General features: G+C 28.6%; 51 protein-coding genes and 3 tRNA genes (1 of these 54 running past the window's edge). 26 read left to right on the forward strand and 28 right to left on the reverse strand.

Annotated features, from left to right (window positions below):
- The 4 genes from Q0L44_RS05055 to Q0L44_RS05070 all read right to left on the reverse strand — a co-directional run.
- On the reverse strand, window positions 1–251 hold a 251-nt coding region (locus tag Q0L44_RS05055), incomplete at its 3' end, for a hypothetical protein (RefSeq protein WP_296636140.1).
- Between the two features lie 101 nt (window positions 252–352).
- Window positions 353–829, reverse strand: a complete 477-nt coding sequence (locus tag Q0L44_RS05060) for a hypothetical protein (RefSeq protein WP_296636143.1) — start codon at window positions 827–829, stop codon at window positions 353–355.
- Between the two features lie 238 nt (window positions 830–1,067).
- Complete coding sequence (locus tag Q0L44_RS05065; protein ID WP_296636146.1) at window positions 1,068–2,795, reverse strand: DUF3836 domain-containing protein; 1,728 nt, start codon at window positions 2,793–2,795, stop codon at window positions 1,068–1,070.
- 204 nt (window positions 2,796–2,999) lie between these two features.
- Complete coding sequence (locus Q0L44_RS05070) at window positions 3,000–3,719, reverse strand: hypothetical protein (protein WP_296636148.1); 720 nt, start codon at window positions 3,717–3,719, stop codon at window positions 3,000–3,002.
- A 168-nt stretch (window positions 3,720–3,887) separates the two neighbouring features.
- Here Q0L44_RS05070 and Q0L44_RS05075 point away from each other — a divergent pair, with 168 nt between their 5' ends.
- The 8 genes from Q0L44_RS05075 (at window position 3,888) to Q0L44_RS05110 (ending at window position 8,749) form a co-directional block, all read left to right on the forward strand.
- On the forward strand, window positions 3,888–4,340 hold the full coding sequence (locus Q0L44_RS05075) for a hypothetical protein (RefSeq protein ID WP_296636151.1): 453 nt from the start codon (window positions 3,888–3,890) through the stop codon (window positions 4,338–4,340).
- A gap of 572 nt (window positions 4,341–4,912) precedes the next feature.
- Window positions 4,913–5,356 carry a hypothetical protein gene (locus Q0L44_RS11555; RefSeq protein WP_366085131.1) on the forward strand — a complete coding sequence of 148 codons (444 nt, stop codon included), beginning with the start codon at window positions 4,913–4,915 and terminating at the stop codon, window positions 5,354–5,356.
- 31 nt (window positions 5,357–5,387) lie between these two features.
- A complete protein-coding gene (locus Q0L44_RS05085; RefSeq protein WP_296636156.1) occupies window positions 5,388–5,900 on the forward strand; it encodes a GyrI-like domain-containing protein in 513 nt (170 codons plus the stop codon).
- A gap of 97 nt (window positions 5,901–5,997) precedes the next feature.
- A complete protein-coding gene (locus tag Q0L44_RS05090; protein ID WP_296636157.1) occupies window positions 5,998–6,159 on the forward strand; it encodes a hypothetical protein in 162 nt (53 codons plus the stop codon).
- 129 nt (window positions 6,160–6,288) lie between these two features.
- The gene (locus Q0L44_RS05095; protein ID WP_296636160.1) at window positions 6,289–6,501 is read left to right on the forward strand and encodes a hypothetical protein; all 213 of its coding nucleotides are present in this window, start codon (window positions 6,289–6,291) and stop codon (window positions 6,499–6,501) included.
- Window positions 6,502–7,069: 568 nt separating this feature from the next.
- Window positions 7,070–7,534 (forward strand): large conductance mechanosensitive channel protein MscL, encoded by a 465-nt coding sequence (gene mscL, locus Q0L44_RS05100; RefSeq protein ID WP_296636163.1) that lies wholly within the window; start codon window positions 7,070–7,072, stop codon window positions 7,532–7,534.
- Between the two features lies 1 nt (window position 7,535).
- Window positions 7,536–8,123, forward strand: coding sequence for a DNA/RNA non-specific endonuclease (locus tag Q0L44_RS05105; protein WP_296636166.1), 588 nt, complete (start codon window positions 7,536–7,538; stop codon window positions 8,121–8,123).
- A gap of 209 nt (window positions 8,124–8,332) precedes the next feature.
- Entirely contained in the window at window positions 8,333–8,749 is a 417-nt protein-coding gene (locus tag Q0L44_RS05110) for a hypothetical protein (RefSeq protein ID WP_296636169.1), read from the forward strand.
- Window positions 8,750–8,809: 60 nt separating this feature from the next.
- On the opposite strand, the gene Q0L44_RS05115 is transcribed toward Q0L44_RS05110, so the two are convergent.
- Window positions 8,810–9,568, reverse strand: a complete 759-nt coding sequence (locus Q0L44_RS05115) for a DUF481 domain-containing protein (RefSeq protein WP_296636171.1) — start codon at window positions 9,566–9,568, stop codon at window positions 8,810–8,812.
- 89 nt (window positions 9,569–9,657) lie between these two features.
- On the opposite strand from Q0L44_RS05115, the gene Q0L44_RS05120 reads away from it, so the two are divergent.
- The 9 genes from Q0L44_RS05120 to Q0L44_RS05160 are packed head-to-tail and all read left to right on the forward strand — an operon-like array spanning window position 9,658 to window position 22,308.
- On the forward strand, window positions 9,658–14,073 hold the full coding sequence (locus Q0L44_RS05120) for a hypothetical protein (RefSeq protein WP_296636173.1): 4,416 nt from the start codon (window positions 9,658–9,660) through the stop codon (window positions 14,071–14,073).
- A gap of 9 nt (window positions 14,074–14,082) precedes the next feature.
- Complete coding sequence (locus Q0L44_RS05125; protein WP_296636176.1) at window positions 14,083–14,556, forward strand: hypothetical protein; 474 nt, start codon at window positions 14,083–14,085, stop codon at window positions 14,554–14,556.
- Between the two features lie 2 nt (window positions 14,557–14,558).
- A complete protein-coding gene (locus tag Q0L44_RS05130; RefSeq protein ID WP_296636179.1) occupies window positions 14,559–15,938 on the forward strand; it encodes a DUF4407 domain-containing protein in 1,380 nt (459 codons plus the stop codon).
- A 3-nt stretch (window positions 15,939–15,941) separates the two neighbouring features.
- On the forward strand, window positions 15,942–17,009 hold the full coding sequence (locus Q0L44_RS05135; protein WP_296636184.1) for a hypothetical protein: 1,068 nt from the start codon (window positions 15,942–15,944) through the stop codon (window positions 17,007–17,009).
- Entirely contained in the window at window positions 16,999–18,396 is a 1,398-nt protein-coding gene (locus Q0L44_RS05140) for a heterocycloanthracin/sonorensin family bacteriocin (protein ID WP_296636186.1), read from the forward strand. Before Q0L44_RS05135 ends, Q0L44_RS05140 begins: the two co-directional genes overlap by 11 nt.
- A gap of 5 nt (window positions 18,397–18,401) precedes the next feature.
- Window positions 18,402–19,535 carry a hypothetical protein gene (locus tag Q0L44_RS05145; protein WP_296636188.1) on the forward strand — a complete coding sequence of 378 codons (1,134 nt, stop codon included), beginning with the start codon at window positions 18,402–18,404 and terminating at the stop codon, window positions 19,533–19,535.
- Entirely contained in the window at window positions 19,535–21,280 is a 1,746-nt protein-coding gene (locus Q0L44_RS05150) for an ABC transporter permease (protein WP_296636191.1), read from the forward strand. The genes Q0L44_RS05145 and Q0L44_RS05150 overlap by 1 nt, the downstream gene beginning before the upstream one ends.
- Before the next feature lie 10 nt (window positions 21,281–21,290).
- A complete protein-coding gene (locus Q0L44_RS05155; protein WP_296636194.1) occupies window positions 21,291–21,803 on the forward strand; it encodes a hypothetical protein in 513 nt (170 codons plus the stop codon).
- Window positions 21,804–21,816: 13 nt separating this feature from the next.
- Window positions 21,817–22,308, forward strand: a complete 492-nt coding sequence (locus tag Q0L44_RS05160) for a hypothetical protein (RefSeq protein ID WP_296636197.1) — start codon at window positions 21,817–21,819, stop codon at window positions 22,306–22,308.
- Between the two features lie 98 nt (window positions 22,309–22,406).
- Here Q0L44_RS05160 and Q0L44_RS05165 read toward each other — a convergent pair whose 3' ends face one another.
- The 4 genes from Q0L44_RS05165 to Q0L44_RS05180 are packed head-to-tail and all read right to left on the reverse strand — an operon-like array spanning window position 22,407 to window position 26,755.
- Complete coding sequence (locus Q0L44_RS05165; RefSeq protein ID WP_296636199.1) at window positions 22,407–23,228, reverse strand: hypothetical protein; 822 nt, start codon at window positions 23,226–23,228, stop codon at window positions 22,407–22,409.
- 14 nt (window positions 23,229–23,242) lie between these two features.
- Complete coding sequence (locus Q0L44_RS05170) at window positions 23,243–24,526, reverse strand: hypothetical protein (RefSeq protein WP_296636202.1); 1,284 nt, start codon at window positions 24,524–24,526, stop codon at window positions 23,243–23,245.
- Between the two features lie 5 nt (window positions 24,527–24,531).
- The gene (locus Q0L44_RS05175) at window positions 24,532–25,161 is read right to left on the reverse strand and encodes a hypothetical protein (protein ID WP_296636205.1); all 630 of its coding nucleotides are present in this window, start codon (window positions 25,159–25,161) and stop codon (window positions 24,532–24,534) included.
- 4 nt (window positions 25,162–25,165) lie between these two features.
- On the reverse strand, window positions 25,166–26,755 hold the full coding sequence (locus Q0L44_RS05180) for an FMN-binding glutamate synthase family protein (RefSeq protein WP_296636207.1): 1,590 nt from the start codon (window positions 26,753–26,755) through the stop codon (window positions 25,166–25,168).
- A gap of 42 nt (window positions 26,756–26,797) precedes the next feature.
- On the opposite strand from Q0L44_RS05180, the gene yidD reads away from it, so the two are divergent.
- Together yidD and Q0L44_RS05190 are read left to right on the forward strand one after the other, a co-directional pair.
- Complete coding sequence (gene yidD, locus Q0L44_RS05185) at window positions 26,798–27,103, forward strand: membrane protein insertion efficiency factor YidD (RefSeq protein ID WP_296636210.1); 306 nt, start codon at window positions 26,798–26,800, stop codon at window positions 27,101–27,103.
- A gap of 18 nt (window positions 27,104–27,121) precedes the next feature.
- Window positions 27,122–27,580: a hypothetical protein gene (locus Q0L44_RS05190; RefSeq protein ID WP_296636213.1), complete on the forward strand. Its 459-nt coding sequence runs from the start codon at window positions 27,122–27,124 to the stop codon at window positions 27,578–27,580.
- A gap of 461 nt (window positions 27,581–28,041) precedes the next feature.
- Here Q0L44_RS05190 and Q0L44_RS05195 read toward each other — a convergent pair whose 3' ends face one another.
- The 12 genes from Q0L44_RS05195 to Q0L44_RS05250 form a co-directional block, all read right to left on the reverse strand.
- Entirely contained in the window at window positions 28,042–28,860 is an 819-nt protein-coding gene (locus Q0L44_RS05195) for a DUF2797 domain-containing protein (protein WP_296636215.1), read from the reverse strand.
- A complete protein-coding gene (locus Q0L44_RS05200; RefSeq protein ID WP_296636218.1) occupies window positions 28,853–31,927 on the reverse strand; it encodes a hypothetical protein in 3,075 nt (1,024 codons plus the stop codon). The genes Q0L44_RS05195 and Q0L44_RS05200 overlap by 8 nt, the downstream gene beginning before the upstream one ends.
- Window positions 31,928–31,931: 4 nt before the next feature.
- Window positions 31,932–33,431 (reverse strand): hypothetical protein, encoded by a 1,500-nt coding sequence (locus Q0L44_RS05205; RefSeq protein WP_296636220.1) that lies wholly within the window; start codon window positions 33,429–33,431, stop codon window positions 31,932–31,934.
- Window positions 33,428–34,981, reverse strand: coding sequence for a hypothetical protein (locus Q0L44_RS05210; RefSeq protein ID WP_296636222.1), 1,554 nt, complete (start codon window positions 34,979–34,981; stop codon window positions 33,428–33,430). Before Q0L44_RS05210 ends, Q0L44_RS05205 begins: the two co-directional genes overlap by 4 nt.
- A gap of 18 nt (window positions 34,982–34,999) precedes the next feature.
- Complete coding sequence (locus Q0L44_RS05215; RefSeq protein ID WP_296636225.1) at window positions 35,000–35,362, reverse strand: hypothetical protein; 363 nt, start codon at window positions 35,360–35,362, stop codon at window positions 35,000–35,002.
- Between the two features lie 275 nt (window positions 35,363–35,637).
- The gene (locus Q0L44_RS05220; protein ID WP_296636228.1) at window positions 35,638–35,976 is read right to left on the reverse strand and encodes a hypothetical protein; all 339 of its coding nucleotides are present in this window, start codon (window positions 35,974–35,976) and stop codon (window positions 35,638–35,640) included.
- Between the two features lie 362 nt (window positions 35,977–36,338).
- Window positions 36,339–36,773, reverse strand: coding sequence for a hypothetical protein (locus Q0L44_RS05225; protein WP_296636229.1), 435 nt, complete (start codon window positions 36,771–36,773; stop codon window positions 36,339–36,341).
- Between the two features lie 12 nt (window positions 36,774–36,785).
- Window positions 36,786–36,917, reverse strand: a complete 132-nt coding sequence (locus Q0L44_RS05230) for a hypothetical protein (protein ID WP_296636230.1) — start codon at window positions 36,915–36,917, stop codon at window positions 36,786–36,788.
- 266 nt (window positions 36,918–37,183) lie between these two features.
- Entirely contained in the window at window positions 37,184–37,705 is a 522-nt protein-coding gene (locus tag Q0L44_RS05235) for a hypothetical protein (RefSeq protein ID WP_296636233.1), read from the reverse strand.
- Between the two features lie 254 nt (window positions 37,706–37,959).
- Window positions 37,960–39,690, reverse strand: a complete 1,731-nt coding sequence (locus tag Q0L44_RS05240; protein WP_296636236.1) for a BspA family leucine-rich repeat surface protein — start codon at window positions 39,688–39,690, stop codon at window positions 37,960–37,962.
- Between the two features lie 201 nt (window positions 39,691–39,891).
- Window positions 39,892–41,649: a BspA family leucine-rich repeat surface protein gene (locus Q0L44_RS05245; protein ID WP_296636239.1), complete on the reverse strand. Its 1,758-nt coding sequence runs from the start codon at window positions 41,647–41,649 to the stop codon at window positions 39,892–39,894.
- Window positions 41,650–41,768: 119 nt separating this feature from the next.
- Window positions 41,769–43,184, reverse strand: a complete 1,416-nt coding sequence (locus tag Q0L44_RS05250; protein ID WP_296636241.1) for a hypothetical protein — start codon at window positions 43,182–43,184, stop codon at window positions 41,769–41,771.
- A 273-nt stretch (window positions 43,185–43,457) separates the two neighbouring features.
- Here Q0L44_RS05250 and Q0L44_RS05255 point away from each other — a divergent pair, with 273 nt between their 5' ends.
- The 4 genes from Q0L44_RS05255 to Q0L44_RS05270 all read left to right on the forward strand — a co-directional run bounded on the left by Q0L44_RS05255 (window position 43,458) and on the right by Q0L44_RS05270 (window position 46,017).
- Complete coding sequence (locus tag Q0L44_RS05255) at window positions 43,458–43,604, forward strand: hypothetical protein (RefSeq protein ID WP_296636244.1); 147 nt, start codon at window positions 43,458–43,460, stop codon at window positions 43,602–43,604.
- Entirely contained in the window at window positions 43,601–43,930 is a 330-nt protein-coding gene (locus tag Q0L44_RS05260) for a nucleotide pyrophosphohydrolase (protein ID WP_296636246.1), read from the forward strand. Before Q0L44_RS05255 ends, Q0L44_RS05260 begins: the two co-directional genes overlap by 4 nt.
- Entirely contained in the window at window positions 43,927–45,651 is a 1,725-nt protein-coding gene (locus tag Q0L44_RS05265) for a DUF2075 domain-containing protein (protein WP_296636248.1), read from the forward strand. The genes Q0L44_RS05260 and Q0L44_RS05265 overlap by 4 nt, the downstream gene beginning before the upstream one ends.
- A 129-nt stretch (window positions 45,652–45,780) precedes the next feature.
- Window positions 45,781–46,017, forward strand: coding sequence for a hypothetical protein (locus Q0L44_RS05270; protein WP_296636250.1), 237 nt, complete (start codon window positions 45,781–45,783; stop codon window positions 46,015–46,017).
- 264 nt (window positions 46,018–46,281) lie between these two features.
- Here Q0L44_RS05270 and Q0L44_RS05275 read toward each other — a convergent pair.
- The 4 genes from Q0L44_RS05275 to Q0L44_RS05290 all read right to left on the reverse strand — a co-directional run bounded on the left by Q0L44_RS05275 (window position 46,282) and on the right by Q0L44_RS05290 (window position 48,716).
- A tRNA-Arg gene (locus tag Q0L44_RS05275) sits at window positions 46,282–46,355 on the reverse strand.
- 29 nt (window positions 46,356–46,384) lie between these two features.
- Window positions 46,385–46,459 (reverse strand) — tRNA-Pro (locus tag Q0L44_RS05280).
- 11 nt (window positions 46,460–46,470) lie between these two features.
- Window positions 46,471–46,553: transfer RNA gene (locus Q0L44_RS05285), tRNA-Ser, on the reverse strand.
- Between the two features lie 99 nt (window positions 46,554–46,652).
- A complete protein-coding gene (locus tag Q0L44_RS05290) occupies window positions 46,653–48,716 on the reverse strand; it encodes an HDIG domain-containing metalloprotein (RefSeq protein WP_296636252.1) in 2,064 nt (687 codons plus the stop codon).
- A gap of 115 nt (window positions 48,717–48,831) precedes the next feature.
- On the opposite strand from Q0L44_RS05290, the gene Q0L44_RS05295 reads away from it, so the two are divergent.
- Both Q0L44_RS05295 and Q0L44_RS05300 read left to right on the forward strand, forming a co-directional pair.
- Complete coding sequence (locus tag Q0L44_RS05295; RefSeq protein WP_296636253.1) at window positions 48,832–50,007, forward strand: acetyl-CoA C-acyltransferase; 1,176 nt, start codon at window positions 48,832–48,834, stop codon at window positions 50,005–50,007.
- A gap of 18 nt (window positions 50,008–50,025) precedes the next feature.
- Window positions 50,026–50,793 (forward strand): C40 family peptidase, encoded by a 768-nt coding sequence (locus Q0L44_RS05300; protein WP_296636256.1) that lies wholly within the window; start codon window positions 50,026–50,028, stop codon window positions 50,791–50,793.
- Window positions 50,794–50,845: 52 nt separating this feature from the next.
- Here Q0L44_RS05300 and Q0L44_RS05305 read toward each other — a convergent pair whose 3' ends face one another.
- Together Q0L44_RS05305 and gyrA are read right to left on the reverse strand one after the other, a co-directional pair.
- Complete coding sequence (locus Q0L44_RS05305) at window positions 50,846–52,222, reverse strand: tetratricopeptide repeat protein (RefSeq protein WP_296636259.1); 1,377 nt, start codon at window positions 52,220–52,222, stop codon at window positions 50,846–50,848.
- An 18-nt stretch (window positions 52,223–52,240) separates the two neighbouring features.
- Window positions 52,241–54,763, reverse strand: a complete 2,523-nt coding sequence (gene gyrA, locus Q0L44_RS05310; protein WP_296636261.1) for a DNA gyrase subunit A — start codon at window positions 54,761–54,763, stop codon at window positions 52,241–52,243.
- A gap of 271 nt (window positions 54,764–55,034) precedes the next feature.
- Between gyrA and Q0L44_RS05315 the strand changes: the two genes are divergently transcribed.
- Window positions 55,035–57,593, forward strand: a complete 2,559-nt coding sequence (locus Q0L44_RS05315) for an ATP-dependent Clp protease ATP-binding subunit (RefSeq protein WP_296636263.1) — start codon at window positions 55,035–55,037, stop codon at window positions 57,591–57,593.
- A gap of 47 nt (window positions 57,594–57,640) precedes the next feature.
- On the opposite strand, the gene Q0L44_RS05320 is transcribed toward Q0L44_RS05315, so the two are convergent.
- Window positions 57,641–57,671, reverse strand: the final stretch of a protein-coding gene (locus tag Q0L44_RS05320) for a DUF3467 domain-containing protein (RefSeq protein ID WP_296636266.1). The gene runs 281 nt beyond the window's last position; the window shows 31 of its 312 coding nt (coding positions 282–312); its start codon lies off the right edge, out of view — the gene reads right to left on this strand; its stop codon occupies window positions 57,641–57,643.

The raw sequence follows: 57,671 nt of genomic DNA on the forward strand, positions 1-57,671 counted from the left end.
TGTTTCTTATTGATTATGATTTTACCGAAATTATCAAAGACAACAGTTCTATTACTCTTAAATTTACTACTATAATTATATGTCCATTTTTCTTCTCCTAATTGATTTTCAACCTTTGAAGCTCTACCATACTTTGAAAGGATTAATTCCTTTACATTATCGCTTTTAACAAACAGAGGCCTATTAATAGTTGTCGAGCAGCTATATGTAGAAAAAAGAATAATAAACGAAAGTAGAATTAGATTTTTCATAATTAACTTGTTTTTAATCTACAATATAATAAATATAAACTTAATCTATCTTGTGGTTTAGAAATAGCTGAATTAAAAGAAGAGGATATGCCTATGATTTATTATTCTGAAACAGGAGTATGAGGAATCATTGCTGAAATTTTAAACTCGCCATTCTTTTTTCTTAAGATGTAAGTAGCTGTTCTGTTTTTGGTACCCATTACCGAACTATCCTTTAAAAATCTTGTAAAATTCATTTCGATTACAACTATATTATCATCTTTTTTGTAATGCTCCCAACTATTAGTAATTGAATAACCATAATTATTTTTTTCTAAAGTGTTAAATGAATTTGTTAAAAATGACACTAATTCTTTTTTTGTTTTATATACTATGGTGGAATCACTGAGATATAGGGAAAATGGTAATTCGTATATTTCCTCTGAGATAGTTGTGAAATCTGTACCACTCCAAGCGCTTACATATTTGCTGTACATTGTTGTAATTTCAGGTGGAATATTAAATGTTTTTGTTGTTGGTGAGTTTTTACAGTTATAAAACACTACACTAATTAATATATAGTAAATTAAATTTTTCATAATTAAATTGGTTTTACTTTAAATATAAGTTTAATATACTTAAGAGGTTTAGAAATAGCTGAATTGAAGGAGGAAGATATGCCTATGGTTTATTAGTTATATTTCATAATCTCAGCCTATCATACAACTCAACAATATTCATTCTACGTTAACCACTTACATAATAATTGTAGATTAATAAAGCATAAAAAAACCCAAACATTGCTGAATGGGTTGTTTATAGTAAGCAAACTAAAATCTACTCTTTAATTATTTTTCCACTTTTTTTAATGGTGCTACCATCTTTAATTTTATAAACATATATTGCAGGTGCAAGTGAACTTACATCAATATTGTCACCTGTTTGTATTTTTTTTGAGAATACTTTTTTACCTGTGATATCAAATATTTCTATAAAAGGGTTAAGTATACTGTCTGATAAATTAACTTTTAAAAACTTAGACGTTGGGTTAGGAAATACAACATTAGTATCTTTATTAATGCTTTCAGAAGACAATGTAGACGACTTAGTATAATACCAATACGAATGGTATTTTTCATCTGTAAGTGTATTCCATTGATTAAAATTAGTATCATAAATAGATAATAAGCCTTCTCTTATGCGCTTTGTGTCAGTATCTAAAATAATAGAATACTCTTTCTTTATAGATGGCTTATATACCCCTAAGCCTGCATACCAATTAGAGTATACTACTTCTTGTAAATTATATTCTTCATCATAAGAACTTTCTTTCTTATAATCAAGAATTAATGAATCAGTTTGTTCATCATAAGAATTTCTTATTAAGAGGGTTTGATTGCCGTTTTCATTATAAGTATACTCAGATGTCCAAGTATAAATTTTAGGGTCATAAAAAATAGGATTAACATTCTGAACTCTCAAAGCGAGTCTACCATCTTGATAATAACTACCAACCTCATACATAAAAACAGTTTGACCATTTTCAATATCATACATTGAAGTAGCTCTTCCTTCATAGCCGTCTATATATCTATAGCCTATTTTACTTTGTAATATTTTCTCATTGTCACAAATATTTATAGCATATCCTTCTTCACTAATTACTCTCATTTGGTCATCAAAGCCATATTCATAATTAATTGTTGGAACAAAAACACCAAAACCACTATTATAATCAAATTCTGTTTTACCTATTTGAGTATTGTTCTCATCATAGGCATATTCATATTTAGCAATAGGAATAAAAGCAGCTGAATCAGCATCCCAATTATAACTTATAGAAAGAGTTTGTCTACCGTTTTCATCATAGGCATATTCATTTTTAAAATTAGGGATAAAAGCAGCTGAATCAGCATCCCAATTATAACTTATATAAAGAGTTTGTCTACCGTTTTCATTATAGGTATATTCATTTTTATAACTAGGGATAAAAGCAGCTGAATCAGCATCCCAATTATAACTTATAGAAAGAGTTTGTCTACCGTTTTCATTATAGGTATATTCATTTTTATAACTAGGGATAAAAGCAGCTGAATCAGCATCCCAATTATAACTTATATAAAGAGTTTGTCTACCGTTTTCATTATAGGTATATTCATTTTTATAACTAGGGATAAAAGCAGCTGAATCAGCATCCCAATTATAATATAATAAAAGAGTCGTATTGCCGTTTTCATCATAACTTCTTTTAGTTTTTCCTGAAATACCTTCATTATTAAAATCAACAGTTGACAAACTGTCTAACCTTATAGTATTTTCGCTATTTGCTTTTGAGTATAGAGTAGTATTTTTACTTTGCTTAGGATTAAAAAAATCAGCATCTCGCATACTATCTTCAAATTCACTTATCGGAATAAGTTTTTCAATAGAATCTTTTTGATGTAAAAAATCAGATGATTTATTTAAATGATTTTCACTTTTTTGGTTAAAAGTAGTTTGCTTCGTAATTTGACTGTAAGATGATAATGTTATTATCAATAATAAAAGAGTAGTTGTTTTTTTCATAATAATCTAATTTCAATCAAATATAATAAAAAAACTATTAGCCTTTGAAAACACTAACATAGGTATCAGTAACTTCTTCTTTACCATTTAAAGTATATATAATTAATAGGGATTAACCATTTTACTAATTTATAAACCCTTACTGTTGTTAGGTTTAGAAGAGGTGTTTTTTCCTTAAAAATCAATTACCCATTTTACTAATATTTAAGCCACCTTCATTTTGTTTGCATTATACTCCTTTTGCTTTCTTTGTTTTACTGTCCCAGAGTTGTCTTTAATACTTCTATAAATTTCATTTAGTTCTGGATAGTTGTTTAAATAGTTCTTTATAGTTGACAAAGACAAATTAGAAGCATTCTTCAAAATAGTTTTATTTATCTTTTTTTGATTTAAATCATAGTCGATTAATATTGTTCTTATCAACTCATAATTTACTTCTGAAATCCCTTTATTGATAACACCGTTAAGATGAGTTCTATAAATCTCTTTTCTATTTTCAAAATCTCCTTTCTCCCAAATAAAGTATGGGTTTTTTAAATATCTTATTGAAGCATTAGGCTCAACATCTGTTACACCTTTTAATTCTACTGCGTTGTCTATCATATACTCGTAACCTTGATTAGAAATCATACCTCCTTTGGATATATTACGCATCCGTTTTGCAGCATCAGTTAACATATCTTTTACTGTATCTTTTGAAAACTGTTTATGAGCAGCAGCTATCTGGTTTAAGAGCCATTCAGTCTTATTAATTACTGTATGACTTTCCCAAGTAGATTTATTAGAAATAAACCATTTAAAGATAGGTATGTCTCTTCCTAAATCTATCATTATAAACTCATATCTATTTTCCAATAATAACTGTTTGTGCTTTCTTATTAAACTTGATTCTGTTTCTACAAAAAAACTATCTTCTATATTCATAATTATGATGAATTAAATAGTCAATCACTATGATTGACTTCTATAGAGATAATCTCAAAACAGAAAATTGTTTTTATATCAATGAAATACTGAACTTAGTTAAAGTCAATATTCGTAAGGGTTATACTTAAAAATATAAACATTACATTTATATACTTATTTACACCTATGCATAACTCAAAAGAATTAAAAAAGTCATTTAGTAGTATTCAAAAATGCTACCTTCCTTTATTAAATTATGAAGTAAAAACTTGCGTTAAGTGTGGTAATGAGGAGTTTTATGCTACTATTAAAAACTTTGAAAAATCTTGTAAGAAATGTAAAACCAGATATAAGACTACATATAAAACATTGTTTCATAATGTACGGTTTGGTTTATTAAAAGCCTTTCATATTTACATTGACGTTGCTTACGAAAAACCTAAACCAAAGGCATCTGAATTAGCAAGAAGATATGACTTAACATATAAGACTGCTTATAACTTTAAACAAAAGGTAACAATGGATAATTTATCTATTAATTTAGATGTTTACTTAAGAACAAATAAGCTATATGATGAAGAAAAATTGTTGAAATACTTTGAAAAAATCAAAAAGAGTTATCATTTTTTAAGTATCTAAACAATACATCTTCTTTTAATTCTAGTTATTCTAATCTTTATTAAAAAAAAATTCTAAAGTAATTCTAAACAAAAAATTGTATTTTTAGAGAAATGTAAGTTAGACAAAACACAAAAAATCAATAGATTATGGATTTATTAAATAAAATTTATAAAATTTTCCTATCTGACTTCGCAAAAAATCGATTCGAAAAAACAACACTTTACCTTGCTTTATTTAGTTTTTTTATCCACTTAATTTTAATTTATTTATCAAAATTTAATTTAATAAATTTATTATCAAATTCTGAATTATTTAAAAATCCGATATCTGCAATTTATACTCCATTCTCTTTTATACTTATTTATGAAGTTTACTTATTAATCTTCCACTTACCAAGGTCCTTTACTACATACATAACTAAGCAGTATGAAATTATAACACTTATAATTATTCGAAAATTATTTAAAGATTTATCTGTTCTTGAACTATCATCAGATTGGTTTCAAATAAAAGGAGATCTACAATTTACTTATGATATCCTAGCATCAGTTATTCTTTTTTACTTGATTTATCATTTTCAAAAACAAGGAATGCAAAAATCAACTCATTCAAAAAATGATAAAATAAAAATTGAAAGATTCATTTTTAGAAAGAAAGTAATCGCACTTACTTTAGTTCCCATTTTTGTTTTAATGGCTTTGTTTACATTTTTTAATTGGGTTTCTGATATCTATTCATCTTCTAATAGCATTAATAGTTTTGAAACAATCAATAATTTATTTTTTGATGACTTTTTTACCGCACTAATATTAGTAGATGTAGTTCTTTTACTAATCTCATTCTTTTACACTGATAATTTTGAGAAAATAATTAGAAATTCTGGTTTTATTGTTTCAACAATATTAATAAGAATGTCTTTTGGAGTAAACGGATTAATTAGCACAATTTTAATTTTGGTATCTGTCTTTTTTGGATTAGCTATATTATTAATACATAATAATTACAAAAAAAATATAACTAAGGAAATTGTATAACTAATAAGTGCTTCGCTTGTAAAGATTTTAAATGAAGATAAAATTAAACGAAATCATTAAAATGCAACCAAGAATAGAAATACTTCCAGAAAAGAAATTAGTCGGTAAATCAATAAAAATGTCTTTGGCAAACAATAAAACTAATGAACTCTGGAGCAGTTTTATGCCTAAAAAAAGAGAAATAAAAAATACAATTGGTTCAGATTTATATTCAATACAAATTTATGACAAATTGCTAAATTTCAAAGATTTTAATCCTCAAACTGAATTTTTAAAGTGTGCAATGATTGAGACTTCTGACTTTGATAATATCCCAGAGAATATGGAAACACGTATTTTGAAAGGCGGACTTTACGCAGTTTTTATTCATAAAGGGCAGTTAACAAATTTTCATAAAACAACACAATACATTTTTGAGCAATGGTTACCAAGTTCTAATTTCAAATTAGACAAAAGAGAACATTTTGAACTTTTAGGAAAAAAATATAATCCAACTGATGAAAACTCTGAAGAAGAAGTTTGGATACCAATAAAACAGCACTGAAAGACAAGCACATAACAAAACGTTTAATCTCTTAATCTAGTTCGGCTATTTATAAAGCTTTTAATTAGTTTAAACTAACATTCGTTATCTTTGTTTTATGAAAGAAAAAAACTTATCAATAGGTGCTGGATTAGGATTACTTGCTGGCATTATAATTGGAAGTATTACAGAAAATATTGGGTTATGGATAGCACTAGGACTATCTATTAGAGCTGATATAGGAGGTGTTTTTGACCAAGAAAAACCAAATAATAATTAGTTATCAAAGCAATCGTTAGAAAAATTATTTACACATTACATTTCTTATCTATGGAAGGTTTATATCTAGACATAAAGATAAGCTACAATAAATTTATTAGAGTTCGTTTTTGGTAAACTATTTTATACTATGAATCATTTAGAGTTTTTTATTAATAGAGTAAATGTGAATGATGTACCTAATCTAAACAAAGAGCAATTTAAGTTTATACTCAAAGCAATAAATCTCGAAGGACAAATTCAAGCATTAGATACTGTAGATAATAAAATAATGGTGTCAGAACAAAGACAAAAACTACTGAAAGAATTTAATAGGTTAACAAAAAGGAGAAAACAGAGTTAATTTATAAAGATTTACATTTCTAAGGTATTTAGTTTAATGAGATGAAGCACATCAATGAATTTGTAGAAATAGAATACTAAGTATTCTTTTTACTTGTTTTACGTCTAAAAGTCGAATGTCTGCCAAATGTCTGCCAAATTTTTATAAAAAAAAGATAATAAGTAAAAATATTACCTTAGTTTTACTATGTCTGTAAGTGACTTTAAAAGGTATGGAAATTGTTGTTAACCTTATAAAAATTAAGTTTTACCCAACAAAAAAGCTTCACATTTCTGTGAAGCTTTAAGTGAACTCAACAATCAGAAGTTCTAACTTTTTTGAGGATATAGAAAATATATTAATGCAAAATAATAACTTAAAAAAAACCTCCAACCAAATAAAGGTTGAAGGTTCTACTGTGAGCTCAAAAATCAAAAGTTCAAACTATTTTAAGGATATAAAAAATATATTAATGCTATATATATAACAATAGCTATGAATTGATAATAAATACAAAGTATATCATAGTAGAAAAAACTAAGTTAAACAAAATATATAATGTATTACTAGTTTTTTGTATTTTTAGAATATGAAAATATTTGAAGAATTTAAAGAGTTTGCAGTTAAAGGAAATATGTTTGATATGGCTATTGGAATTATAATAGGAGCTTCATTTAACTCTGTTATTGATGTTTTGGTTAAAAAAATATTTTTACCTCCACTATCCTTGTTATCTAATGGAATTAATTTAGAAAGTAAAAAAATTATTTTAAGAGAAGCTTACAAAAATAATCTAGGAGAAACAACAATAGAAGAAGTGGCAATAAGCTATGGTGTTTTAATTGAAACTTTATTAGATTTTTTAATTGTTGGTTTTACTATTTTTTTTGTCACAAAAATCATTAATAAAATAAATAAAAAAGCAGAAGATCCAGAGGATAATTCTATTAAAACACCAAAAAACATTGAATTATTAATAAATATTAATAAACTATTTGAAGAGCAAAATGAACTTTTACGATCGAAAACCAAAAAAAATATATCAAAGAATTAATATGAAATATAAATTACTAATTATATTAATATATTTAATAAAGTTTAATACTCAAGCACAATTAAGAGAATCAGTAATTATAAAAAATGATATTTTTAAAGTCAACTATAGTGAAGTGTTGGAACAGCCAGTTTGGTTAGAGTATAAAGTTTTATGCCCTAATGGAAAAGCTGATAGAAGTGGTTTAAATTTTTATGAAGTAAAAGGCATACACACTTCGGATGATGATGATTACTCTAAAAATATTTGGGATAAAGGACATCTTGCTCCAGCAGCAGCTTTTAATTGTAATAAAGAAACTTTAAGGAAAACATTTTCATACTTAAATTCTGCTCTACAGCATAAATCTTTAAATAGAGGTGTTTGGAATAAACTAGAAGAGTTTGAAAGAAATCTTGCACTCTTCTATGAAGTGAGAGTCCGAATTGAAGTTTTATTTGAGGGGGACTGTAAGGTTCTCCCCTCAGGCGCAACGGTTCCTTCAAGTTTCATAAAAATAATTAAATGGGGTAATAGAGAAGAGAAATTCTTATTTCCAAACTCAGACACCAAAAAAACTAAATGGCAAGATTATCATGTGCTGAAATAAATAAGTTTAAAAAATTATTTATGTGTTAAATAATAATTTTTTAAAATATATAGTTTATTTTAAAGTAGTTAAAAGATTAACAGACCATAATTCAAATATTACTTCTAATAACACTTATAGAAACATAAGTGTTTTTTTTATATCTCATTTATACATTCAACATTAGTTTTTTTTTTACTTCATTCTCAAAACTTCCTAAAAACATTTTCTTGAATAATTATAAAATATCGAAGGAAAGACTCAGCAGGGCTATTATCTATAATTCAATTGTATTTGATTTTTTTAAGAATATTAATGATTATGTAGATGATGTTAGAAACTTAAAAAACAACAAATTAAAAATAATAGCTGGTAGTGAATTTGAAGTAGATGTAGAAGAATTCAAGAATGCCAGTAGAATTAATACTTCACATGCATTACTTGTATATTCATATAACTATGAAACATCACTATATAATAGAGCTATTAAGCTTTACAAAGAAAATATAGAATATAAATTTGGAGATACTTTCAAAAATTTATCATCTGAAGAAATGATAAAACAAGATCTTGACAGTTTTCTCGAATTAGGTTTAATTGATGAAAAAAACAAAAAGAAAGTTTTAAAAGATCTTAAATTTATGTAAAATTTAAAATTAATCTATGATATTTAATCGTTTTAAAATATCCTTTTGATTAAAATTTATTTAAATTGAATACTCAATTCCTAGTGTAAATGAAGTATCTGTTGTCAACACATCAATATAGGGCGTAGAATGAAATCTATATGTAGAATCTATGAATAAATCAACTTTTTTTAATGAATAATATATTCTCGGTTGAAGAAACAAACGATAATCTTTTGTATTCGAAGTATTAATTTGATAATAAACTGATAGATTTAAAAAAAAGTCCTTAGTAAAGGCATATTTACCAAAAGCACTTAAACTATAACGCCAATTGTAAATTTGCAACTGCTGGTTTTCAGATTCATCATACAATTCATCCTCAAAAAAAATTCCTGCGCTTAAATCAAAATATGAATCTGATTTTGAGAATAAATGATGCCTATAACCTCCTCCACTTATGTAACGGTGTTTCATTCTAATAGATTTTATATTTTGTCCTTGAGCAAAAGCAAAAACAGAATTTTTACCAATACTGTAATTATATCTTAATTGACCTGTAAAATCTGACGCAAGGATTTCATTACTTTCATTAATATAGTCATAGTTAAAAAGTAATCTAAATTGATTTTTTCCTATTTTTTTTGAAAATTGGTGTGCGGTAGAAAATTGTATTAACTCAATATTTCCAAAATTAAAATCCCCTTGAAAACTTAAATTATATGACAAGTCGTCTTTTAAATCAGACATCATATTTTCTGTGTTAATAATTGTTTGAGATTTTAAATTTATAGACGCCAACAAAAAAATAATATGAAGGATAACAATATTGTTTTTCATTTTTAGTGGTTTTAATTATTTTTTTAAATAACAAAAATATTAAAAATATTTAACAGGTTTTTATTATATTGGCTTATTGATTTTTTTTCTTGAAACAAAAACTTAAATATTTAACATTATTTCTTTTTCTTACACCTTCTATATTATTTTCTCAAATAGAAGAAGTTGAAAAATTGTACAAAAAAGCAACTGTTGCTTGTTTTTTTAGTGCTAGTAAATTAAATTCTTACTACGATTTAAAATATGCTGAGACGATTTTAGATTCCACAAAAATTGCTTTATCTAGACTTGAAAAGACTCACCCTAAGTACAATATAATACTTTCAAATATTAATTCATTAGAGAGCGAACTTAAAACTTCTAAAGAAATAGCAGAAGATAATTTAAATTATATTTACCCCTCTTTTGCAGTTCTTGCAGGACACAGAAATGATTATAATTTTATTGATGATACTGAAGAGTTATTATTAGAAGACTTGCTTCAGAACTTTTTAGATCAAGCAGATCCAATATATAAAGGAAATTTATCTACCACATCACATTTCATAATCTTTGAAGTTGAACCTTTTTCATTTGGACACATTGGAGTTCTCTTGGATTATATTTCTGTAAATACATCCCATTATGCGATAAGGCCACATGAAGTTAAACAGATATTAGGAGAAGAAGGATATAATAGATATACAAAAAACACTTTATCTAGTAAAGATTATTTAAAAATATTAAGTTATTATGGTATAGATGATCTTTTATCAATTTCTTTTTCCGATAATGGCTCTTTTAATAATATTTTTTATAAAGGAATTAAACTTGATGTTATTAATAGTTCTAATCCAAATAAAGTTTTTTACAAATACACTGAAAAATTTAAGCTTGATAAATCAGATGCTTTTTGGACCTCGTTGAAATTAGTTTTATTCATTCTTCTTATTGTCATATTAATTTACTTCACTTTGTTCTCTGGTTACTTAAAATATGAAGCCTCTGAAAAAGTTTTAAAAACCTCGAAAAAAAACCTTTTAAGAGAAATATTTTCTATTGATCATTATATTTTGTTATGGTCTGCAACTATTGCAATTTATATTTTTAGTCATTTATCACAAAATATTAGGCCTGATATTAATGCATTCAAAGGAGATTTTTTCTCTTTCTTGTGGCCTATAATACAGGTATTAACTCCTATGTTAATGGTTTTTATTATTGGATTTTTCGTTCGGTATAAATTTTCGAAAAGCACAACTACTTCTCCTGATAGTTTGTCAAGATTAATTTTTATTTCTCTATCATTTCCATATATATATTTAGAATACTATAATTCGTTAAGTAAAACAATAAATGCAGATTTTTATATCTATATTGAGTATATTCTATTTTTATCTCTTTTAGTTTTACCTTCAATTACTCTAGGTAAATACATTTCAGATTTGTTGAAAAAAAATTACCAAAAAACATCACTTATAATTGTTGAGTTTCTAAACTTTATTCTTTTGATTTTGGTTCAATATTTTATGTTGGTTGGTAACTTCAATTATAGTCTAATCATACTTATAGTATCTAATGTAATTTCTTCTTACTATTTTTGGTTCAGAAAAAATGAGGATAATTTAAAATTAATAACAGAAAATAAAATCGTTGATTTTAATATTATTCCTAATTTCATTTACAATGGTACAAATGTAAATTCAGTAATTAATGATATAGATGAATTTATAAATGATTTAGACAAAAATGTTCTAATAATTTCTGGTAAACGCGGAACTGGAAAAACGAGGCTTATTGAATATTACTTTGAACAAAAAGAAAATAAACTAGAATTATTCAAAGGTTCATTTGATGAAAAAAACACAAATCACAAATCAGAATTTAGTGTTTTTAAAAATATTTTTATTAATTCTAACCTTAGTATTTCTAGTGATTTCTTTAACAGAAATACTGCGGCTATCCATGGAATTGAGGCTGCGCTGAAAACTGGATTAAAAGTAGCCCAGGTTGATGTTTCCGAGGTTTTTGACATAGATAAAAATTCTACTAACCTAATGGATTTAAGTTCAGATTTATTAGAAGAGCTGGCAAAATTTGCAGAAGAAACTAATAAGAAACAGATCGTAGTTTTCGAAGATTATCACTGTGTGGAAAATGATATTAATAACAAAGATTTTATTAATGCTTTAATAAAAAATCATTCTAAAAGAACTTTTTTTCAAAAAAACATCAAGTTTATATTTAGTTACGAGTCAGAATATAATACTGAGGGACAATCATTTAACACCTATCTTAAAGAATTAATCAGACTTACTTCTCATAGCGAGAGCGAAATTATTATTGATAACCCAGTATCATTTATTTCAGAATACTGCTCAAAAACTGACCAATTAATAATTGATGAGAGGCTAACTCCATTCTTAATGAAAAATTTAGCTAATGATAATTTCAGTCCTCTAGCACTTGAAGTTTACATCAAAGAATTAATGAACGAAAAATATGTTGTTATTAATGATAATTTAATTAAAATAATAAAAAACCCTGGAGATTTTGTTTTAAAAAGTGAATTATTTTACAAAAAAGATAAAGATTTATATTGTACACTCAAATCTAACGAAAAAAACCTGTTATTTTCTGCAGCTAAATATGGAAAAAAATTTAATGCGGAGATTTTAAGTCATATTTGGAATATTGACCTAATTCATGTTATAGATATTTTAGAGCAAATTGAAGATATTGGATTAATTGAAGATGAAAAAGACACAGATAATATTTTTGAATTTAAAAATATACATTTCTACAATTGGCTAAAATTAAATTATAAGAAAACTCAAAAAAATAACGAAGAACAAAAACAAAAGGAAATAGAGATAGATAAAAGAATTATTAATTACATATTTACAAAAGATGATTTAAATAATTTTTCAAAAAATGAAGTTTATACATTCATTAGACTGTTAGATAAATTAGGAAATAAGATAAAGGATTATAAAAGTAAATTAATTAAGCTCAGGTTTTTTGTTGCTAAACAAGTATTCAAATCACCCGAAGAACAAAATGGGGAAGGTGTAATATTTTTAAAAGAAATTTTTAAAAATATTCTTCCAATTCATAAATTTTATATTGTTGATATTATTGAAATAATTAAAAATTGTGTAATTCAAAATGGAAATTTAGAAATTTTAATTGATGATGAAAAAGATCGAACGTTATTAGAAATAATATTTGACTATATACTGGTTAATGGAACTAATCAAGAAAAATCAGAATTTAATTTAATAAATCTAAAGAATTTATGGTCTTTACAATTATATAAATCTGAAAAAGGTCAATTAGACTTTTTTAATAAATCTTTTAAGTTTGAAGAATATATAGATAAGGATAAAGTAAGAGCTAATTTTTATAAATTACTTATTGAAACTCGAGGAAAGATGACGGTTCCACAATATGACAAATTAATCAATTCCGCATTTATTGATAAAGACTTTCAATTGGTTGGAGAAATATTGAGAGATAGAATTTTAAGAGGAAATCTCAGTCTAAAAGAAAAAAAATCTAACTTAGACTTTTGTTTATCAATTGAAACAGGTCAGAAAATAAAAAAACACGAAATTCAATCAAGCAATTTAGAAGATTTTGATGTAAAAAATAAAATTAAAAATATTTTATCTTCAAAATTAGATTCAACTAAAGCAATTAACTTATCTTATATTTTAAGTAGATATTTAGAGTTTTACACTAAAAAGAAAAATTATAGAACAGTTCTTTCTTTTTCAAAGTATGCTAAGAGTATTGCGGTTGATTATGGAGATCGAATTGGAATTTACAACGCGCAAAAATTTGCTGGATTCTCACAATATTGTTTAGGTAATTATGACGCTTCACTACTCATTTATGAAGAATATTTTTATGAAATGCTAGCAAACGAAAAATATGTAAATAAATATTTTAGAGATGCCTTGGAGGGTATTTTATATAACTGTAGGGCACTTAATGATTATACGATATTTGAAAAAATTGATAAATTTTTGAGAAAAGAAATAAAATTTTTACCATATTCTCTTGTATATGCAAATCCGGAAAGAAGTTTATTTAGCTCTAAAGAGCAAATTATTAATTTACTTCCAAAATCTGAAAATAAATATAGAAATAAAGAATCTTTTAAATATTTTAATTTGACTAAAAACATATTAGAATGTTTTATTGCAGCTGATAAAGATTTTGACAAAGCAGAATCATTCGATCTAAAACAAATTTTTTTATTACTGTTTAATAAAAAAATTGATGTTGAGTTAATTTCAAAATCAATTTCGAAAAAAATCAAATCTATAGAACCCGAGGTTGACTTTGGAAAAAGTAAACTATTTAAAGATTTTATTAATTATGGAAGTGAGCTAAAATTGATTGAAGATGAATATTTCAAGGAACAAATCTTTTATTACAGTAAGTTAATAGTAAGTTCAGACGGAAATATTCATCCAAATGAACAGTTATTATTGTTGAAGCTAAAAGAATTTATTTAAGAGAAAAAAATGAAAATTATAAACTATATTTTTTTAGATGATTACTTCAAAATTAATTTTGAATCTGTTAAAAGTTTTAAAATTATCATTGGATATAAACAGTCTTCTTTTTTTTTAAAAACTACAAGTAAACCGTCTATTTTTATTAAGGCTACAAAATCTCTTACTAAAATTTTAGTAATTAATATAAAATGGCTTAATGTACAAAAAACATTTTTTAATTTAAATCCTGAAAATTTAAAACAAAACAATTTTCCATCCAAAGATTTAAGTTTCGAAAATAGATTAAACTCAAAAGGAATAGAAAATAGAACTGAAGAATTACTAGATTATAATAACGATTTTCAAGAAATTAAATTAAATCGTCCTTTAATTAAATTTAAAATACTTTCTAAACCTAATAACTTTATTAATTACACTATTGATAAAAAACACGTTACAAAAATAATTAAATACAAACGACCAATCCTAAAGACAAAATAATCATGGAAAAAGAACTGAATACTAATCAAATTCAAGGTGAGCCAAAAGAAACTGAAATACAAAACTATAATTTAGATTTAAATGACTATTTAAAAGATACTAAAGTCTCATTATTTACCAAATTTCTTTGGTGGTGTTGCGGTGCTGATAAAAAAATTCTTATTAAAGCAACAAATTATGATCGGGTAAAGTATGCTGGGATTGGTGCAATTGTTCTTGTTACAGGTATTTTAGCAGCTGTTTCTGGTGGATTTGCATTTAGCACAATTTTTGCTACAAAAGAAATGGCTGTAGATAAAATTAATACAGGAGAAGATGGAATGTTTTCAATTCTTGAAAGTATTGATATCTCCTCTATCGCAGTTGTAATATTTGCTATTTTTTGGGGTTTAATGATATTCAACATTGACAGATTTATAATTTCATCTACGGGTAAAGGAGACGGAACAGATAAAATTACAAGGGGAGAATTGGGCCGTGCATTTCCTAGATTATTAATTGCTATAATTCTTGGTATAACAATATCAAAACCTTTGGAACTTAAAATATTTGAATCAGAAATAAATGCTGAACTTGAACAGAAACAAAGAGATTATCAGGCAGAATTAGATGAAAAAACAACAGCTAAGTTTGATAAATTAAAAAAAGAGCTTGATGAAAAAAGAATGCCTTTAAGAGAAAAAAGAAATGATTTGAATAAGACCTTAGAAGAAAGAAGATTGGAAATTTTAAATCTTGAAGAAGAACTTCAATACGAAATTCAAGGAAGAGTTAAAGGTAGAAAAGGGAGTGGAAGAGGTGGATATGGACCAGCAGCAAAAAAAATTGAACAAACTTTAGCAAAAAGAACTTCTGAACTCGAAAATCTGAAACTAAATTATGCGGTTTTGCAAAAAGAATTAGGGGATGAAATAAAAGGTATAAAACTCCAAATCACAGAACTTGATGGTGAACAGAAAACTGAACGAATTAATAATAAAAAACTGGCAAAAGGCCTTGACGGCTTACTTCAAAGAATAAAAATTGGGGATGAGGTAGCAGGTATAATAGGTTATTTTCTAATGGCTCTATTACTTTCAATTGAAACTGGTCCCTTGTTTTTTAAAATGATGATGAATAAAGGTCCATACGATTATATGGAAGAAAACCTAAAAAATAAGATTAAAGCTTTTAATGGAATAGTTATTGAATACGATTTCTATCCAGATGGTAAAAATGGTAAAAAAATAAAAAAAATAAATTTTTTAGAAGTTAAAGCAGAAGAAGATATAGCCAAAACTAGAGTTGCTGGACAAACTGAAATAAATAATTCAATTATTGAAAGTTACAAGACTTCAGAAATAAAAAATATTAAAAATAACCCTGAAGATTACATATCTTAATACATGCAAAAATTTAATTTCTTTATACTTAAATATATATTGGGAATAGACCCTTATGTTTTAAAACAAGAAAAAGAAAATAATTGGGCAATATTTTTTTCAATATTCACTATCACTTACCTAGGTATTTTCTTTTTCACATTAATGAAGTCCATAGAAGCTATTTTGTATGAGTTACAATATATTTTTATTTTTCTAATTAGCATTATTGCATTCTTACCCTTTTATAATGTGTTTTCATTTGCTTTAATTTCATGGAGATCTCATAACAGCTTTTTAAGTAATGGTAAGAATAATAGGTTTTCTTACTATTTCTCTAAGACTTTAACCTTATTTATACGCTGTATTTTTTTATTCTTAACTCTTGGATTATTTATTGGGTTGTCTTACACCTTACTAAATCAAAAGATAGTTTCTCAAGATATTGAATTATTCAAAAAAACTTTGATATTAGACTACAAAGAAAATTTAAAAGAACAAGTTGAAATTGACAAGAAAATTGAAAGTAGAGAATATTTTTACATTTCAAAAGAAATTAATAAACTTCAAGAAAAAATTAAAAACTCAAATTCAAAATTAGATAGCTTAAGCTATCTAAGTCTAAAGAAACCTCTTGTTGAAAAAAAAGAACTGTTAAAAAAAGAAATAGAAGTTTTAGAACTACAGTTTTTAGAAAATTCTAATAAAAAACTAAAAAAATATGAACAGGATATTCACAAAAATCCATTTTTTCTAAAATCATTAATATATCTTTCCAACAAAGATTCATTTTTAAAATATGCAGTATTAATTTTATTAATTTTTGGAACATTCATGTTTTTATTTTGGAAGAGATTTGTAAGCTCAAAATCAACTTATCATAAAATAGATAACCATCTTCATAAAAATGCAATTATTCTCACCTCTACCCCAATAATTAAAAGCACAATCGAAATTGTAAAATCAAAATTCAATTATGATTATAAAATACAGTTTCCGATTGATGAAAATTCCACTGAAAATAAAATTAAGCCTGAAGTTGTTTTGGGTAAAGATGATTTTATAACAAAGCTTAGAAAAAATGAGTTATAAAATACATGTCACATCAGGGATTTTTTCTTCAGCATTTAAAGCTAAAAAAAACTCGACTTCAGGTAATTTTGACACATTTAGTCAAAAATCTGATTATCATGATATTGAATTAACAGGTGAAAAAAAATTTAATATTTCAGAAACAGAGGTTGTTTATGAAATAAAAGAATTTAATGACTTAGTTAATAGACCAAAAATTATTGTTGAAAACACAGTAAATGTAGAAACAAAATATCCTACAAAAAAAAGAGTATTTCCAAACCCTCAAAATAAAGAATATAAAATACTAACTATCCTTAATCCTGTTTTTGAAAATGTAAGTTTAGATGAAAAAAATCCATTATATATTTATGGATTTTTAAAAGGAGAGTGTTTGATATATAGAAAGGTTTGGAAACCAATTAAAACAACAACTAAAAAAAATAAAAAAGAATTAAAAACAACAATTAATAAAGTCACAAAAAGTGAAATTACTACTTTAGAAGAAAAGACATGTTTTAATAATAGAAATAAACAAAAGAATTGTTTCAACAAAGGTATTCTTTCAGGTAATAAACCTTGCTTTGACTCAAGTTATGGCAAGCAGCACGGTTTAATGACCAAGCCTTGTTTTAGAAACACCTTATATCCAAGCAAAAAAGGTTGTTATTCGAACTCTATAGGTTACTTTTCTGGGCCACAAATTACTGGATCACCAATGCCTTGTTATTCTGGATGTTTTGGGTTTGGATGTTTTAATTCTGGATGTTTCGGGTGTTTTGGAAATAGTTGTTTTAGTTCTGGATTGGCAAGACCTTGCTTTAACTCTCCTATATTAAGAGCACTATTTAATTTATTTGGATTACTAAGTCTTTTTATGATTTTAGCTTACTTAATTTGTAATTTAGGAGGGTCTGTTGTAAGTATTCCTAAAACTGAAGAAATTAAAGAAACAGATCAAACAAATATTATAGCTCCAGATTCCTTAATGGTTAATAAAGAAAAAATTATAAACCCTATTAAGGAATCAGAAATTATTGATATGGGAAGTACCGATCGAGTATTTTTATTTGTTGGTGATTTTGAAGACGAAGATGGAGATACAGTAAACTTATATTTTAATGATGAACCTATTGCTAGTAACTTGAGACTCCAAAACAATATTAAACAATTTGAACTTACAGATGTTATTCCAAAAAATATTAATACTCTTCGAGTAGAAGCGGTGTCAAATGGAACTTTCGGCTCACCTTGCACTACGTCCTTTTATGTTAGTAAAAATTGTTTTGGTGAACAGGAGTTCTTCGAAAAAAATGAAATTTATCTCTTTGCTGGAAAAGAGGAAAACAAACGTATTGGAGAAATATATTTTTATATAAATGAACTAGATTGTGTTTATGAAAAGTAGAAAAGATGAATTATAAATACGCAGAGGTAAATATTGAAGATATAAATTCATGGGACGATATAATTGTAAGTAGCGGAATTCATGTAATAAATAATGTTGTTAGTATTTCAGCTAATGAATATTCAACTTTGGCTGAAAAATCTTTAGAGGAATCTGGAGAAGATAAAGTATTAAATCTAAATTTTATACCAGATTCAAGTATTAATGGGAAGTATAAGTTAGTCCATTATTTTGCAATTTCAGAAGATGGGAAATCGAATGAAATATATCTAAAATTAATAAAACAAGAAAAAGTAAAAGATTTTTCTAAAAACAACTTAGAAGATGAAACTAATATTAACCAAGGATATAATTCAAAATTCGCCCAAAGATCACCATTTAACAGACAAACAGGTTGTATGAGGAACCCTTTGCTTTCTGGGTGTTGGAGTCTAATGTCATTACTTGGAATTTTAATATTTATAGGAGTTCTATTGTCAATTTTCAATAACGATTTTAACTGGATTAATAATATTACTGGTAATTGTCAAAACTGTATAGAAAATGTAAATACGTTATGGAATGATGAAAGTAAAGCAATAAAACAAGATAGTTTGATATCATCAAAAAGAACACCAATTACTTATTTAGATTCTTTAAATTTAAAGCAATCGGAATTTATTGATATTAGTTTATTGTGGTTTTCAAGGAATGATTTGGATTTAATTATGGTTGGGCCTGATGGAGAATTATTATGGAAAAATAATACTGATACAGGTTATGGAACCATGGATATTTCAATGAATGACTCTAAACTAGATTCTCTTAGAAATTACAGTAAGGGTATTTCTTTAGAGAACTCCAAAAAAACTGCCTACGAGCATTTATTCCTAGAAAAAAATACTTCTTTAAAACCTGGAACGTATTCACTTTATGTTTTGAATTCAGACAAAAGAGAAAATTGTAATCTAAAAGATCAATATATTATAAGATATATTGAAAATAATAATATTAAACATTACAAAGGTGAGATTAGTAATTCCTTAAATAATAGGTGCCTAAATGAGCAGTTTTTCAAACAGGTATACTCCAGGAAAAGTTTAGAAAAGAACCTTAAAGATGATGTTGCTCATTTTATTTTAGATATTAAAATTAACTAATGAAAGTTGAAAAGTTAATATATGGTAATGTTTCTGGTTGGTTCAAAAATGAATCAAGTAAAATCATAGGAAATAACATATCATCTTATACACCTAAGTTTGAAAATATAATACTTCATAGTTTTAAAACTAAAGAAATTAAAGACAAACCACTATCTCTTTTTAAAACCGGTAAGTATGTGTGGTTAGAAGAACAAGAAGTTTTATTGAAAACCGGGGAAGAGCAATATAAAATTAAATTTAAAGAATGTGTTCTAAATAAATTCAAAATTAAAGAATCAATAACAGATGTTAACGGTCACCAATACACAAAATATGAGGCGGTATTGTTTGCTATAATTGGTTATAATACTATTCAAAAAACAATAACCAAAAAAACTACTAAAAAAGAAATATCTAAAAATATTATTGATGCTAAAACAACAAATAATAAAATTGTTGACTCTAAAATTATTGAAGAAACAAATCAAAAATCAGGATGTTTTTCAAATTTTAAACCTTCATCTGTTGAAAGTAATAGGCAATCAAATTATGGGTTTTATGGGAATCGTTTGTATAAAAATAAAAGAGAGCATTTAAATCAAATTTTTAAAGTTAATAAAGATTTTTTTAGCTCAAATGCTAGAAGTAATGGAGTTAAATTCAAATCTAAATTTAATAACCAAAAACAAAAATATTTTCAAAAAACAATAATGAAAAAAGATCCATTGAGATCAATTGGAAGTTCGTTTTTTAATATATTAAAATTTTTGGCTGCATTAATATTGATTCCAACATTGATGTATTTATTAGTGGGTGAAATCAACGGTATATTTATTGTTTTTCTTGTGCTTTTTGTATTTACTCTTTATTTTTCTTTTTTTAATAAAATATTTAGAGTAAGTTTTATTGGTATAATACTGCGATTCTTAATAAATATTATTACAATTTTAGCCCTATTTGGGATTATTAGTAATATATTGAAATATAAAAATAATGATGATTATGACTATGAGAGAGATGATAAGAATGAAACAGAATTTATAGAAGTTGAAAAAGATTCACTACAAAATGCTGATAAACTTTTTATAAATCAACATAGATGGGTAGATTTTAAAGGAAATAAGTTTGATGAAAAATTTATTTCTAGCTTAAAACAATACAGAGAATCTAATCAGTTTTTAAATAATCTTAGTATTAGAGAAGATTATTATTTTTGGAGTAATTTATATAAGAAAGCATCTGATTTTGAAAAAACAAAAATGGATTCTATTAGAAAAATGTTTATTAAATTAAAACCATATAATGAAGTTAAGACTATGACTTCTATAGATCAATTAAACGCGATTTTAACGTCTATTCAAGCAATTCCTTATTATTTAGTTCATGAAGGTAGTTGTCAACAATCAGCCTATCTGAGCGATTTCTCTAAACAATATCATCAACAAAATGAACCTTGTAAACCTAATACTAAATATGGCCTTTCTATGCCCTCTGAGTTTATGGCCAATTTTAAAGGGGATTGTGACACTAGAGCATTGTTTCTATACAGCATATTGAAAGAGCGAGGATTAGATGTGGCAGTTTTAGTTAGCGAACAATATGGACATGCTATTTTAGGTATTAATATTCCGGGTAGAGGAAAATATGTAACAAAAAATGGAAAAAAATATTTAACTTTTGAAACTACTTCTAAAGGTTGGAAAATTGGACAATTACCACCAAATTGTTCTAATACAAGATATTGGAAAGTAGCTTTAAATTAAACTAAACTTTATGGATCAATTATTATTAAAAAATCTTTTATTACTCGTTATACTATTAACTGTTGGAATTATATTCAGCTTTATTGCTATAAAACTAATTATCCAAATTTTTAAACGGGGTTTAGATATAGGTGAAGCTTTAAATAACCCAGCTATTGTTGTTTTATTTAGTGCCTCTATTCTTTGCATGGGTATTTTATTTTCAAGTTTGCATGATCCATTATATGAAATTTACAGAATTTTAGAACAATCAGAAGACGTAGTATGGCAGTCTATTAAGTACACTTTGATATTTCTAGGTGTAGCCTTTATTGTCTGGTTATTAGTAATAGGTTCTGCTATTTCAATCGTTTCAATTAGTACCAAAAGTATAAAGGAGATAGATGAAATTAATGCTGGAAATTGGAAAATTGGTTTATTTTTAGCAGCAATAATTATAACTTTAACATTACTAACAGCATCACCTTTAGCTAGTATTATGGAATCTATAATTCCTTACCCTAAATTGCCAGATTTATTTTAAAATATTTATTTTTTTGAATACACAGCACCCATTAATTTACTCTTACAAAAAATTATTAGAAGAAGGTAAAGATTTAAATTATAATAGAAAATATAAGCGTAGAATTAAATTAATAACACTGCAGATAATCTATCAAAAATACTTTAAGGATCTTTCCTTTTTAATTAATGAAAAGATTATAGTTTCAAATGAAGATAAAGATATTATCATTTTTCTTTTAAGAGTTTATTTTAAAGTATGGATTGAAATAGAGGATATAAAAATTATTATCTACAAAAAATTTCCTGAAAAATTCAAAATTATAAAAGAAGTTAATAAATACAACCATTTTTTTACACCAAGAGCATTTTTGGTCGGAGAAGTATTATTTTACAGAAATTCTGTTTATGGAACTTGCAATTTTTTAAATGGTATACCATTGGCAGAGTCTCTAGAACCAGTTGAGGGCACTTCTATTATAGCAACAACTCAGATAAATTACGAGTATATTAACCCGATTTACTAACAGACAGAACTGCTTAATAGAAGATATAATCTTTATTTGTAAAGAATAATCGTTGAACTGTTAAGTTTCTTTGATATGATTATTTCTTTTTATTTAATTTATTTTTTTTTATCCAAGTTGGAGGTTTCGATAATCACACCCTTAAATCTTGATTTAATTTCATTTTGGATAACGTTGTCATAGGAGCTTAGGCTCATTTCCTCCAAATCCATCACCACTTCTTTTTTATTTTTTAAAATAAATTTTATGGACTCCAAAGACTTTAAAGACTTACCAATTTCAAATTGAAGTTCTACCTTTTTTACGTTTTCGTTTTTTATGGAATTGAACTCATCAATTTCATTTGATGAGTTTTCATTAGTAAAACACATAGAGTTAAAAAATTCAATTTTGTCTTCATCGATCTTAATATAGTCTTTTCTATTATTAATTAAATCCTTTATATACATATATACTGTGAATATAACCCCAATAAAACAGAAAGTTAAGGTTATGGTTAAAACTATTTCAAGAGTATTCAAAAACCAGCCTTCTTCAGTCTCTTGTTGAGAAATTTCCAATTGAGGGATTAGTGTTTCGCTGTAAAAAAATAATGCTAAGGCAAAGACTAGAATTAAAAATTGAATTAAATATTTTAAATTGAAATGTTTTATCAATATTGTTGTTTGATTTTTCTTGTAAATGTCTATAATACCACCAAATCCGAAACCACAAAGAAATAAAACAAATGAAAATGCACATAAAATTTTAAAAGGATGAAAAAAAGGTGTAGAATTGTATATAGTTATATCATCTCCTGTTACAGCATACCAAATTAAACACAACATTACAAAAGTAAACCCCAATAATGCTAATAGTGCATAGAAACATTTTTTTAGTGTTATTTTTTGCGCTGTGGTGTATTTTAAAGAACCGTTCATTTTACTAATATACTTTACAAATTATTATAAAATTTTCTACTCTGAACAAAAACTTCCCAAACTGCTAAACCACTATCAGAAGGAATTGACTGGTTATAATAGAATTTTTCTCCAAACTTTTCAATGTAATAAGTTTGATACTTTTCAACAGAATACCCTTCAGGTAATTTTACCCGATCTTTAGATGCAGCGAATTGTTGAAGAAATGCGGCTTTTTCAGTCTCTACTCTCGGGTCATTATTGTATATGGCTGATAGTGTAATTTGCATTGTAGAAAAATAGAACTGGATTAAAGTCTTTCTTTCATATGGATTAGCTTGGTTATATATTAGTTTATTAAAGTTTTCCTTATTAACTACTAAATAATTTAATTCGTTTATTCCTGCAGATCGAAATCTAACATCATTTTCACTTAATTTAATAGCAGTTCTAATATATAGATTGGCATCATTAATCTGTGATCCATAAGAAACTAGATCGGTCCAAAATCCTGAATTATTAGTTACATATAAAATTCCAAAATCTATAATACTAGTATTAATGTTTAGCTTTTTAATATTAGTAATTAAGTCTTCTTTGTTGGACTTTAAAATTGTTTTAAAAAGCAAAAATACTTCATCATTTATATCTTGCCTAGTTTCAAAATAATTTTTAACAAAATTCTTTCCTTTATTATTTCTCATTACTTCAATAAAGTCTGAAAGAACATCTATTTTATAAGTTTTAACAATTTCAAAATATTTATTAAAAGAATCCTCTGATTTGTTTAAATCGCCACCGTTTCTAAAAAGATAAGCATTTACCAAATAATCTTTTGGGGTTTTCGGGTTTTTAATAGGGTTAGAAGTCTTAATAAGCTCTGATAGGTTATCAAATTCTGTATCAAGCTTTTCATCTATATTAGTAATTTTATCATCTACTACTTCAATTTGATCACTAATATTGTCTAATTTTTCATCAATAATACTTAAACTGTTTTGTAGATTAGAAACAAACTCTAAATTATCACCCATAAAACCATTGTCCGTATCTTTATTAAGCTGACCAAAAACTCCGAAAATGATAGCGAAAAATAGCGATGTTAATGATACTGATTTTAAAAGTTCCTTTTTTGATTTTGGTAATAAAATCAATAAAACAATAGAAACTATGAGTACTAATATTGAAAAGTACAGTAAATAGGTTAGTATTGGCCCAAGTGGTGATAATACATCTCCGACAAAGCCTCCGACTGTCCCCAAAATACCAGCAAATTTAGCTGCAGGTTGTAGAAGTTGCTTAAAGTTTTTTGTTTCCATTATTTTTATTTTTTCTTTTGTTTTATTATGTCGTCTAATTCAGAGATTAAGTTCAATCGATCTCTGACATTAAAATTCATTCTTTTAAGTGGAATGAAGTGCGTTGTTTTGTCTTTTAAATTCAGGAGCACTCCATTATTTTCTGACTCGCAAGACTCAATATCAGAAAGATTAAACTCTTCACTTACTCTGTTGTCTTTATAGGACAATACACCATTATTTATTTTTACATAATCTCTACTATCTCTAATTAGTTTGTACAAGAAAATTAGGGTCGGGACCAAACTCAAAATAATCAAATAGCTCAACCCATAATAGTATTCCAATTCAGACAAGTCTTCTTTTTTTTCAATATAATCGTAAAGGTAATAGGCAACTCCAATAAATACCACTATTCCCAACAATTTGGGCCATTCTTTTGGATTATAAATCACCACCTCATTAGATTCATTTTTTGCAGAGCCCAAAAGATGAAGAAAGATAATGCTTGCCAATACTTCAATCACACCGGTTAAGGTCAGTCTCCAAAATCCAAAAATGGTCCATATTTCGTATACGAGATAAACAAATCCAATTCCTGTAAAAATTAAAAGAACGGAAAGTATAATAGTGGTTGTGCTGTTAAGTTTTTTCATCAGTTTATTTCTTTTTGTTTAATTTGTTTTTAGCTTGTCTTAGCCCTCCTAGATAATCACATTCATATAGTTTTTGCATGGACTCAAAATGCACTGATTCTTTCTTATAGTTATAAGCGTTTTCTAAAGTAATAACTTTATTATTATCCCCACAACTAATATCAACATCAGCCATTTGCATTTGCGAAGGATGTTCATAGCCACAAGCGTGAGTCATTTGTAAAGTTTCTTTTCTCAAAGTGTTAATATAGTTTCCAAATCGAATTGCCTTTATTGATGGGTCTAGCCCCCGTTGTAGTCGGGTGTTTTGGGTAGCAATTCCTGTAGGACAGTGCCCTGTGTGACATTCTTGAGCTTGAATACACCCAATGGATAACATTGCCTCTCGGGCAATATTAATAAAGTCTACACCCATAGCAAAAGCTTTTAAAACTTCAGACGGAAAACCAAGCTTTCCAGATCCTCCAAAAACAATATCTTGACTTAAACCACGGTTCTTGAAAATATTATATACCTCTGAAAAACCAAATACCCAAGGCAATGCTACATGATCTGCAAAAGAAGGTGGAGCAGCACCTGTTCCTCCTTCACCACCGTCAATGGTTATAAAGTCTGGACCACGGTTTTCATTTTTCATAATATTGGCAAGTTCTTCCCAATGTTTCAAATCTCCCACCGCAGATTTTATACCAACAGGAAGACCAGATTTTTCGGCTAAATCTTCAATGAAATTAACCATTTCAGGCACATTACTAAATGCAGTGTGGTAGTTAGGAGATAATACATCAACACCCGGCTTCACACCTCTAATAGCAGCAATTTCTTTGGTGTTTTTTTTAGCAGGCAAAACACCTCCTTTTCCTGGTTTTGCTCCTTGAGATAACTTGATTTCAATAGCTTTTACTTTACCAGGGTATTTATCTAAAACAAGAGTCTTAAAAGTATCGAAGTCAAAATAACGATTTCCATCTCCACCATCTTTTCCACATCCAAAATATCCAGTTCCAATATGAAACACAACATCAGCACCTTTCATATGATAAGGACTTAACCCCCCTTCTCCTGTGTTGTGATAACAACCAACCATTGCAGCACCTAAATTTAAAGCCGAATGTGCATTTTTTGATAAACTACCATAACTCATAGCAGATATGTTGACTATTGAATATGGTCTAAAAGGAAATTTTCTTTTATGCTTAAGACCAATAACTTTGGCACATGGAATAAAGTAAGGATCATTTTTTTCAGAATTAATATGGTTATTCTCTACTTTAAAAGGAAACATTTTTGGATTAACGAAGATATGTCCAGGATGATATAAATCTTTATCTGTACCAAAACTCTCATAATTGTTTTCTTTTTTAGAAGATGAATCTATCCAGTTTCTTTGACTTCTATTAAAAGGGAGTTCCTCTCTATTACTAGCAATTAAATACTGCCTTATAGCAGGCCCTAAAGCAATTAACAAAAATCTAAAATTCCCAAGAATTGGGAAATTTCTTTTAATTGTATTTTCTTTTTGAAAAAAATCTTTGAATGCAAAAATCAAAACAAAAAAAGTTATAATAACTATAATAAGTAAGGTATTTGTCATATTTTTATTTTTGTTGGAATATAATAAAAATATTTTAAAGGTATGTTAGGAATTATTTTGAAATTTATTATCCGAGTATATTGGTTAATTGTACCAAACAGAATGAAAGGGGTTTGTTTGTTTAGCGAATCTTGCTCTAGGTATGTATTTAATATATTAGATAAAGAAGGTGCGAAAAAAGGTATTAATGCTTTTAAGTATCGATTTAGAAACTGTAGACACCCTTATCTAATAAGAAAAAATAAACTTACAAAGAAATACGAATTACATTTATCAAATGGAGACATTGTTAGACAAAATGATATAAATTCTATATTATTAGAGCAAGAAGAATATAAACATTCTTAAAATATATTTCACAATAAAATGAACAAAATTATTTATATTGATTTAGATGGAGTAATTGCAGATTTTGAAAAAGGAAAAAAAAACCATCCATTAGGAGGTATAACACCTTATATTGGTAGACCTGATAAATTACCTGGTATTTATGAGCATTTAGAGCCTATTACTGATGCTATAGCATCAGTAAATAAACTTTTGAAAAAGGATAATTTTAACGTTTTTTTTCTTTCAACTGCACCTTGGGACAATCCAGACGCATGGACACATAAAAGACTATGGATTGCAAAACACTTCGATGAGAAACTAATTCGTAAAAGATTAATTTTGTGTCATCATAAACAACTCTTAATGGGAGATTATTTAATTGATGATAGACCTTTTAATGGCGCATCTGAATTTTTAGGAAAATGGATTCATTTTGGTAATAAAAAATTTCCAGATTGGAAAAATGTTTTAAACTACTTTGATAATTTATATTGATCAATAGTAATAAATAAAGTTTAAGCAGAAGATATTATATTTCGAATAGAGAAACACCCAATAAAGACTTATATAATCAAAAAGGTGAAACCATTCATTAGTAATTCCTGGAGATAAAGAAGAAAAGTATAAGATTTATGTCTAAATATATAATACAAAAATACTATATATAGTAAGATAATTTTTGTTTTTATAATTAAAAATGATTTCGTTAGACTCAGTTTGAGATTTTATTACAACAGATTCGTCATAAATACTTATTTCGTTACAGCTAATTGAAATCATTGCTAAAAAAATAAAAGTCAAAGTACTATTGTAACGTTTTTTTATAATATTCATATTTTTTTAATAAAAATCTTTAGGTGTTTTAGGATAATGTATATTGAATAGAAATAATATTTTATTGTTCGTCTTCATACCAAAGTCGACTATTTATGTGTAAATTTAGTAAATAATTTTTATTATATTGTTTTGATATTTAAAATTATTCCTTCATTGGTTCTAATATTTAAAACATCTAAATTGTTGAAAACAAGATATTGTCCCTTAATTCCTGTTAACATCCCATTAAAGTTTTTTTTCTTTGACATGTTTAAACTTTTTACTTTTTTAATTCTACTTTGATTAATTGGATAATCAAAAATTAATGATTTAGCTAAGGCTTCATATTTGTCGATAAAATATGGAGTTAAAAGTTCATTTAGCTTTGAATTAGATTCAATAATATTTTTACACAAATCATAGTAATTATGCATATTGATGTTCTTACTAGAGTTTCCCTGTAACATTTTTCTCCAATTAGTTTTGTCACTCATATGCTCTTGAATAGCAACTTGTGCTACACCCGCCAAATACCTGTTGGGTACTTTCAAAATTTGGATAACCTCATCTGCTCCTTGATCTATCCAACTTGTAGGTACTTGTTGATTTCTGGTAACACCAACCTTTACATTGCTAGAATTAGCTAAATACACAATGTGAGGCTGCAATTGTATTTTTCTCCAAATCCTATCATTACTGTCTTCGATATTCAAATGTGCTTTACTTAGCTCTGGCCGAATAACCCAATCTGCCGTTTGGGGCAATTCAAAAAAACAAGATTTACAAACTCCTTGTCTAAAAATTGGTTTATAACCCTTACAATTCAAACATTGAAAACCTACAAACTTTACTGAAACCCTTCTATTCAGAAAAAAATTCATATTAAATCCATCTAGATAATAACGAACAGGAGTACCAGGTTCAGAACTCATTTTTTTAATAACAATAGTTTTATTCATGATTTGAAAAAATATTTTTTGTGTAAATGTTATTAATTTTTAAATTTAAATTATCCAAATGACTAAAGTCAAATCCTTTTATGAGGTTGTTATAAAGAAGAATCTCATCAATTAATTCATCAGATAAATTAAGGTCAGAGTGAAAGTGGAAATATAAAAACTTTAGGTATTTATTGAAATCCAACTCATTTGAAATAATATTTTTTATAAGCCCTCTAACAAAATCGTTAACATATAATTTGTCAATTAAACTAACTAGTATGTGGGTTAGGTTATTTTCATAAATATTTAAACCCAAATAATAATATGCCTCATGTAAATCTTCCTCTCTTAGTTTTTTTAAATCTTTAATAAATTCAGAAGGACTAAAAAGATTATTATTGTAATAGCATTGCAGAATGATTATATTATAATTAAATAGCATTTTTGAATTATAAACTTGATATAATTCCTTTTTAAAACCTAGGTCACTAATCAATTCTGTTATTGTTTTTATTGACGGTACTGACGAGTAAAATTTAATAATGCTTGCATCTAAATTTGATATACTTAAAAGCTGTTTTGAAAATTTAGAAATTGCTTTAAATTGATTAAGGTGAGGTAAAAAATATAATAAAACCAAATTATTTTGTTTTTCAAAAATAGATTTCAACTTAAACATAAGAGAATCAAAAATCGGGCTTAACTCATTTTTTATTATTAGAGTTTTTAAATCTCCTATTTTTTGTGAAAGTGTTAGTTTTTTGAAGTATAAACTTTTGATTTCTTCAATATATTGTAATAAATATTTTTTAGGTAATGTCTCTTTTAAATCTTTGATTTCATTTTTCAAAAACAAATTAACATCTTCCTTATTTGGTATAATATTAATCTGTTGGAGTTTTGATGATTCAGCTTCTAAATTACGAGTATGGACTAATTTGTAACTACCATAATCATCTTCTGAAACACCACAATCATCATTCCATTTTTTTTCAATTATTTGTAGAACAGATTTAATTTTTTTCTCAACTTCATTTAGTTGAAAAACCAGTTCTTCAAATCTTGGAGCAAATACAGTATTTTCAAGCGTTAAAAAAAGTAAGTTAGAAGATACTTTTAAACCTAATCCAAAATCAACTGAACTATTAATGATTCTATGAATTGTTAATCTTAATTCGTTTAATAATTGATCTTTTAAATTATCGTTAGAAAGATTTAGCTTTTCATCAATATCTTTAAGTTGCCAACTTAATATATTATCCTTTAAATCAGTACTTGATAAGAAATCAAAAATTAATTTAGGGTATTCTTTCTCCTTTGATGTTTTAATTTTTTCGAGGAAACCACTTTGCAGTTTAATTATTATATTTTGTTCCTCGGATAATTTATCATCTAAACCTTTAAGCTGAGATATTGACTTTGAATTTAAAATTATATGTTCTGCAAGGCGATAATTAAGTTTTTGTTTAATTTTATTTTCATTGAAATTTGAAATGGAGGAAAAGTTGTTAATTTCTATTGCTAGAAGTTTATTTAAACTCGGAGTGTCATTCTTTTTAATAAAGTATTCAAAGCAGTATTCTAAATAATACTCAAATGAATTTCTATCCAGACTTTTCAATAAATTCTTGATAGAATTTATTTTTTTAAACTTGAGATATTTGTCAAATAAGATTTTTAATCTATCAATCAACTTAAAATAATTAATCTTATTAGTGTTATTTAAAACATCATTAATTATTCTTAATTGATCTTTTTTATTATAATCAAAAGACTGATTTATCAAAAGGGTGGTTAACTCACTTTGATGTGTTTTAGATGTTGTAGGTTTAATTGCATTGATCAATATATTTGTTTTTCCATTGGATGCTGAAAATTCAAATAGTTCAATAAGTTTGTCTTGGAAGTATATAGGGTCATCAATTGAGGAAAAATAAGGGGAATAATTTTTTGATTTAGAATTACTTTTTAAATTATCTTTTATAAATGAAATTACATCAGAATTACCTAAACAATCAAAAGCATTTTGAATGTTTTTTGAAAAGTAGTTTTTTTCGACTGGTGTTTCGGCATTGAAACCTTTAGGTAAATGATCTAATATTACGGAACATTCAAACCCTTTTTCCTCAAGTGTAGAAAGTAATTTCAACCAAAATACCTCTGATCCAACGTGAATCAAATCTTCAAAAAATAATTTATATTCATCTTTTCTTATACCGTTAAAAACTGTCTCTAAATGTCCTTGAGTAATCTTATTAGCCTTAATTAAGTTAACTAACTTTAAAAGGGTTATTAAGAAATATCTTTTAAAAAATATTTCATCTTTTCTAAGTCCTATACTTAAAAAATAATTAACAAAGTCATTTAATTTGTATTCGAAAGCACTTTTTAGCTTTTCAAAAATCAGGCTTTCAACCTTTAATTTTTGCTCTAAAAAAAGTAAAAAATCATCATCATAGTTTTTTTGCACTGATATTTTTAAACCATATTCAATAGACTGAATAAAATAATTTAAAGAGTTTAAGTAGGTAAAATTCATTTCAATGAATTTTGTATCTAAACAATATGATTTTAATTCTTGATAATATTTTGGATTAAAAAAGGTGAAATCGAAAAGATAGCTTGAATAATATTTTAGTGAAAACTCAACAAATTCATTTATATAATTTGAAGAGTTTTTTAAAATTTGCTTGCATAAAGAAATAATAGATTCTGTATTAACTTGAATTAGAGAATCATTTGTCTTTGATAATAGAAAAACTTTAATACGTTCATGATACAACTGATACTTTCCGCTTTCTGGGCTATTGAACCAACTAGAATAAGTATCAACTAAATCTTTCATCTGCTCCTCTTTCAATTCCAAAACAGAAGCAGCTAGGTTGGTAGAAACCGGCCCTTTGAAAAGTGCCCACAGTGCTAGCTGATTTAGCACTTTTTTACGCTCATTAACAGGTGTTTTCTGAGTAAACTCTTGTTCGTACAAGCCAATGAAACCCTCAGGTAAAGCTGCTGGATTTTCAGCATTTACCAAGCCTTTGTTTAGGCTATCATTTACATATCTTAAGTAAGTTGGCTCTATCATAAGTTTATTGAATGGCTCCCCTAATAATTACTTGACTCAGAAATTCTTTTGAAGGGTTAAATTTTTCAAGTGCCTTTTTTACTGATTCTTTAGTAAGGCCACATAGAGGTTGAAGAATATTAATAGATTTGTTTTTGTTGCTTTCAGGGAATCGATAAAATCCTTCTCTGTATGTAAAGATCCACTTAATATTGGATTTACTTTCCCAGCTATTTGTAACTTCACCATTTTCATCGTAATTATAAAACCAATCCGAAATATTCAGTTGTGGATACGTTACGGCTGCCTCGTCTAGCCCATCCAGCATGATAGCCAAATTTCCTGTAGTATTTTTTCTTGAAGGTGTAAAGCACTCGTCTAATAAACGGTGAAAGAGCATGATTAAATCAGTATACTTACTTGGTAAACGATTTAACTTTCTTAATATATCTTCATCTTCTGTTTTCCAAAGCTGTTGTTTTTTGCCTTGTATAATAAAGTGATACAGTGTGGCATGCAAGCTGTTCTGAATACCACTCCCACAAAAATGATGTAATACAGGTATGTTGATTTCTATTCCAGAAAGCTCTTGAATGATATTGGCAATCAATGCCCCCTTACCCATACCTGCAGTAGAAAAAATAGGCAGTATATTTTGATCATTTTCTTTAGTTGCCCATTCTAAAATTGCTTTATTTTCTTTATCTCTTCCAACAAAACATTCACTATAATAAGCAATTCGATTATTGTGATCAAATACCTGTCCAGCCCCACCTTTTAGAGCTTTTCGCATGGGTTCAAAAACTGGCTCATAATGTGTTATGCCATCTTGTTTTTCCAAATCCCCATAGTAGATACTGATTAATTCTGCAGTAGCTTTGTTGTTATACAAACCTTGAAAAATATAGGGTAACCCGTCTTTATTACCCTTTTGTAAGAAAGGATGAAGAGGTATTTTATTCTCTTTTTCGACAAAGAAAAATTGATCTTTTTGTTCTTTGATTTCGGTTCCATTAAAAAGCTGACTAGTCTTGTTCACTATTTCATGTAGTATAACAATACCATCCGTAATTTTCTTAACGTCTTGATCTCTTAGAGAAATATAACCGTGAACGTATTTATTTCTAAAGGTGATGAATCGTTCCATGAGCGACTGTTGTCCTTTGGGCGGAGTAATACATGCTCTCCATGGGCTATCTTCAGGACATGTAATGGACCAAATGACTTTCCAGCTAGTATCACTAGGTAAATTTTCTCTTAAGTTATTTACGATTTGCTTCATAAGCAGTGCATCATCTTCTGGTGTACCTTCTTCTAATTTTTTAGAAAGCTGAATCACTGCACCCAATCTTAGGATAAGCGTAGAAGCTCCTAAACCAGCCATAAATAAATTATTGACTGCCGCTTTTTGTGTGGTCATGAGCTCAATCAATTGCTCATTGTTGATTTCCGCTAATTTCAGATAACCGTATTGCTCGTTGAATCTGCTTACGTAGTTGAATAATGGTTTAGGTAATTGACTCATAGTGCTAAAGTTTGGTGTTGGTATTCTAGTTTGGCATCTCTTCTTCCTATAGAAAAATAAATTCTAGAAGCTTCGGTGATTTCTTTAGGGAAACCGTATAAATCGTCCAATACATCTTCTTCAAAAGGTATTCTACCAGCGTTTAAAAATGGATGTAAAAAAGCAAAAGCTTCGTGAACATATTCCATGGGGTATTCGTGCTCATCGGCAAACCGCCTGGCTACAACAATTTCTTTGTTGGAAATCTCTTTTAGCAAATGAGTAATGATCTTTTTAATTAATGTATACTGCTCCAGCTCATTGTTAAATTCTTTATTAGGTCCTTTATACCTAAGGTAGTTATCCAAAAGCGGCACCCATTCTTTTTCTTTGGGTAGATAGGTTTTGCTTTCGATTGCATTGGAATCGTTGAAAAACTGATCCATCCAGGTGAAGTGAACGCCAAAAGCAATGAATAATATACTGTTTTCGTAAAAAAAATCTACTAAGTGCAATAAATGATCCGACTGAAATAGTGATAGGTGGATGTCTTTAATGATAATTACAGGTTGCTTACTGCATTTTTTTCGGAGTTCTTTTACTGCCTTAAAGTTGTCGCTACTGTATTTTGTGGTTCCGGTTTCAGTTGCAAGTGTACTTATTAGCTTACCTAATAAAAAGTTGGAGGTAAAGGTAATTCCCTCCCTATCTAGTGCTAAAAACTGAGGAACGTGAGTACCTGATTTTTTTAATTGCGCACATAGATTGGCTATTTGCTCATTTACATTTTCATTCGGTCTGTGCCAATAGGCCAATGCACCTTGAGATTTATCGTTGGCAAACTTGGCAACTTGGCTATTTACTTTCTGTTTGGTAAGGTTTTTTGCTAACCAAGCATCTTGTTCTTTACTAAAATCATCAGAAAGTTGGTGGCGAATGGTGAGTGATAGCTGTCCAAAGGCATGCGCATTTTGCATCAGTGGCCACTCCTCATCTAAAATACCCCATCTTCCGCTGTAGACAGTGAGCTTATCTTGTTTCGAGATAAAATGAAAGCTGTCGTCTTTAAATAGTGAAAATACGTTTGCTTTGTTCAGTTGGGAAATTACTTCAGCCACATGACTGGCTTCTTTATGGTTTCTTTCAGGAGGTAATAAGAAAAAGCCGTGCATTACCTCATTTCTTAGCAGGGCTAAGTGGTGTACGTGGGAATTTAGCTGCTCTGTTTTTCCATTTTTCTCCCAAAAAAGTGGATAAAGTATTTTGGCTTCTTTGGTATCTAGTTCCTTGATCATGTTAGCTGCCCAGCGGTAAAGTGGACCTGCATTGTAAGCATGGCTTTTGGATGTAAAAAGTTGCAATAGGAAATCGTTGTATACCGACTTTTGATTGGGTTGGTTAAGGTAAGCTGCCATCCCAAGCGCTGCCAATTCTAAAAGGACGGCCTCACTTAGTTCAACCAGTTCATCAGCTACATACGCTTCATCTTCATTGAGCACTTCGTAAATGGCCTCTTTAAGGGCTAATGGTAAGTTTATTTTGTATAGTTGAGCTAGTAGTTTGTTATCCATTTATATAAATTTAAAAAATTATGCCCTTGCACTTATCCTCCTCCAGTCTTTAATATCTAATACTTCACTTAGCATATCTAATTTTTTTTCACTATGATCTTTTTCAAAAAAACAAGCTATTTTGGCTTGGTGAAAGAGTATATTAAATAGGTATTGAGTGTATTCTGAATAGTTATATAATGCATTACAATCACCTTCTACACAATAGTAAGTATAACGCACCCCATCTTCATAGAGATACATTGTGTTTCCAGCTGGAACAGTCCCTTCTATAAGCCATTTACCCTCAATTGTATAAGCCGGTAATGGATTGTCTTCAGAATCATCATCACTACTACAAGCGAAGATTAATAAAGCAGAGAATAAGAGTAGTTTTTTCATTTTAATTAAATTGGTTTATACTTCGAATATAAGAATTATAAACTTCACCTGCTTAAGAGGTTTAGAAATAGCTGAACTGAAAGATGAGGATATGCCTATGGTTTAGGCGTTCTTTTCATAATCTCAAATCATAATACTATTTCTGATGTGGTATAGTACAATGTGGTGGTTTAATTGTAGGTACTTTTTTGCTTTTGAACGTTATTCGAGATGTTCCCTAATGTAGTAATCAGCATAGATAAATTCATCCAATATCCAAATAGTTGAAACTCTTTTTACTTGGAAAGCTTCCGTGTTTCTTTTAGTTTCTTTCTACAATTTAATTTAAATCGTTTCGAATTAACTGCAAGACTTAAATGTAATATAGAGTCAACAGCACGGCGATACTTTTTACGACCAATATTTCTAATTTCTTTCTTTTTTAATTTGTATAGTTTCTTATCAATTAGTTTAAATTTCTGTCTCATAACTTCCAACTCTTCACAGTCAGCATTCCTAATCTGCTCTTTTATGCTATTTGGGATGTTGTAACGCTTTGTATTAAGCCAAACTTCAGGAGACCCACCACAAGAGAATAATAAAATAGTTAATGAAAGTAAGAGTAGTTTTTTCATAACAAATAGTTTTTCTCAAATATATAAAAATTCAAGCTTTGTAGTGTAGAAAGAATGGTGCAGGAGAGAATTACGAAGAACCTACACCAATACCACTAATGGATAAAAGAAAAAAGAATTAAATCAAAACAAAACAAACTATTCTAAATCTTTCTTTATATCTTGTTGTACTTTGTCCCACAACTCTTGTTTCTTAACTTCTTGTCTATCTGTATTTTGTTCTACTGTACTAACTCTAATATAATTTGCTGTCATAATTTTTCTGTATGTTTGCATTGTAATTATTCATTTAATTACGGGGTTGATTTTAGGGGTGTGGTTTGTAGGTAGACCGTTAGCACCCCTTTTTTATTCTTATCCGTTTAATCTCCTTTTTTGTAGTGTTCTACTAAATAAGTTTTTTCACAATAGAAATTCATATAAAATTCACTATAAGAATTAGGTGTAGGCATTTTCATTTCAATTTGAAAGAAATTAAGTTGTTCTTCATATAAAACCTTATTAGATTTGTCGTATAATACAAGAGCTTTTTCACCAATTGTTTCACTTTCACAATCAATCTTCTGTAAAGTAACTTGTGTTTTAACCTTACCTTCATAACCATCAAATTCTTTTTCTTCTGGAAGAATTATTTTATACCAAACATAACCCTCTTTAGCTATCTTGTAATAAAGTTCTTTGCCATCTTCTTCTGTTTCAATGTACTTATAGCCATCATATTCTTTATTAAATTCTTTGTCTTGTGTATATCCAATAACTGTTATTAGAAATACTACTACTGTTATTATTTTTCTCATCTTTATTAGTTTTTAATCGTAATGTTCTTCAACTCTTCCTTCTATAACCTCCCCCATAGTAATAAACTCTTCCTGAAAATCTTGAATTTTATAATTATTAATCGTTAATAAATATTCAGAGTTGTACAACGCAACGTCAATCATATATCTTAATCTCTCATCTTCAAAAGTAAAAGTTCGCTTATAGAATTAAATATCTTCATTTACTTTTAATCATTATTGAGAGCCTATATTTCTCAAAAATAAGAAAAATAAAATTTTAGAGGTGTATTGGTTAAATAAAGGTTTCAATTTGTATTGATAAATGGAAAAATACTATAGGTAATATTGAAGATGATAAAATTTTTAATAATAAAAAAACACCTACATTTCTGTAAGTGTTCTTTATTTAGAAAAATTAATTACTAATTTTAGAAGTTGTATCTTATACCAAGAGATAATTTAAAAATACTCTCAGATACATCATCTGCAGTATAGTTTAAGTAATCTGCATTTGCAGCAACACCCCATTTTCCTCCTAAAGAAAAATTGTAAGTAGCTCCTAAAATAAAACCAGAGTCAGCATCAGAAGTTACTTCTGTTCCATAACCCTCTACAACCGTTGAAACAAAAGCGTATTGTGGCTTTATATCAAAAGCTCCGAAAGAAATCATAGGACCTATGCCTAAATAACCTACTCCAGCTATAATCTCATCATCATCGGAAGCCACGTGACCACTTGCGCCCCAATTTAATGTTGCACCCCAAGTTTCATTAAAGCGATAACCTGCGTTAATTAGCCCAAGCTCTAAGCCTGAGTCAACTACATCAGCTAAATCACCAGTTGGTGCTGCAACACCTGAACTAACACCAATATACCCTTTAGAGTCCTGCGCAAAAGACTGAGTAATAGATAAAGTGACAATTGTTAATAATAAAAATACTTTTTTCATTTTAATTTGTTTTTATATTATTATCAATATACGAATTATTTTTCGATTATCTAAATTATTTTTTAGAAAATAGCTGAATTGAAGGAGGAAGATATGCCTATGGTTTATTAGTTATATTTCATAATCTCAGCCTATCATACAATTCAACAATATTCATTCTACGTTAACCACTTACATAATAATTGCAGACTTAATAAAGCATAAAAAAACCCAAACATTTCTGCAAGGGCTTATTAAATTATTTTAAGTCTGTCTTAATTCTTTATAAATTTTCTATTGGTTTGCCCAACACCATCTGATATTCTAATCAGATACACACCGCTTGGCAATGCTTGTACATTGATGTTGTTTGTATTCTTTATAGAAAGCACTTCTTTGCCTAATACATTGTAAATTGATACTGATATCGGAGTATCATTCCCTGAAATAATTAAACTATTCTCTACAGGGTTAGGATAAATAGAAATATCTGTTAAGTTTTTGTCGTCTATTGAGGCTGTAGAACAGTTTAAACCTGCATCTTCAATAGTCCACCCATAGGTGTCTATTATACTTTGTCTCGCATCTCCAGCAGTACAATACTGAAAATTAGGATTATTAAGCGTAACACCTTGTTGTAATGTTAATGAAGACCAACCTATTAAAAGTGCATCGTAATTTTCTACAGAGAAACCTGTCACACCTTCAAATAAACTATCCATATTAGTAACATTACTTACATCCCAAGAACCAATATCTTGATTGAAAGAGGTTGCATTATAAAACATTCTCCTCATCGTAGTTACACTACTTACATCCCAAGAACCAATATCTTGATTAAAACTACTCGCATAACTAAACATTCTAGATATATCAATCACATTACTTACATCCCAAGCACTGATGTCTTGATTGAAAGAATTAGCGCCAGTAAACATACTTGAAATATTAGTTACACTACTTACATCCCAACCACTTATATCTTGATTAAAACTTCTAGCAAAATAAAACATAAGGTTCATTGTTTGAACATTACTAACATCCCAAGCACTAATGTCTCCGTTAAAAACTGTTTCTCTAAATGCTTCACTCATATCTGTCACATTACTAACATCCCAATCTGGCATTGCACCATACTCACTATCACTACACATACCATCTACAGGATTAGTAAATAAACAATTGTTTATGGCATTTTGAAAATTAGCATCTGTAATGGGGGTTAATTCATTTGAGTTATGACAACCTGCAGCTTTTCCTGCATCTTCAATAGTCCACCCATAGGTGTCTATTATACTTTGTCTCGCATCTCCAGCAGTACAATACTGAAAATTAGGATTATTAAGCGTAACACCTTGTTGTAATGTTAATGAAGACCAACCTATTAAAAGTGCATCGTAATTTTCTACAGAGAAACCTGTCACACCTTCAAATAAACTATCCATATTAGTAACATTACTTACATCCCAAGAACCAATATCTTGATTGAAAGAGGTTGCATTATAAAACATTCTCCTCATCGTAGTTACACTACTTACATCCCAAGAACCAATATCTTGATTAAAACTACTCGCATAACTAAACATTCTAGATATATCAATCACATTACTTACATCCCAAGCACTGATGTCTTGATTGAAAGAATTAGCGCCAGTAAACATACTTGAAATATTAGTTACACTACTTACATCCCAACCACTTATATCTTGATTAAAACTTCTAGCAAAATAAAACATAAGGTTCATTGTTTGAACATTACTAACATCCCAAGCACTAATGTCTCCGTTAAAAACTGTTTCTCTAAATGCTTCACTCATATCTGTCACATTACTAACATCCCAATCTGGCATTGCACCATACTCACTATCACTACACATACCATCTACAGGATTAGTAAATAAACAATTGTTTATGGCATTTTGAAAATTAGCATCTGTAATAGGGGTTTGTGCTTTGATATTTGCTGTAAATCCAATAACAAATAAAGTAAATAGTATTTTTTTCATAATAATCTAAATTTTAATTAAATATAATTAAATATAATTAAATTTATATATCTCCTTTAAATACACTAACATAAGTATCTGTAACTTCTCCTTTACCATCTAAAACTTCTATTTAAATACTTACGTAATAATTTCAAACTTTTGGGCATAAAAAAACCCAAACATTGCTGAATGGGTTGTTTATAGTATTTTAAGTCTGTCTTAATTCTTAATAAATTTTCTATTGGTTTGCCCAACACCATCTGATATTCTAATCACATACACACCGCTTGGTAATGCTTGTACATTGATGTTATTTGTATTCTTTATAGAAAGCACTTGTTTACCTAATACATTATAAATTGATACTGATATAGGAGTATCATTCCCTGAAATAATTAAACTATTCTCTACAGGGTTAGGATAAATAGAAATATTTGTTAAGTATTGGTCATTTATACTTGCAGTTGGACAACTACCCCAAACAGGTTTATTTTCTTCTGTTAATGGTGAATTAGAACTAAAACCATCAGGCTCTGAACTTATATTAGAAACACACCAATTAGATATGTCTTGATTGAAAGATGATGCAGAATTAAACATATAACCCATATCAGTAACACTACTCACATCCCAAGAACCAATGTCTTGATTGAAAGATGATGCAAAATTAAACATTTGATCCATATTAGTCACACTACTCACATCCCAAGCACCTATATCTTGATTAAAAACGTATGCATCCAGAAACATAGCTCTCATATTTGTCACATTACTCACATCCCAAGAACCAATGTCTTGATTGAAAGATGATGCAAAATTAAACATTTGATCCATATTAGTCACACTACTCACATCCCAAGAACCAATGTCTTGATTGAAAGATGATACATACGCAAACATATATCTCATATCAGTCACACTACTAACATCCCAACCTCCAATGTCTTGATTGAAATATGATGCAGAATTAAACATATAACTCATATCAGTAACACTACTAACATCCCAAGCGCTAATGTCTCCGTTAAAAACTGTTTCTTCAAATGCTTCACTCATATCTGTCACATTACTAACATCCCAATCAGGCATTGCACCATATTCACTATCACTACACATTCCGTCTTCGGGGTTCGTTGATAAACAAGTGTTTATTGCCTCTTGAAAATTAGCATCTGTAATGGGGGTTTGTGTATTAGTTTCAGAATTATATAAATTAGCTATTTCTTCTTCTGTTAATGCTTTGTCCCAAATGCCGATGTCATCTATTTTAGCATCTGCATCGTACCACCAACCATTAGCTTGATTTGATACACCTATGGAGAGCCCAGAGGTTCCCACATTGTTCATCACAATATTTGATGAAGTGTTTGCAACCAGATTATTATTAATATATAATTTTAAATTTGTACCATCGTAAGTCATTATAACGTGGTGCCAAGTGTTTAATGTCAGAGGCGAGTTGTTAGAAGCAATTACACTATTTTCTGGAAGGCTTTGAGACTGATTTGAACCTTGAGCTAAAATAAACCCTCGAGTTCTGTTATCGTTAAAATCTAAACCCCAAACCTGACCATTAGGATTTGAATATCCATATTGAAATCTTGTAATAATCCTAGAGTTTTTATCATTAGGATTTGCAGGGTCGTAATATGAACGCGGATAAACCCAAGCGCTTACGGTTAGATTACTTGAATTAAATTGCGATGAGTACGGAATGTAAATTTCATTATTTCTCTGTCCCCAACTTTTTTCCTCCAAGTCAAAATCATAGGCAGAATTTGTTTGACCCAATCTATCATTTGTCAATTCTGTACTTCCGACTACAGTTCCATTGTTTCCATTACCACTTTCATCATTAGCATTTCCATTAAAAGGATAATAAGCTACTAAACCGTCTGTTGGAAAATAAGAAGGGACTTGTGCATTGATATTTGCTGTAAATCCAATAACAAATAAAGTAAATAGTATTTTTTTCATAATAATCTCATTTTCAATCAAATATAATAAAAAAACTATTAGCCTTTGAAAACACTAACATAGGTATCAGTAACTTCTTCTTTACCATCTAACAAGCGAAGCTAACAAATGATGAAAAACTAAATCTTATTATAAAATTTTATTAATTTGTTTTCCATCAATTCATTGTCTGGTATGGAAACCAATTCTTCTTTAAATAGTTTATCTAAGCTGTGCTTGTCTCTAATAACAATAGGATATAATTCCCTTACTCTTTTTTCTAATAAACTTTTTATAAGTTTTACATCTCGTTTAGTTGTTAAAATGCAATCGTGAATTATTAAAGCAAATTTATCTTTAGGTATTTTTTTATAAACCTCAACAAATATATTAGCTTCAGCACTTTGACCAATATGACTAACTTTCTTATAATCCTCTTTGTCTTTTATGTTATTAATCCAATTAAAAACATTTGGAAATAACTCTATGAGAGCTTTGTTACCGTCATTTCTATAATTCTTAGCATTAATGATAGTTAATATTTCTTTTTTAAGATTATAATAGTTTTGAATCTTACTAAAGTATTCTGAGTTTTCTTTAACATACTTATAAATACCACCATTTAAAACTAAGCTAAGACACAAATCATACTCATCTTGAAATGTGTCACTCCAATTTGATTTAGTCCATTTAAGCCACTCTAAAAATATAATAGATGGTTGGGCAGAACTCATATCAACTTCCCATATATGGTTATTAGTTTTAGTCCTAAGACACTTTCTAACTTGTCTAGGCATAAAAGCAAAAGTATGATAGACTCTTCCCGATTTAGCACTAGAAGTCAAGTAATTTACATACTGTTCTAGTAATTTTTTCGGGTCATCAACATTATTTAAATTTACAAATCGTTTATAAAAATCTTCATACCTCTTTTTCTTATTTATGTAGTTTTTGTCTTTAGACAATTTTAACGCTAATTGGTCTAAAAACATCTCAACCTCTGCATCTGTCATTCTATCAAATTCATTCTCTTTGACATAATCAAAAGGGTCAAAGTAAGCATCAACTAAAAAATCTTGTTTTTCTATAACACTTAATTTAGCTGTATTGGTAGCAATCTTTTTATACAAGGGGTTATCCAAAACCTCTCTAATTCTTTCTTCATTAATACGGTTGTATTGACGTCTAAATTTTTCTGTTTTAATATCAATATCCTCTATTCCTAACTTAACAGCTTTGTCAGTTAATCTAAATGATTTAGAAAATCTATTAGTTGAGTAAGTGTTGTTAATTTGTAATATACCCAAGCCTAACAAACAATTTTCAATATCCTTATAATTCCTATTAGTTAAATATCTTTTTAAAAAACTTGAATGTAGATTAACAAATTCCTCATAAGGTTGTTCTCGTTGAATGTTAATACAAGCAACTGAAGTAATAAACCAATTACATCTATCAAATAATAATAACTTTTTCTCCTCTGTTGATTGTCTTTTGTATTGAGAAGAGGTAGTTAGTAATTCAAAAAAACCATTAATTGTATAAAGTGTTTTCAAAACTGCACCACATATGATAAGATAGATTACTAAGATACTAAAATCTTAGTGAGATATCTTATTTCTAATATAAATTAATACGTAAATAATATTACTTCTAATATTGAATTAATAATATTAATATAATTTTAATTATGGTATTACAGTTGTATTTCAATTAATTAAGAAAATAAATGGTTAATACATAATATCCTAATATATATTGATATATATTGATATATAAGTAAAGCTAGTTTTTATTTAATTTTCATTAAATTGCTATCAACAATTAAATTGGAATTAAGATTAAATAAGCACATTCATCTCTTAGTTGGTATAGATGTTGTAGCTGTTCCTACTGGAATAATAATTGCTTCATTTGTAGAGGTTTTAAATGAAGACAAAAGCAAAAATACTACAGAAATAAGTAAAATCCTATGAGTGATATAAAGATAATAACTGATAAATTAATTGAGTTTAGAAATGAACGTGATTGGGAACAATTCCATAATCCAAAAGACTTAGCTTTAGCAATAAATATCGAATCAAGTGAATTACTTGAAGAGTTCTTGTGGAAAAAATACGAAGATGCTAAAATTGAAAAAGTAAAAGAAGAATTAGCTGATGTTTTTGCTTACGCTTTTTTACTTGCAGAAAAATATGACTTTAATGTAAAACAAATAGTTTTTGAAAAAATAGAAAGTAATGGGAAAAAATACCCAATTGACAAAGCAAAGGGAACAGCTAAAAAGTATAATGACCTATGAAACTATCCTTTGACTTATCAGTTGAGGTCTCTGAAAAATATGATTTTAACAAAGAATCATTAAATAAAATAAATGATAATCCTTGGGTAAAAAGTCAATGGCCTTTAGTTTATTTTATACAAAACGATGATAAACGTGTTGCTTATGTTGGTGAATCAACCAATTTTTCGAATCGGATTAAAAATCATTTAGCAAATCCTAAAAAGAGTAATGCATTCAATAAAATATCTATTATTGGTTCTGATAAATTCAACAAATCTGCCACCCTTGATATAGAGTCAAAATTAATCCAGTACATTTCTTCAGAAGGTACTTATGAATTACAAAATGGAAATCACGGATTAATCAATCATAATTACTACCAACAAGATTTATATAAAAATCTGTTTATAGATATTTGGGGAAAATTGATTGAAAATAAAATTGTAAGTAAATCTTTAGAAGAAATAGAGAATTCTGAACTTTTTAAATACTCTCCATATAAATCACTTAACGAAGACCAATACAATTCCGTTTTAGAAATTATTGAAGCTCTGACTGAAAAAAAATCCAACAAAATCTTTATTAAAGGTAGTGCAGGTACAGGAAAAACAATTCTTGCCACCTATTTAATTAAGCTACTTGGTTCTGATGTTTCTGATACTAATATAGATGATTTTAGTGATAATGAAATACAAGAAATTAACCTAATAAGAGCATATAAAATAAAATACCCAAAAGCAGAAATTGGATTTGTTGTTGCAATGAGTTCTTTACGAAAGACTTTGCAAAATGTATTTAGAAAAATACCCGAATTAAAATCATCAATGATAATTAGTCCCTCGGACACTTTCAAAAAAGAATATGATTTATTAATTGTTGATGAAGCCCATCGATTAAGACAATATAAAAACATTGGTTGGATGGGTGTTTTTAAGAAGAATAACAGAAAACTTGGACTTGACGATACAGGGACTGAGTTAGATTGGATAATTGCAAATAGCAAGAATCAGATATTTTTTTACGATTCAGCACAATCTGTTAAACCTTCAGATATTCCTTCATCTCATTTTGATAAATTATTAAACAAACCTGATACGATAGAAATAAAACTAAAATCACAAATGCGTTCTAATGGAGGAAACGACTATATCACATTTGTTGATGACTTGCTAAATATTAAACGTGAGAATAAAGATTTTTTTAGACCTGATAATTATGATGTTGTTGTTTTTGATTCGATGAAAGATATGTACGAGCAATTATCTATCAAGGAAGAAAAATATGGATTATGTAGATTAATTGCTGGTTATTCTTGGCCTTGGGTATCTCAAAAAGATACAAGTGCGATTGATATTTCAATTGATGGTGTTAATTTACAATGGAACAAAACTGATAAAGATTGGATAAATTCAGATGATTCTTTTGAACAAGTTGGTTGTATACATACAACACAAGGTTACGACTTAAATTACACAGGGGTTATTTTTGGAGAAGAAATTTCGTTTAACGAGGTAACCCAACAAATTGAAATTGACAAATCAAAGTATTTTGATAAAAATGGAAAAAGAGGTATTGAGGATATAGAAGAATTAAAAGAATATATAATTAATATTTACAAAACGATAATGTATAGAGGTATAAAAGGTGTTTATATTTATGCTTGTGACAAAAATTTACGTAAATATTTTAAGAAACATATTTCTACATATGAATATGGAAACAAGTTAAGAAATAAATAGTTATCAAAGCAATCGTTAGAAAAATTATTTACACATTACATTTCTTATCTATGGAGGGTTTATACCTAGACATAAAGATAGGCTTCAATAAATTTATTAGAGTTCGTTTTTGGTAAACTATTTTATACTATGAATCATTTAGAGTTTTTTATTAATAGAGTAAATGTGAATGATGTACCCACTCTAAATAAAGAGCAATTTAAGTTTATACTCAAAGCTATAAATCTCGAAGGACAAATTCAAGCTTTAGATACTGTAGATAATAAAATAATGGTGTCAGAACAAAGACAAAAACTACTAAAAGAATTTAATAAGTTAACAAAAAGAAGAAAACCAGAATTAATTTATAAAGATTTACATTTCTAAGATATTTAGTTTAATGAGATTAAGCAATAAATGAATTTGTAGAAATGGAATACTAAGTATTTTTTTGGCTTGTTTTACCTTAAAAAATTAAATGTGTGTCAAATGTGTGTCAATTCTATGCCAAAATCATAAACTAATTTAAAATAAAATCTTAAATTTACAGAAGTGACAAGTGACTTTAAAAGGTATGGAAATTGTTGTTAACCCTTATAAAAATTAAGTTTTACCCAACAAAAAAGCTTCACATTTCTGTGAAGCTTTAAGTGAGCCCTGAAGGATTCGAACCTTCGACCGCCTCCTTAGAAGGGAGGTGCTCTATCCAGCTGAGCTAAGAGCCCGTAGTTTTTATGTTTCTACGAAAACAGTGTCGGGGTGGCAGGATTCGAACCTGCGACCTCCTCGTCCCAAACGAGGCGCGATGACCGGGCTACGCTACACCCCGAGTGCAATTTGCGGAGAGACAGGGACTCGAACCCTGGCGACCAAAAAGGTCGACAGATTAGCAATCTGCTGCATTACCACTCTGCCACCTCTCCAAATAATTCAACTATTAAATAGTAGAAATAAATTGCGAGTGCAAATGTAATATTACAAATGTAATTTACCAAGGTTTTTTATCCTTTTTATTATTTTTTTTATTCAGGGTATTCTACACGTAAATGGTAGATATTCATTAACTTTTTCTTAATCACCTTTTTAATAATTTTTATCTCTCTAAACGTAATATCTGAATTTAAAAATTGATTGTCAGACATCTGTTTATCTATTATTTTATCTATCAATAAGTTAATAGATTGTGCAGTTGGGTTTTGAATACTTTTAGAAGCTGCCTCTGCTGCATCACACATCATTAAAATAGCTGTTTCTTTAGAAAAAGGTATAGGGCCTTTGTATTTAAAGAGATCAATTGGTATTGTAGTATCTGGATTTTGCTCTTGCTCTTTCTTATAAAAATAATAAGTAGAACTTGTACCATGATGTGTTCTTATAAAATCTATTATACGATCAGGTAAATTATACTTTTTAGCCAACTCTACCCCCTTTATAACATGATCTATAATTATTTTACTACTATCTCGTGGTGATAAATCATTGTGTGGATTAACGCTTGTTGCTTGATTTTCTATAAAATACATGGGATTTAGCATTTTACCAATATCATGATACAAAGCCCCAGTTCTTACCAGCATAGAATTGGCACTTATTTCATTTGCTGCAGCTTCTGCTAAATTTGCTACTTGCATAGAATGCTGAAATGTACCTGGTGCTTTTTCATTTAACTCTCTTAATAATTTAGTATTTGTATTCGATAATTCTAAAAGTGTTACATCTGATACAAGTCCAAATACTTTTTCATAAATGTAGATTAAAATAATAGATAGAAAAGACAACAGTCCATTCATGGCAAAAAGGAAAAAATAATCCCAATTTATTTGAGATATATTACCTTCTTTAATTACAGAAAAAGCAAAATAAGTTAGCATGTAAATACCTGTAATTTGTGCTACCGAAATAAATAAATTAGCTCTTTTATATAGTTCAGATACTGAAAGTATAGTAACAATACCTGCAATTATATGCAAATAGATAAACTCAAAACTATTAGGTACAATATAGCCTAACAACAATACGGTTAATACATGAGTGAACAACCCTAACCTTGCATCAAAAAAAGCTTTTATAATAATGGGTAGTATACTTAAAGGTACAATATACAGGTAGTCAGAATTGAATTTAATGACCAATGTTTGTATAAAAATTATAGCAAATACATTAAAAAATATGAAAGTAACTTTATTGTTGTTTTCATAAATTTCAAAGCGATATTTATGAAGAAAAAGTAACAACATTAACAAAGCTAAAGCTACTAATATAGTATATCCTAAAACAATCCAATTATAATTAGAATCTGTCCAAATTTTAGACTCAGATTCGCTTTTTAAAGAGTTTAGAATCGCTAGTTTTTTCCCTTCAACAATATCTCCTTTTAAAATAATAAGCTCTCCTTCAGACACCTTGCCTTTGGTATACGAGATTCTGTTAATCTCTTTATCAATAATTTTTTCCGTAAAGAGTTTATCATAAGACACATTCGGTTTTATGACACTTGCAAGTGTATTTAGGAGTAGTTTTTTATTTAGTAAAAGAGGGGGTTCTTCTAAAGAACTATTAATTACATTTAACACTTCTTTAGTCGTTAAAATAGTTTTAAACAATACATCTTCTACTTCATTTTCCTTTTTTAAAGCAATAATTTCATCTTCTTTAACTAAAAAATCATCTTCTACCGTTTCTAAAAAACCAAAATCATAAATTTTTTTAATTATATTTTCTCCCAAAGCTGTAAGCTCTATAAGAGCTGTTATATCTAGAGAATCATTAAATTTTTGATTAGAAATTTTATTTCGAAAAGCAGTAGTTACTTCATTTAAAACTTTTGTATCGTATTGGTAATATAGCTTTGCATTTGATTTAATTTGTTGCTTTTCCAAACTAATTTCATCTGCTGTTTTTTGAATAGCTAAATCGAACGTAGCATACAAATTATCATATTTCCATAACTGCCCATTATTAAAATCGTATTTAAACTGTCCTCCTTTTGGAAACAAGTAAACAATAGCAATTGTGGTAAATAAAAATAAGAGTACTTTATAAATGGTGGTATTATTTCTGTATATTTTATTGATAAAATCACTCATAAAAACAAGACTTATATAAACAAACTTACAGTAAAAAAATGAGTGGTAAAAATTAAGGTTTCTTTTTGATTTAAAATGGTTATTTTCGTACGACCAATAAAACAAAAAAATACATATGAAAGAAGTTGTAATCGTATCTGTAGCAAGAACACCTATAGGTAGTTTTATGGGAAGTTTATCAGCAATACCAGCTCCAAAATTAGGAGCAACAGCTATAAAAGGAGCATTAGACAAAATAAACCTAAATCCTCAGTTAGTACAAGAGGTTTTTATGGGGAATGTAGTTTCTGCTGGCTTAGGTCAGGCTCCTGCAAGACAGGCAGCCATCTATGCAGGTATTCCAGATAGCGTTCCATGTACAACCGTAAATAAAGTATGTGCCTCTGGAATGAAAGCTATTATGTTAGCAGCACAAACTATTGCTTTAGGAGATGCTGATGTTGTAGTTGCTGGGGGAATGGAAAATATGAGTGAAATACCTCATTATCAACACGCTAGAAATGGATCTAAATTTGGGCCTATTACATTAGAGGACGGAATGCAGAAAGATGGATTAGTAGATGCATATCAAAGAGTAGCAATGGGAGTTTGTGCGGATGAATGTGCTGCTACTCACAATTTCTCTAGAGAAGATCAAGATGCATTTGCAATTCAGTCTTATAACAGATCTGCTAAAGCTTGGGCTACAGGAAAATTCAACGATGAAATTGTACCTGTTTCTATACCTCAACGAAGAGGAGAACCTATTATTTTTTCTGAAGATGAGGAATTTAAAAATGTTAAAAAAGAAAAAATACCAGCATTAAGACCTGCCTTTACAAAAGAAGGAACTGTTACCGCAGCTAATGCATCTACTATAAATGATGGTGGAGCTGCATTGGTTTTAATGTCAGCAGATAAAGCTAAGGAACTTCATCTAACTCCTATTGCTAAAATAAAAAGTTACGCAGACGCAGCTCACGAACCAAAATGGTTTACCACTGCCCCTGCAAAAGCTTTACCTAAGGCATTAGCAAAAGCAAATATATCTATTGATGATGTAGACTACTTTGAGTTAAATGAAGCGTTTTCTGTAGTTGGTTTAGCTAACATGAAATTATTAGGTATTACCGATAAAAACACAAACGTAAATGGTGGTGCTGTCTCTTTAGGACATCCTTTAGGAGTATCTGGTGCTAGAATTGTTATTGCTTTAACATCTGTATTAAAACAAAATAATGGTAACATTGGAGCTGCTGCTATTTGTAACGGTGGTGGTGGTGCTAGTGCTCTAATTTTAGAAAGCATATAATCTATTAAACACACTTTTTTGTTCGGAATTTGTAATTTAAGTATAGTGCCTTTAAGGGCCGAACCTTCAGATCAATCAGAAATGATTAGTCAAGTATTGTTTGGTGACTATTTTACAATTATTGAAAAAAATAAATGTTGGAGTAAAATAAAAATGGCTTTCGACCATTTTGAAGGATACATAGATCACAAACAATTTGTAGAAATTAGTGAAACGCAGTTTATTGCGCTATCAGAATCTGAGCATACATATGCAGCTGAAATTATAGCGTTTAGCAGCAATACAAACAAAGATTTTTTTACGATTCCTTTAGGTGCTCATCTCCCGTATTATGTTAACAAACAATTTCAAATTAATTCAGAGATCTATCATTTTGAGGGTACCGTTTTAAAAGGCTGTTTACCAAAAACAGAACTCTTACAGAGAGCACATGTCTATTTAAACAGTCCATTTTTATGGGGAGGTAAAACACCTTTTGGTATAGATTGTTCTGGTTTTACTCAAATGGTCTATAAACTTTGTGGCTACAAGCTATTAAGAAACGCTAAAGAACAGGCTACTCAAGGAGAAGTGTTAAGTTTTATAGAAGAGAGTGAACCTGGAGATCTTGCGTTTTTTGATAATGAAGATGGTGAAATTATTCATGTAGGTATTATTTTAAACAACTACACAATAATACATGCACATGGTAAGGTAAGAATAGATACTTTAGACCATAGTGGTATCTATAATTCAGATCTACAAAAACATACGCACAAACTTAGAGTTATTAAAAAAATAATCTAAAAAAAAACCGAAATCAAATTGATTTCGGTTTTTTTTTAGATATATGAGTAATTTACATTCCTCTCATTTTTTTATAGATAGGTCTTAGCACGTCTGCTTTTTCTTCCATTCTTAAAATATCAAAAATATTCAAAAGAGACTTTACTGTATCTGGAGAACGCTTAATATTATCTGCTTTTTCTAGGAAAGGTAATGCTTTTCTGTATAACTCTTTTTGCTTTCCTTGCAATTCGTCATACTTCTTAAAATTAGATAAGTTTTCGTTCATTTCGTTTACAATCGCTTGTTCACCAGACAAAATTGCCACCGCTAAATTCATGTAAGCATCTCCATATTCAGGATCTAACTCAATAGCTTTTTTATAATATGAAATAGCTTCCTCTGTTTTTTCTTCATTTTGATTTACCACTCCTAGGTTAAAGAAAAGTGTAGGGTTTTTTGGATCTAATTCTATAGCTTGCTGCATTAAAGCACCAAACTTTTCCATGTCTTCTAACTTTATGTACAATTGCGCTTCATTTAGCAATAAGTTTAAATCTTTTGGATTCGATTTTCTTGCCTCTTTGATAGCAACAATTGCCTCTTCTGTTTTTCCTTGTGCAATTAAAATATAGCCGATGTTTTTTACAATATCTGACTTTTTAGAAGGTGTAGGTACATTTTCTGGGGTAATGTAATCTCCAGATTTTACCATTAAATCTCTTTGTGTTTTACCTCCTAAATTTTCTTGAACACCAGTTTCTTTGTTAGTAGCCATATACTGAGTAGTAATACCAGTATACCCTAACGCTAATAACTTATTATAATATTCTAAAGAAGTATCATAATCTTTGCTTAAAGAAGCACTTACAGCTGCGTTATATACAAAAGAAGTATCTGTTGGACTTAACTGATATGTTAGGTAGAAGTTTTTTGTTGCTACTTCTAAATAATTATGATATTGAAGAGTGGTTTTATAATTTTTATAATTCTTAAGTCCTTCAGCACTTAGTCCTAATAAATCATCAATAGTAACGTCATTATATGTTCTATAAAATTCGTCAACTGTTGGTTTTAATTTTAAACCATTATTATAGGCAGTTATGGCTTTTTTAGAAACAAACTGAGTTAGCTCCGTTACTTTTGTTTTTGCGGCTGAACTGTACTTAGACTTTTTAGTTTTTTGTTCATAATCAAATAAACTATTGTAAGCAGCTACGGCTTTTTCCACATTTGTTTTACCATATACTTGGCCTTTGAAAAAATAATATTTGGCTTTGTATTTTGCCTCCATAGTATCTTCCATGCTCTCTATAGACTGAATTGCTGTTCTTGCAGTAGCTACATCATTCTTTTTTAATGCTTTTTCTGCAATTTTTAATTCGTCTTTTTGCGCTGACATACCCATTGTTATTAATCCTAAAGAAAGCGCTACTAATTGTTTTTTCATTTTTATTCTAAATTTGATTTATTTTTCTTCTTGGTGTTCACTTGTATTATTGTCAATATCTGTGCCATCTTTTGTTTCTTCTAAAGATTCGTCTTCAGTTTCTTCCTCATGAACCACTTTTGCAACAGCAGCAATACTGTCATCATCTTTAATATTAATTAAACGAACACCTTGTGTTGCACGTCCCATAACTCTTAAGTCTTCTACAGCCATTCTTATAACAAGACCAGATTTATTAATAATCATTAAATCGTTAGAGTCGTCTACGTTCTTAATAGCTACTAAATTACCTGTTTTCTCTGAGATATTTAGTGTTTTTACACCTTTACCACCTCTGTTTGTAATTCTATAATCTTCTAAGCTAGATCTTTTACCATATCCTTTTTCAGAAACTACAAGAATATTACTTTCCATATCATTTACAGCAACCATTCCAATTACCTCATCATTTTCATGCTGTAGCGTAATTCCTCTAACACCAGAAGCTGTTCTACCCATTGGTCTTGTTTTAGCTTCTTCAAATCGGATTGACTTACCAGATGCCAAAGCAAGCATTACTTGACTATCTCCAGTAGTTAATTTTGCCTCTAAAAGTTCGTCACCTTCTTTAATCGTAATTGCGTTAATTCCGTTTGTTCTAGGACGAGAGTATTGCTCTAAAGAGGTCTTTTTAACTTGACCTTTTTTAGTAGCCATAATTACATAATGACTATTGATGTATTCTTCGTCTTTTAAATCTTGAGTTACTAAAAAAGCTTTTACAGAATCGTCTTGTTCGATGTTAATTAGATTCTGCATTGCTCTACCCTTAGTATTTTTACCTCCTTCAGGAATTTCATAAACACGCATCCAAAATACCTTTCCTTTCTGAGTAAAAAACATCATGTATTGATGGTTAGTACCAACAAATAAATGTTCTAAAAAGTCTTCATTCCTAGTAGTAGCTCCTTTTTGCCCTCTACCTCCTCTATTTTGAACCTTATATTCATCTAAATTAGTACGTTTTAAATACCCAGCATTAGAAATGGTAACTACTACTTTGGTATCTGGAATCATGTCCTCGATACGCATATCCCCTCCTGCATACTCTATGATAGATCTTCTTTCGTCTCCATATTTTTCTTTGATATGTAACAACTCATCAGTAATAATTTGATAACGTCTTGGCTCGTTTGCTAAAATATCTTTTAAATCAGCAATAGTAAGCATAATATCATCGAATTCTGCTCTTAATTTATCTTGCTCTAAACCTGTTAATTGACGCAGACGCATTTCTACGATTGCTTTTGCCTGAATTTCTGTTAACTCAAAACGCTCAATTAAACTTGCTCTAGCTTCATCTGCATTAGAAGATGCTCTTATAATTTTAATTACTTCATCTATGTTATCAGATGCTATAATTAAACCTTCTAAGATATGTGCTCTAGCTTCTGCTCTCTTTAATTCATATTTTGTTCTTCGAACAACTACTTCATGTCTGTGTTCTACAAAATAGTGAATAAGTTGTTTTAAATTTAATTGCTCTGGTCTACCATTTACTAATGCAATATTATTTACACTAAATGATGTTTGTAACTGAGTATATTTAAATAATTTATTTAAAACGATATTTGGAATTGCATCTCGTTTTAAAACGTAAACAATTCGCATACCATTCCTATCAGACTCATCTCTAATATTAGCAATACCAGATATTTTCTTTTCATTCACCAAGTCAGCAGTTTTCTTAATCATATCTGCTTTATTTACTTGATATGGAATTTCAGTAACAATAATACACTCACGCCCTTTAACTTCTTCAATCACAGCTTTTGCACGCATTACAATACGTCCACGACCTGTATGAAAAGCATCTCTTACACCATCATAGCCATAAATAATACCACCAGTAGGAAAATCAGGTGCAGTTACATGTTGCATTAATTCATCAATCTCAATATCTCTATTTTCTATGTAAGCAACAGTTCCATTAATAACTTCTGTTAAGTTATGTGGTGCCATATTTGTAGCCATACCTACTGCTATACCAGAAGCTCCATTTACCAATAAATTAGGTATACGAGTTGGCAATACAATTGGTTCTTGTAAAGTATCATCAAAATTTAAAGAATGATCTACAGTATCTTTTTCGATATCTGCTAACATATCTTCTGATATTTTTTGCATTCTAACCTCTGTATAACGCATTGCAGCAGGAGAATCCCCATCAACAGAACCAAAGTTTCCTTGCCCATCTACCATCATGTAACGTACACTCCAGTCCTGTGCCATTCTTACCATAGAATCATAAACAGAAGTATCTCCATGTGGATGATACTTACCCAAAACCTCACCTACAATTCTTGCTGACTTTTTATAAGCTCCTGTAGCTTTAATTCCTAATTCGTGCATTCCATATAACACTCTTCTATGAACAGGTTTTAAACCATCACGCACATCTGGTAGTGCTCTAGATACAATTACAGACATTGAGTAATCAATGTATGCAGACTTCATTTGTTCTTCAATGTTAATTGGAATTAACTTTTCGCCTTCTGCCATATATATTTTATTATTATTTAATCAAAAATTTAAAACAAGGCAAGATACTGTTTCTAATGTTTTTTACAAAGATTATAACGTTTGTAAACCTTCATAGTTATCAACATTTTTTGATAATTTTTAACAGTATTATACTTGTTTGATTTCCATTTGTTTTTTACCTTGTAGTGGTAGTCAAACTGTCAGTTTAAAAGTATTGGCATCTTTTTTGTACTAATGACGAAAAAAAAGGACTAAATTTACAACACATCAATTTTAGATAGAAAGAAATATGGACGATAATTTTTCACCAAAGGTTAGAGATGTAATCACTTTTAGTAAAGAAGAGGCCTTACGATTAGGCCACGAATTTATTGGAACTGAGCACCTTTTACTAGGTTTAATAAGAAAAGGAGAAGGTAAGGCTATAGAGATATTAACAGCTTTTGATGTTGACTTAACTTTACTAAGAAAAAAACTAGAACAGTTAAACCCTGCCAACCCCACTTTTTTAGAAGATACAAACAAACCAAGTCTTCGATTAACGAGGCAAGCCGAAAAAGCACTTAAAACCACTTTTTTAGAGGCAAAACTGTACCAAAGTGAAGCAATAGACACCGCTCATCTTTTGCTATGTGTCTTAAGAAACGAAAATGACCCTACAACAAAGCTTATTCAGAAGTATCATGTTAATTATGACGAAGCCAAAGCGCTTTATAAACAGTTGCATGTAGATGAACTAGACGATGATTTGCCTACAAACCCGATTGCAGAAACATCATCAGATGATGAGTACGCGTCAGAAAAATCGAATCCATTTGAGCAGTCTCAGAAAAGTAAAACAACAAAGAAGTCAAAAACTCCTGTGTTAGATAATTTTGGAAGAGACCTTACAGATTTAGCAGAAAAAGGAAAATTAGATCCAGTTGTTGGTCGTCAAAAAGAAATAGAACGAGTATCTCAAATTTTAAGTCGTAGAAAGAAAAATAATCCGATGCTAATTGGAGAACCTGGAGTTGGTAAATCTGCGATAGCTGAAGGTTTAGCTTTACGAATTGTAGATCGAAAAGTATCTCGTATTCTATTTGACAAACGAATTGTTTCCCTAGACTTAGCTAGCTTGGTGGCTGGTACAAAATACAGAGGGCAATTTGAAGAGCGTATTAAAGCGCTTATGAACGAATTAGAGAAAAATGATGATATTATTTTATTCATTGATGAAATTCATACGATTGTTGGTGCTGGTGGCGCTACAGGCTCTCTAGATGCCTCTAACATGCTAAAACCAGCATTAGCAAGAGGTGAAATACAATGTATTGGAGCAACTACATTAGATGAGTTTAGAACAAATATCGAAAAAGACGGAGCTTTAGAACGTCGTTTTCAAAAAGTACTCGTAGATCCAACTTCAGTAGAAGAAACAATACAAATATTACAAAATATTAAAAACAAATATGAAGAACATCATAATGTAGACTTCACAGACAATGCTATTGAAGCGTGTGTTAAGTTAACCAATAGATATATGACTGACAGGTATTTACCTGACAAAGCTATAGATGCTTTAGATGAGGCCGGATCTCGCATTCATATCACTAATATTGTGGTACCTCAACAAGTATTAGAATTAGAAATGCAACTAGAATTAATTAGGGCTAATAAAACGAAGGCGGTTAAAGGACAAAAATATGAAGAGGCCGCAAAATTAAGAGATGATGAAAAAAATATAGAAGCGGCCTTAAATTCTGCACAAAAACAATGGGAAGATGATTCCAAATTAAATAAAGAAATCGTTACCGAAGATAATGTTGCAGAAGTTGTTTCAATGATGACAGGTATTCCTGTAAATAGAGTTGCTGAGGCAGAAAGTCATAAGCTATACGAATTGCCTTCTTTAATTAAAGGAAAAGTTATTGGACAAGACGAAGCTGTTACTAAAGTTGTAAAAGCAATACAAAGAAATAGAGTGGGCTTAAAGGATCCTAACAAACCAATTGGATCATTTATATTCTTAGGGCAAACTGGTGTTGGTAAAACACAATTGGCCAAAGTATTGGCTCGTGAATTATTTGATTCTGATGATTCTTTAATTAGAATAGACATGAGCGAGTATATGGAAAAATTTGCTATTTCTAGATTAATTGGAGCTCCTCCTGGATACGTTGGTTACGAAGAAGGTGGTCAATTAACAGAAAAGGTTCGCAGAAAACCATATGCAGTAATTCTATTAGATGAAATCGAAAAAGCACATCCAGATGTGTTTAATATGCTCTTACAGATACTAGATGATGGTCATATTACAGATAGCTTAGGTAGAAAAATCGATTTTAGAAATACGATCATAATTATGACATCTAACATAGGTGCCCGTCAATTAAAAGATTTTGGTGGAGGTGTTGGTTTTGGAACAAGCTCAAAGAAAGAGCAAGCAGATGCGCATGCAAAATCTGTTATTGAAGGTGCTTTAAAAAAATCATTTGCCCCTGAGTTTTTAAATAGAATAGATGACGTAATTGTGTTTAATGCACTAGAAAGAGCAGATATTTATTCTATAATTGATATTGAGTTAGATAAGTTGTTACTAAGAATTTCTGATTTAGGCTATACCTTAAAGCTAAGCGATAAAGCAAAAGATTATATAGCAAACAAAGGTTTTGATAAAAAATATGGAGCAAGGCCTCTTAAAAGAGCAATACAGAAATACATTGAAGATGCCCTGGCTGAAGAAATTGTAAACTCAAAATTAAATGAAAGAGATACCATTGTTATGGATTTTGATGAAGAGAAGGATGAGTTGACCATAAAAATCAAAAAGAAGAAAAAGCTTCCTGAAACAAAAACAGAGCGTTAATTTAACAGTAATAAAAAATCCCAAACTATAAAAATTTGGGATTTTTTTTATGCCTGACCAGTTGGGCCAAAATTCATA

Source organism: Polaribacter sp., assembly GCF_024639685.1.
In the GTDB taxonomy this organism is placed as follows: Bacteria; Bacteroidota; Bacteroidia; order Flavobacteriales; family Flavobacteriaceae; genus Polaribacter.

What these genes read in the sequence shown, in the direction of transcription:
- Q0L44_RS05060 (WP_296636143.1), bottom strand. Translation starts at nt 829, where the DNA reads ATGAAAAATTTAATTTACTATATATTAATTAGTGTAGTGTTTTATAAC.
- Q0L44_RS05065 (WP_296636146.1), bottom strand. Translation starts at nt 2,795, where the DNA reads ATGAAAAAAACAACTACTCTTTTATTATTGATAATAACATTATCATCT.
- Q0L44_RS05070 (WP_296636148.1), bottom strand. Translation starts at nt 3,719, where the DNA reads ATGAATATAGAAGATAGTTTTTTTGTAGAAACAGAATCAAGTTTAATA.
- Q0L44_RS05075 (WP_296636151.1), top strand. Translation starts at nt 3,888, where the DNA reads ATGCATAACTCAAAAGAATTAAAAAAGTCATTTAGTAGTATTCAAAAA.
- Q0L44_RS11555 (WP_366085131.1), top strand. Translation starts at nt 4,913, where the DNA reads ATGCAAAAATCAACTCATTCAAAAAATGATAAAATAAAAATTGAAAGA.
- Q0L44_RS05085 (WP_296636156.1), top strand. Translation starts at nt 5,388, where the DNA reads ATGAAGATAAAATTAAACGAAATCATTAAAATGCAACCAAGAATAGAA.
- Q0L44_RS05090 (WP_296636157.1), top strand. Translation starts at nt 5,998, where the DNA reads ATGAAAGAAAAAAACTTATCAATAGGTGCTGGATTAGGATTACTTGCT.
- Q0L44_RS05095 (WP_296636160.1), top strand. Translation starts at nt 6,289, where the DNA reads ATGAATCATTTAGAGTTTTTTATTAATAGAGTAAATGTGAATGATGTA.
- mscL (WP_296636163.1), top strand. Translation starts at nt 7,070, where the DNA reads ATGAAAATATTTGAAGAATTTAAAGAGTTTGCAGTTAAAGGAAATATG.
- Q0L44_RS05105 (WP_296636166.1), top strand. Translation starts at nt 7,536, where the DNA reads ATGAAATATAAATTACTAATTATATTAATATATTTAATAAAGTTTAAT.
- Q0L44_RS05115 (WP_296636171.1), bottom strand. Translation starts at nt 9,568, where the DNA reads ATGAAAAACAATATTGTTATCCTTCATATTATTTTTTTGTTGGCGTCT.
- Q0L44_RS05125 (WP_296636176.1), top strand. Translation starts at nt 14,083, where the DNA reads ATGAAAATTATAAACTATATTTTTTTAGATGATTACTTCAAAATTAAT.
- Q0L44_RS05130 (WP_296636179.1), top strand. Translation starts at nt 14,559, where the DNA reads ATGGAAAAAGAACTGAATACTAATCAAATTCAAGGTGAGCCAAAAGAA.
- Q0L44_RS05135 (WP_296636184.1), top strand. Translation starts at nt 15,942, where the DNA reads ATGCAAAAATTTAATTTCTTTATACTTAAATATATATTGGGAATAGAC.
- Q0L44_RS05140 (WP_296636186.1), top strand. Translation starts at nt 16,999, where the DNA reads ATGAGTTATAAAATACATGTCACATCAGGGATTTTTTCTTCAGCATTT.
- Q0L44_RS05145 (WP_296636188.1), top strand. Translation starts at nt 18,402, where the DNA reads ATGAATTATAAATACGCAGAGGTAAATATTGAAGATATAAATTCATGG.
- Q0L44_RS05150 (WP_296636191.1), top strand. Translation starts at nt 19,535, where the DNA reads ATGAAAGTTGAAAAGTTAATATATGGTAATGTTTCTGGTTGGTTCAAA.
- Q0L44_RS05155 (WP_296636194.1), top strand. Translation starts at nt 21,291, where the DNA reads ATGGATCAATTATTATTAAAAAATCTTTTATTACTCGTTATACTATTA.
- Q0L44_RS05165 (WP_296636199.1), bottom strand. Translation starts at nt 23,228, where the DNA reads ATGAACGGTTCTTTAAAATACACCACAGCGCAAAAAATAACACTAAAA.
- Q0L44_RS05170 (WP_296636202.1), bottom strand. Translation starts at nt 24,526, where the DNA reads ATGGAAACAAAAAACTTTAAGCAACTTCTACAACCTGCAGCTAAATTT.
- Q0L44_RS05175 (WP_296636205.1), bottom strand. Translation starts at nt 25,161, where the DNA reads ATGAAAAAACTTAACAGCACAACCACTATTATACTTTCCGTTCTTTTA.
- Q0L44_RS05180 (WP_296636207.1), bottom strand. Translation starts at nt 26,755, where the DNA reads ATGACAAATACCTTACTTATTATAGTTATTATAACTTTTTTTGTTTTG.
- yidD (WP_296636210.1), top strand. Translation starts at nt 26,798, where the DNA reads ATGTTAGGAATTATTTTGAAATTTATTATCCGAGTATATTGGTTAATT.
- Q0L44_RS05190 (WP_296636213.1), top strand. Translation starts at nt 27,122, where the DNA reads ATGAACAAAATTATTTATATTGATTTAGATGGAGTAATTGCAGATTTT.
- Q0L44_RS05195 (WP_296636215.1), bottom strand. Translation starts at nt 28,860, where the DNA reads ATGAATAAAACTATTGTTATTAAAAAAATGAGTTCTGAACCTGGTACT.
- Q0L44_RS05200 (WP_296636218.1), bottom strand. Translation starts at nt 31,927, where the DNA reads ATGATAGAGCCAACTTACTTAAGATATGTAAATGATAGCCTAAACAAA.
- Q0L44_RS05205 (WP_296636220.1), bottom strand. Translation starts at nt 33,431, where the DNA reads ATGAGTCAATTACCTAAACCATTATTCAACTACGTAAGCAGATTCAAC.
- Q0L44_RS05210 (WP_296636222.1), bottom strand. Translation starts at nt 34,981, where the DNA reads ATGGATAACAAACTACTAGCTCAACTATACAAAATAAACTTACCATTA.
- Q0L44_RS05215 (WP_296636225.1), bottom strand. Translation starts at nt 35,362, where the DNA reads ATGAAAAAACTACTCTTATTCTCTGCTTTATTAATCTTCGCTTGTAGT.
- Q0L44_RS05220 (WP_296636228.1), bottom strand. Translation starts at nt 35,976, where the DNA reads ATGAAAAAACTACTCTTACTTTCATTAACTATTTTATTATTCTCTTGT.
- Q0L44_RS05225 (WP_296636229.1), bottom strand. Translation starts at nt 36,773, where the DNA reads ATGAGAAAAATAATAACAGTAGTAGTATTTCTAATAACAGTTATTGGA.
- Q0L44_RS05230 (WP_296636230.1), bottom strand. Translation starts at nt 36,917, where the DNA reads ATGATTGACGTTGCGTTGTACAACTCTGAATATTTATTAACGATTAAT.
- Q0L44_RS05235 (WP_296636233.1), bottom strand. Translation starts at nt 37,705, where the DNA reads ATGAAAAAAGTATTTTTATTATTAACAATTGTCACTTTATCTATTACT.
- Q0L44_RS05240 (WP_296636236.1), bottom strand. Translation starts at nt 39,690, where the DNA reads ATGAAAAAAATACTATTTACTTTATTTGTTATTGGATTTACAGCAAAT.
- Q0L44_RS05245 (WP_296636239.1), bottom strand. Translation starts at nt 41,649, where the DNA reads ATGAAAAAAATACTATTTACTTTATTTGTTATTGGATTTACAGCAAAT.
- Q0L44_RS05260 (WP_296636246.1), top strand. Translation starts at nt 43,601, where the DNA reads ATGAGTGATATAAAGATAATAACTGATAAATTAATTGAGTTTAGAAAT.
- Q0L44_RS05265 (WP_296636248.1), top strand. Translation starts at nt 43,927, where the DNA reads ATGAAACTATCCTTTGACTTATCAGTTGAGGTCTCTGAAAAATATGAT.
- Q0L44_RS05270 (WP_296636250.1), top strand. Translation starts at nt 45,781, where the DNA reads ATGAATCATTTAGAGTTTTTTATTAATAGAGTAAATGTGAATGATGTA.
- Q0L44_RS05290 (WP_296636252.1), bottom strand. Translation starts at nt 48,716, where the DNA reads ATGAGTGATTTTATCAATAAAATATACAGAAATAATACCACCATTTAT.
- Q0L44_RS05295 (WP_296636253.1), top strand. Translation starts at nt 48,832, where the DNA reads ATGAAAGAAGTTGTAATCGTATCTGTAGCAAGAACACCTATAGGTAGT.
- Q0L44_RS05305 (WP_296636259.1), bottom strand. Translation starts at nt 52,222, where the DNA reads ATGAAAAAACAATTAGTAGCGCTTTCTTTAGGATTAATAACAATGGGT.
- gyrA (WP_296636261.1), bottom strand. Translation starts at nt 54,763, where the DNA reads ATGGCAGAAGGCGAAAAGTTAATTCCAATTAACATTGAAGAACAAATG.
- Q0L44_RS05315 (WP_296636263.1), top strand. Translation starts at nt 55,035, where the DNA reads ATGGACGATAATTTTTCACCAAAGGTTAGAGATGTAATCACTTTTAGT.